The sequence below is a fragment of the Curtobacterium sp. MCBD17_019 genome, assembly GCF_003234555.1.
Taxonomy (GTDB): Bacteria; Actinomycetota; Actinomycetes; order Actinomycetales; family Microbacteriaceae; genus Curtobacterium.
Genome location: NZ_QKTT01000004.1, coordinates 1 through 56,833 on the forward strand (window position 1 = coordinate 1; position 56,833 = coordinate 56,833).

54 protein-coding genes (1 of these 54 cut by a window edge) are annotated in these 56,833 nt (G+C 71.2%); 30 read left to right on the forward strand and 24 right to left on the reverse strand.

All coding sequences use genetic code 11. The annotated features are described in order from the left end of the window. Positions 1-32: 32 nt before the first annotated feature. The 4 genes from DEI82_RS05010 to DEI82_RS05025 form a co-directional block, all read right to left on the reverse strand. Positions 33-1,028, reverse strand: a complete 996-nt coding sequence (locus DEI82_RS05010; protein ID WP_111035970.1) for an acetylxylan esterase — start codon at positions 1,026-1,028, stop codon at positions 33-35. Beyond that, positions 1,029-2,543, reverse strand: coding sequence for a xylulokinase (gene xylB / locus DEI82_RS05015; RefSeq protein WP_111035971.1), 1,515 nt, complete (start codon positions 2,541-2,543; stop codon positions 1,029-1,031). Next, positions 2,536-3,729 (reverse strand): xylose isomerase, encoded by a 1,194-nt coding sequence (gene xylA, locus DEI82_RS05020; RefSeq protein WP_111035972.1) that lies wholly within the window; start codon positions 3,727-3,729, stop codon positions 2,536-2,538. The genes xylB and xylA overlap by 8 nt, the downstream gene beginning before the upstream one ends. A 125-nt stretch (positions 3,730-3,854) precedes the next feature. After that, positions 3,855-5,051 (reverse strand): ROK family protein, encoded by a 1,197-nt coding sequence (locus DEI82_RS05025; RefSeq protein WP_111035973.1) that lies wholly within the window; start codon positions 5,049-5,051, stop codon positions 3,855-3,857. A 261-nt stretch (positions 5,052-5,312) separates the two neighbouring features. On the opposite strand from DEI82_RS05025, the gene DEI82_RS05030 reads away from it, so the two are divergent. From DEI82_RS05030 to opgC, 8 genes are all read left to right on the forward strand, one after another. Next, positions 5,313-6,407, forward strand: a complete 1,095-nt coding sequence (locus tag DEI82_RS05030) for a substrate-binding domain-containing protein (RefSeq protein ID WP_220037233.1) — start codon at positions 5,313-5,315, stop codon at positions 6,405-6,407. Continuing rightward, positions 6,404-7,450 carry an ABC transporter permease gene (locus DEI82_RS05035; protein ID WP_220037234.1) on the forward strand — a complete coding sequence of 349 codons (1,047 nt, stop codon included), beginning with the start codon at positions 6,404-6,406 and terminating at the stop codon, positions 7,448-7,450. The genes DEI82_RS05030 and DEI82_RS05035 overlap by 4 nt, the downstream gene beginning before the upstream one ends. 2 nt (positions 7,451-7,452) lie before the next feature. Then, the gene (locus tag DEI82_RS05040) at positions 7,453-8,283 is read left to right on the forward strand and encodes an ATP-binding cassette domain-containing protein (protein ID WP_111012780.1); all 831 of its coding nucleotides are present in this window, start codon (positions 7,453-7,455) and stop codon (positions 8,281-8,283) included. A 222-nt stretch (positions 8,284-8,505) separates the two neighbouring features. Next, entirely contained in the window at positions 8,506-9,714 is a 1,209-nt protein-coding gene (locus tag DEI82_RS05045; protein WP_111035974.1) for a PP2C family protein-serine/threonine phosphatase, read from the forward strand. An 8-nt stretch (positions 9,715-9,722) separates the two neighbouring features. After that, complete coding sequence (locus DEI82_RS05050) at positions 9,723-11,711, forward strand: glycosyltransferase family 2 protein (RefSeq protein WP_111036108.1); 1,989 nt, start codon at positions 9,723-9,725, stop codon at positions 11,709-11,711. After that, positions 11,708-12,040: an STAS domain-containing protein gene (locus DEI82_RS05055; protein ID WP_111027376.1), complete on the forward strand. Its 333-nt coding sequence runs from the start codon at positions 11,708-11,710 to the stop codon at positions 12,038-12,040. The genes DEI82_RS05050 and DEI82_RS05055 overlap by 4 nt, the downstream gene beginning before the upstream one ends. Further along, the gene (locus tag DEI82_RS05060; RefSeq protein ID WP_111027377.1) at positions 12,033-12,476 is read left to right on the forward strand and encodes an ATP-binding protein; all 444 of its coding nucleotides are present in this window, start codon (positions 12,033-12,035) and stop codon (positions 12,474-12,476) included. The genes DEI82_RS05055 and DEI82_RS05060 overlap by 8 nt, the downstream gene beginning before the upstream one ends. Continuing rightward, positions 12,473-14,992, forward strand: a complete 2,520-nt coding sequence (gene opgC / locus DEI82_RS05065; RefSeq protein WP_146242830.1) for an OpgC domain-containing protein — start codon at positions 12,473-12,475, stop codon at positions 14,990-14,992. The genes DEI82_RS05060 and opgC overlap by 4 nt, the downstream gene beginning before the upstream one ends. A gap of 3 nt (positions 14,993-14,995) precedes the next feature. Here opgC and DEI82_RS05070 read toward each other — a convergent pair whose 3' ends face one another. After that, positions 14,996-16,561, reverse strand: a complete 1,566-nt coding sequence (locus tag DEI82_RS05070; protein WP_111035976.1) for a long-chain fatty acid--CoA ligase — start codon at positions 16,559-16,561, stop codon at positions 14,996-14,998. Positions 16,562-16,899: 338 nt separating this feature from the next. On the opposite strand from DEI82_RS05070, the gene DEI82_RS05075 reads away from it, so the two are divergent. Then, on the forward strand, positions 16,900-17,949 hold the full coding sequence (locus tag DEI82_RS05075; RefSeq protein ID WP_111035977.1) for a zinc-binding alcohol dehydrogenase family protein: 1,050 nt from the start codon (positions 16,900-16,902) through the stop codon (positions 17,947-17,949). A 100-nt stretch (positions 17,950-18,049) separates the two neighbouring features. Here the strand turns inward: DEI82_RS05075 and DEI82_RS05080 are convergent, their stop codons facing one another. After that, entirely contained in the window at positions 18,050-19,780 is a 1,731-nt protein-coding gene (locus DEI82_RS05080) for an HAD family acid phosphatase (protein ID WP_258371964.1), read from the reverse strand. 149 nt (positions 19,781-19,929) lie between these two features. Between DEI82_RS05080 and DEI82_RS05085 the strand changes: the two genes are divergently transcribed. Continuing rightward, positions 19,930-21,039 (forward strand): hypothetical protein, encoded by a 1,110-nt coding sequence (locus tag DEI82_RS05085; protein WP_111035978.1) that lies wholly within the window; start codon positions 19,930-19,932, stop codon positions 21,037-21,039. A gap of 57 nt (positions 21,040-21,096) precedes the next feature. Here DEI82_RS05085 and DEI82_RS05090 read toward each other — a convergent pair whose 3' ends face one another. Beyond that, complete coding sequence (locus tag DEI82_RS05090; protein WP_111035979.1) at positions 21,097-22,656, reverse strand: hypothetical protein; 1,560 nt, start codon at positions 22,654-22,656, stop codon at positions 21,097-21,099. An 11-nt stretch (positions 22,657-22,667) separates the two neighbouring features. Further along, complete coding sequence (locus DEI82_RS05095) at positions 22,668-23,063, reverse strand: hypothetical protein (RefSeq protein ID WP_111011465.1); 396 nt, start codon at positions 23,061-23,063, stop codon at positions 22,668-22,670. 182 nt (positions 23,064-23,245) lie between these two features. Between DEI82_RS05095 and DEI82_RS16450 the strand changes: the two genes are divergently transcribed. Then, entirely contained in the window at positions 23,246-24,184 is a 939-nt protein-coding gene (locus tag DEI82_RS16450) for a C40 family peptidase (protein ID WP_258371965.1), read from the forward strand. A gap of 112 nt (positions 24,185-24,296) precedes the next feature. On the opposite strand, the gene DEI82_RS05105 is transcribed toward DEI82_RS16450, so the two are convergent. Genes DEI82_RS05105 through DEI82_RS16145 form a run of 3 tightly spaced genes read right to left on the reverse strand, consistent with a single transcriptional unit; the run spans position 24,297 to position 25,847 of the window. Further along, positions 24,297-25,400: an SDR family oxidoreductase gene (locus tag DEI82_RS05105; protein WP_111035981.1), complete on the reverse strand. Its 1,104-nt coding sequence runs from the start codon at positions 25,398-25,400 to the stop codon at positions 24,297-24,299. A gap of 7 nt (positions 25,401-25,407) precedes the next feature. Further along, positions 25,408-25,680, reverse strand: a complete 273-nt coding sequence (locus tag DEI82_RS05110) for a hypothetical protein (protein WP_111011467.1) — start codon at positions 25,678-25,680, stop codon at positions 25,408-25,410. Positions 25,681-25,685: 5 nt separating this feature from the next. Beyond that, positions 25,686-25,847, reverse strand: a complete 162-nt coding sequence (locus tag DEI82_RS16145) for a hypothetical protein (RefSeq protein ID WP_181434685.1) — start codon at positions 25,845-25,847, stop codon at positions 25,686-25,688. A 257-nt stretch (positions 25,848-26,104) separates the two neighbouring features. Between DEI82_RS16145 and DEI82_RS05115 the strand changes: the two genes are divergently transcribed. After that, on the forward strand, positions 26,105-26,638 hold the full coding sequence (locus DEI82_RS05115; RefSeq protein WP_111035982.1) for a hypothetical protein: 534 nt from the start codon (positions 26,105-26,107) through the stop codon (positions 26,636-26,638). Between the two features lie 10 nt (positions 26,639-26,648). On the opposite strand, the gene DEI82_RS05120 is transcribed toward DEI82_RS05115, so the two are convergent. After that, entirely contained in the window at positions 26,649-27,071 is a 423-nt protein-coding gene (locus DEI82_RS05120; RefSeq protein WP_111011478.1) for a PPOX class F420-dependent oxidoreductase, read from the reverse strand. Between the two features lie 111 nt (positions 27,072-27,182). Here DEI82_RS05120 and DEI82_RS05125 point away from each other — a divergent pair, with 111 nt between their 5' ends. From DEI82_RS05125 to rlmN, 5 genes are all read left to right on the forward strand, one after another. Next, complete coding sequence (locus DEI82_RS05125) at positions 27,183-28,124, forward strand: NADP-dependent oxidoreductase (protein ID WP_111011469.1); 942 nt, start codon at positions 27,183-27,185, stop codon at positions 28,122-28,124. 197 nt (positions 28,125-28,321) lie between these two features. Next, positions 28,322-30,799, forward strand: a complete 2,478-nt coding sequence (locus DEI82_RS05130) for a glycosyltransferase (protein ID WP_146242831.1) — start codon at positions 28,322-28,324, stop codon at positions 30,797-30,799. A 264-nt stretch (positions 30,800-31,063) separates the two neighbouring features. Then, positions 31,064-32,542, forward strand: a complete 1,479-nt coding sequence (locus tag DEI82_RS05135) for a mannitol dehydrogenase family protein (RefSeq protein WP_111035984.1) — start codon at positions 31,064-31,066, stop codon at positions 32,540-32,542. Positions 32,543-32,793: 251 nt separating this feature from the next. Further along, complete coding sequence (locus DEI82_RS05140) at positions 32,794-33,702, forward strand: hypothetical protein (protein ID WP_111035985.1); 909 nt, start codon at positions 32,794-32,796, stop codon at positions 33,700-33,702. A gap of 235 nt (positions 33,703-33,937) precedes the next feature. Continuing rightward, the gene (gene rlmN, locus DEI82_RS05145; protein ID WP_111035986.1) at positions 33,938-35,188 is read left to right on the forward strand and encodes a 23S rRNA (adenine(2503)-C(2))-methyltransferase RlmN; all 1,251 of its coding nucleotides are present in this window, start codon (positions 33,938-33,940) and stop codon (positions 35,186-35,188) included. 190 nt (positions 35,189-35,378) lie between these two features. On the opposite strand, the gene DEI82_RS05150 is transcribed toward rlmN, so the two are convergent. Continuing rightward, a complete protein-coding gene (locus DEI82_RS05150) occupies positions 35,379-35,957 on the reverse strand; it encodes a TetR/AcrR family transcriptional regulator (RefSeq protein WP_111012765.1) in 579 nt (192 codons plus the stop codon). Between the two features lie 97 nt (positions 35,958-36,054). Here DEI82_RS05150 and DEI82_RS05155 point away from each other — a divergent pair, with 97 nt between their 5' ends. From DEI82_RS05155 to solA, 4 genes are all read left to right on the forward strand, one after another. Beyond that, positions 36,055-36,936, forward strand: a complete 882-nt coding sequence (locus tag DEI82_RS05155; protein ID WP_111035987.1) for an NAD-dependent epimerase/dehydratase family protein — start codon at positions 36,055-36,057, stop codon at positions 36,934-36,936. A gap of 257 nt (positions 36,937-37,193) precedes the next feature. Then, on the forward strand, positions 37,194-38,174 hold the full coding sequence (locus tag DEI82_RS05160; protein WP_111008473.1) for a sugar phosphate isomerase/epimerase: 981 nt from the start codon (positions 37,194-37,196) through the stop codon (positions 38,172-38,174). After that, positions 38,171-39,124, forward strand: a complete 954-nt coding sequence (locus tag DEI82_RS05165) for a 3-hydroxyacyl-CoA dehydrogenase family protein (protein WP_111035988.1) — start codon at positions 38,171-38,173, stop codon at positions 39,122-39,124. The genes DEI82_RS05160 and DEI82_RS05165 overlap by 4 nt, the downstream gene beginning before the upstream one ends. 10 nt (positions 39,125-39,134) lie before the next feature. Next, positions 39,135-40,274 (forward strand): N-methyl-L-tryptophan oxidase, encoded by a 1,140-nt coding sequence (gene solA, locus DEI82_RS05170; protein ID WP_111035989.1) that lies wholly within the window; start codon positions 39,135-39,137, stop codon positions 40,272-40,274. 23 nt (positions 40,275-40,297) lie between these two features. On the opposite strand, the gene DEI82_RS05175 is transcribed toward solA, so the two are convergent. Next, a complete protein-coding gene (locus tag DEI82_RS05175) occupies positions 40,298-41,182 on the reverse strand; it encodes an oxidoreductase (RefSeq protein ID WP_258371967.1) in 885 nt (294 codons plus the stop codon). Between the two features lie 66 nt (positions 41,183-41,248). Here DEI82_RS05175 and DEI82_RS05180 point away from each other — a divergent pair, with 66 nt between their 5' ends. The 3 genes from DEI82_RS05180 to DEI82_RS16460 all read left to right on the forward strand — a co-directional run bounded on the left by DEI82_RS05180 (position 41,249) and on the right by DEI82_RS16460 (position 43,052). Then, positions 41,249-41,854: an LppP/LprE family lipoprotein gene (locus DEI82_RS05180; RefSeq protein ID WP_111035991.1), complete on the forward strand. Its 606-nt coding sequence runs from the start codon at positions 41,249-41,251 to the stop codon at positions 41,852-41,854. Beyond that, positions 41,851-42,534, forward strand: coding sequence for a hypothetical protein (locus DEI82_RS16455; protein WP_258371968.1), 684 nt, complete (start codon positions 41,851-41,853; stop codon positions 42,532-42,534). Before DEI82_RS05180 ends, DEI82_RS16455 begins: the two co-directional genes overlap by 4 nt. Before the next feature lie 92 nt (positions 42,535-42,626). After that, entirely contained in the window at positions 42,627-43,052 is a 426-nt protein-coding gene (locus DEI82_RS16460) for a RidA family protein (RefSeq protein ID WP_258371969.1), read from the forward strand. A gap of 147 nt (positions 43,053-43,199) precedes the next feature. On the opposite strand, the gene DEI82_RS05195 is transcribed toward DEI82_RS16460, so the two are convergent. Together DEI82_RS05195 and DEI82_RS05200 are read right to left on the reverse strand one after the other, a co-directional pair. Next, positions 43,200-43,661, reverse strand: a complete 462-nt coding sequence (locus tag DEI82_RS05195; protein ID WP_111035994.1) for a ribose-5-phosphate isomerase — start codon at positions 43,659-43,661, stop codon at positions 43,200-43,202. After that, entirely contained in the window at positions 43,658-45,454 is a 1,797-nt protein-coding gene (locus DEI82_RS05200; protein ID WP_111035995.1) for a dihydroxyacetone kinase family protein, read from the reverse strand. The genes DEI82_RS05195 and DEI82_RS05200 overlap by 4 nt, the downstream gene beginning before the upstream one ends. 95 nt (positions 45,455-45,549) lie before the next feature. Here DEI82_RS05200 and DEI82_RS05205 point away from each other — a divergent pair, with 95 nt between their 5' ends. Further along, complete coding sequence (locus tag DEI82_RS05205; RefSeq protein ID WP_111036111.1) at positions 45,550-46,320, forward strand: SDR family NAD(P)-dependent oxidoreductase; 771 nt, start codon at positions 45,550-45,552, stop codon at positions 46,318-46,320. A 244-nt stretch (positions 46,321-46,564) separates the two neighbouring features. Continuing rightward, on the forward strand, positions 46,565-47,008 hold the full coding sequence (locus DEI82_RS05210) for a hypothetical protein (RefSeq protein ID WP_111035996.1): 444 nt from the start codon (positions 46,565-46,567) through the stop codon (positions 47,006-47,008). A 142-nt stretch (positions 47,009-47,150) separates the two neighbouring features. Here DEI82_RS05210 and DEI82_RS05215 read toward each other — a convergent pair whose 3' ends face one another. The 4 genes from DEI82_RS05215 to DEI82_RS05230 form a co-directional block, all read right to left on the reverse strand. Further along, positions 47,151-47,348: a hypothetical protein gene (locus DEI82_RS05215; protein WP_111035997.1), complete on the reverse strand. Its 198-nt coding sequence runs from the start codon at positions 47,346-47,348 to the stop codon at positions 47,151-47,153. A gap of 150 nt (positions 47,349-47,498) precedes the next feature. Next, complete coding sequence (locus DEI82_RS05220; protein WP_146242832.1) at positions 47,499-48,005, reverse strand: hypothetical protein; 507 nt, start codon at positions 48,003-48,005, stop codon at positions 47,499-47,501. Positions 48,006-48,220: 215 nt separating this feature from the next. Then, a complete protein-coding gene (locus tag DEI82_RS05225) occupies positions 48,221-48,880 on the reverse strand; it encodes a hypothetical protein (RefSeq protein ID WP_146242833.1) in 660 nt (219 codons plus the stop codon). A 159-nt stretch (positions 48,881-49,039) separates the two neighbouring features. Then, positions 49,040-49,807 carry an SDR family NAD(P)-dependent oxidoreductase gene (locus tag DEI82_RS05230; RefSeq protein WP_111036000.1) on the reverse strand — a complete coding sequence of 256 codons (768 nt, stop codon included), beginning with the start codon at positions 49,805-49,807 and terminating at the stop codon, positions 49,040-49,042. A 150-nt stretch (positions 49,808-49,957) separates the two neighbouring features. On the opposite strand from DEI82_RS05230, the gene DEI82_RS05235 reads away from it, so the two are divergent. The 4 genes from DEI82_RS05235 (at position 49,958) to DEI82_RS05250 (ending at position 52,669) form a co-directional block, all read left to right on the forward strand. Beyond that, the gene (locus DEI82_RS05235; protein WP_111036001.1) at positions 49,958-50,149 is read left to right on the forward strand and encodes a hypothetical protein; all 192 of its coding nucleotides are present in this window, start codon (positions 49,958-49,960) and stop codon (positions 50,147-50,149) included. Then, positions 50,146-50,499, forward strand: a complete 354-nt coding sequence (locus tag DEI82_RS05240; RefSeq protein WP_146242834.1) for a hypothetical protein — start codon at positions 50,146-50,148, stop codon at positions 50,497-50,499. The genes DEI82_RS05235 and DEI82_RS05240 overlap by 4 nt, the downstream gene beginning before the upstream one ends. Positions 50,500-50,598: 99 nt before the next feature. After that, the gene (locus DEI82_RS05245) at positions 50,599-50,919 is read left to right on the forward strand and encodes a nucleotide pyrophosphohydrolase (protein ID WP_111036003.1); all 321 of its coding nucleotides are present in this window, start codon (positions 50,599-50,601) and stop codon (positions 50,917-50,919) included. Continuing rightward, positions 50,906-52,669, forward strand: a complete 1,764-nt coding sequence (locus DEI82_RS05250) for a DUF2075 domain-containing protein (RefSeq protein ID WP_111036004.1) — start codon at positions 50,906-50,908, stop codon at positions 52,667-52,669. The genes DEI82_RS05245 and DEI82_RS05250 overlap by 14 nt, the downstream gene beginning before the upstream one ends. A gap of 304 nt (positions 52,670-52,973) precedes the next feature. On the opposite strand, the gene DEI82_RS05255 is transcribed toward DEI82_RS05250, so the two are convergent. The 4 genes from DEI82_RS05255 to DEI82_RS05270 all read right to left on the reverse strand — a co-directional run. After that, the gene (locus tag DEI82_RS05255; protein ID WP_146242835.1) at positions 52,974-54,275 is read right to left on the reverse strand and encodes an AAA family ATPase; all 1,302 of its coding nucleotides are present in this window, start codon (positions 54,273-54,275) and stop codon (positions 52,974-52,976) included. A gap of 598 nt (positions 54,276-54,873) precedes the next feature. Further along, positions 54,874-55,695, reverse strand: a complete 822-nt coding sequence (locus DEI82_RS05260) for a carbohydrate ABC transporter permease (RefSeq protein WP_111036006.1) — start codon at positions 55,693-55,695, stop codon at positions 54,874-54,876. Then, positions 55,695-56,786 carry a carbohydrate ABC transporter permease gene (locus tag DEI82_RS05265; protein WP_111036007.1) on the reverse strand — a complete coding sequence of 364 codons (1,092 nt, stop codon included), beginning with the start codon at positions 56,784-56,786 and terminating at the stop codon, positions 55,695-55,697. Before DEI82_RS05265 ends, DEI82_RS05260 begins: the two co-directional genes overlap by 1 nt. Before the next feature lie 3 nt (positions 56,787-56,789). Continuing rightward, positions 56,790-56,833, reverse strand: the end of a protein-coding gene (locus DEI82_RS05270) for an ABC transporter substrate-binding protein (RefSeq protein ID WP_111036008.1). It continues 1,207 nt past the right edge of the window; the window shows 44 of its 1,251 coding nt (coding positions 1,208-1,251); the start codon falls outside the window, past its right edge; its stop codon occupies positions 56,790-56,792.

Here is a 56,833-nt window from a genome sequence, read left to right on the forward strand (position 1 = left end):
TAAGAGACGGGGGAGGCGGGGGACGAAGCGGGCTAGAGGTGCCCCGCCAGGAACCTCGCCTGCTTCGGCCAGTGGTGCCCGCCGCCGCCCTCGTGCCCGTTGTACGGGTAGACCTCGATCACCGCGTCCTCCGACGCGAGCGCGTTGAACGCCGCGAACGTGGTGCGGGGCGGCACGATCTCGTCCATGAGCGCCACGGAGAACAGCGCCGGTGCCGTGATCCGCTTGGCGAAGTTGACGCCGTCGAGGTAGCTCGCCGTCGTCCACACCGCCTCGGCGTGGTCGCGGTGCACGGCGAGGTAGCGCACGAGCTCCTGATACGGGTCGCTCACCGCCACCTCGGCGCCGTGCTCCCAGTCGGCCAGGAACGCGACGTCGGGCATGACCGCGACGACGCCGTCCCCGTGCGACTCGGCGAGGGCCGCGGCGGCGATCGCGATGCCGCCGCCCTGGCTCCCGCCGGTGACCGCCACCCGCGCCGGATCGACGAACGCGAGCGTCCGCACCGCGTCGACGAGCCGCAGGGCATCCGTGTGGACACGCCGGTAGAAGTGCTCGTGCGGATCGAGGATCCCGTTCGTCATCCACCCCGCGACCTGCCCGTTCGACGCGTGCGGGTCCGGCGTGTCACCGCCGTTGCCCCAGCCGCTGCCCTGTCCGCGCGTGTCCATGACGACGTGGACGTACCCGGCGAGGGCCCACTGCACGCGCTCGCCCGGCAACCCGCGGCCACCGTTGTAGCCGAGGTACTCGACGACGACCGGGAGCCGCTCGTCCCGCGGCCGGCGTGGACGGGTGACCCACGCCCGGACCGGCTCGGCCGCGAAGCCGGGGAACACCAGGTCCTCGACGACGAGCTCGGTGATCGGCGTGCTGGCCGGCGTCAGGACGGGTCCGACGCCCGCCGTCGTCGCGGCCTGCCGCGCTTCCGCGATCGTCGTCCGCCAGAACCCGTCGAAGTCGTCCGGCTCGCGCACCACCGGCCGGTACGCGCGGAGTTCGGCGAGCGGGAGGTCCGTGAACGGCATCTACAGGCTCCTGCGGTACGCGGCGAGCACCTCCGGCCGCGGATCGGCCGGGATCGTGTCCGCCGCGAGCGGCCAGTCGGGCAGCGCACCGCCGAGCACCCACGCGGCCTGCCGCGCGGCGCCCGCGGCGACGTACTCGCCGGGGTCGGGGATGAGCACGTCGCGCCCGAAGACCTGCGCGGCGATCGTCCGCACGGCGGGGTTCTGCGCGGCCCCGCCGATGAGGAACAGCCGCTCCACGCGGGTCCCCGTGCCCTCGACGGCAGCGAGACCGTCGGCGAGCGCGCACAGCATGCCCTCGACGGCGGCACGCGCCAGGTACGGCCGCGTGGTCGTCAACGGGGTCATGCCGAGCAGCGAGGCGGTGGCGTCGGGCCGGTTCGGGGTGCGCTCGCCGACGAAGTACGGCACGAGCACGAGCCCGCCGGCGCCGGCCGGGGCCTCGAGCGCGAGCGCGCCGAGTTCGCCGTGGTCCGCGCCGAGCAGCCCACCGATCACCTCGAGCACGCGCGCCGCGTTGAGCGTCGTGACGATCGGGAGGCGCGCCCCCGTCGCGTCGGCGAACCCCGCCACGGTCCCGCTCGGGTCCGCCAAGGAGGCCGTGGTGACGCCGAACACGGTGCCGGAGGTGCCGAGGGACACGGCGACGTCGCCCGGCCCGAGGCCGAGGCCGAGTGCGGCCCCGGCGTTGTCCCCGGTGCCCGGGCCGACCACGAGACCGGCGTGCGCGACGGCGCCACCGGGGAGTGCGACCTCCCGGTCGAGCGTGCCCATGGCGGCGGACGGCTCGACGACGCGGGGGACGACCACCGCGTCGCCGCCGTCCGTCGCGGTGCCGGGCCGGGCCTCCCGGAGCACCCGCCCGAGCGCCCGCTCGAACAGGTCGGCGTCGTAGGCGCGGCGGGCCGGGTCCCAGTAGGCGGTGCCGCTCGCGTCCGACGCGTCGGTCGCGAGTGCGTCGAGGTCCGGTCCGAGCGGGCTCTCGTCCGCCGGGCCGTAGCCGCGGAGGCGCCAGGACAGCCAGTCGTGGGGGAGCGCGACCGCGGCCACCCGGGCGGTGTTGTCGGGTTCGGTGTCGCGGAGCCACCGGAGCTTGGTCGCCGTGAACGAGGCGACCGGGACGAGGCCGGTGCGCTCGACCCACTCCTCCGGGCCGAGCTCGTCGACGAGGTCGGCCGCGGCACCGGCGCTGCGGGTGTCGTTCCACAGGAGCGCGGGGCGGATCACCCGGCCGTCGGCGTCGAGCACGACCATGCCGTGCTGCTGCCCGCCGACGGCGATCGCGGCGACGTCATCGAGGCCGCCGGCGTCGGTGATCGCCGCGCCGAGGGCGTCCCACCACGCGGCGGGGTCGACCTCGGTGCCGTCCGGGTGGCTCGCACGACCGGAGCGGACCACCCGGCCGCTGCGGGCCTCCCGGATGACGACCTTGCAGGACTGCGTGGACGAGTCGACCCCGGCGACGAGGAGGTCCTCGTCACCGGGGTCGGTCGTGCTGGCGAGCGACTCAGCCACGCGCGCCCATGAGGTGCTCGAGGGTGAGCTGCTGCAGCTTGACGAAGCCGAAGCCCTTGCCGCCGAAGTACGCGTCGGCGTCGAAGTCCTCGAAGGCCGAGCGGTCGGTGAGGAAGTCGTCGTACGACTCGCCCTCGTTGAGCGTCGGGGTGCGGAGCTCGGCGACCTTCGACGCCTCGAGCGCCGCCTGCACCTCGGGGTCCGCGCGGAACGCCTGCGCGCGCTCCTTGAGGAGCAGGTACATGCGCATGTTCGCGGCGGCGGAGTCCCAGACACCGTCGAAGTCCTCGGTGCGGCTCGGCTTGTAGTCGAAGTGGCGCGGGCCGTCGTACGCCGGGCCACCCTGCGGTGCGCCGTGCTCGAGGAGGTCGACGAGCGAGAACGCGTTCTGCAGGTCGCCGTGCCCGAACACGAGGTCCTGGTCGTACTTGATGCCGCGCTGGCCGTTGAGGTCGATGTGGAAGAGCTTGCCCTGGTAGAGCGCCTGGGCGATGCCCGCGGTGAAGTTGAGGCCGGCCATCTGCTCGTGCCCGACCTCGGGGTTGATCCCGAACAGCTCCGGGCGCTCGAGGGTCTCGGTGAACGCGATCGCGTGCCCGAGGGTGGGCAGGAGGATGTCGCCGCGGGGCTCGTTCGGCTTCGGCTCGATCGCGAACCGGATGCCGTAGCCCTTGTCGGTGACGTAGTCGGCGAGGAGGTTGACGGCCTCGCGGTAGCGCTCGAGCGCCGCCTGGACGTCCTTGGCGGTGTCGTACTCGGCGCCCTCGCGACCACCCCACATGACGAACGTCGTCGCACCGAGCTCGGCGGCGAGGTCGATGTTGCGGAGGACCTTGCGGAGGGCGAACCGGCGGACCTGCCGGTCGTTCGAGGTGAACCCGCCGTCCTTGAACACCGGGGCGCTGAAGAGGTTCGTCGTGACCATCGGCACGACGAGGCCGGTGGACTCGAGCGCGCCCTTGAGGCGGTCGATCTGCTTCTGGCGCTCGGCGTCGGTCGAGCCGAAGGCGAACAGGTCGTCGTCGTGGAACGTCAGGCCGTAGGCGCCGAGCTCGTCGAGCTTCTCGACGGCCTCGACGACGTCGAGCGGGGGACGGGTCGGACCGCCGAACGGGTCGGTGCCGTTGTACCCGACGGTCCAGAGACCGAACGAGAACTTGTCGTCGCGGGTGGGCTTCGTTGCCATGGTGCGCTCCTGAAGGGGTTTGTTGTGAGTCACAACGTATTGCACGACGGACGGGTCCGCAAGGGCGCCCCGGCGCGTTGCCGCGACTCCGCGGTCGCCGTGGCGGGACCATCACGCAGCGCGGCTCAGCCCAACGTCGGCAGCTCGGTGAGCACGTGCTCGAGCGGCAGCGACGCCGCGCCGATGAGCAGGATGTCCGCGCCGAGCTCCGCCCGTCGGATCTGCACGTCGGGGACGAGCGGCGCGAGCAGGTGCGCGTCGAAGGCGCTGCGGAGGCGTGGACCGTCTGCCGCCGCGAGGGCTGCCAGGAACCCGCCGAGGACGATCCGCTCCGAGCCGAGCACGTTCACGACGCTCGCGAGCGCGATCGCGAGGGTGTCGATCTGGCGCTCGACCTCCGCGACCACGGCGCTCGACCGGCTGCTGCCGCCCTCGGTCGCGGCGAGGAGCATCCGCTCGAAGGTGTCGGGGTCGGGTTCGCGCACGTCGAGCACCGCGGCGAGCCGAGCCCGGGTCACCGCGGCCTCCAGGGTCCCGACCAGGCCGGCGCTGTCCCGCGACCCGTCCGTCCGGATCGACACGTGGCCGATCTCGCCGGCGTGGCCGCTCGCGCCGAGCAGCGGCACGCCGCCCGTGACGATCCCACCGCCGATGCCGCTCGCCCCGCCGTTGACGTAGAGCAGGTCGTCCGCACCCCGGCCGGCGCCGAACACCCACTCGGCCGCGGCCCCGAGCGAGGCCTCGTTCGCGGCGCGGACCGGCATGTCCAGCGCCGAGGCGAGCTGGGCGGCGAGTGGGACGTCGTGCCAGTCCAGGTGTGGCGCCAGGCGGACGACCCCGTCGGCGACGCGCACGAGCCCGGGGACGGCGACGCCCGCGCCCACGACCACGGCACCGGGCGGGAGGTCCGCGCGGATGGCGGCCACGGCCTCCTGGGCGATGGTGGCGACGCGTTCCGGTGTCGGAGGCTGGTCCACGTCGACACGGACGCGCCGGACCACGCGGCCGCCGAGCAGCACCGCGGCGACCCGCACGGCGTCGATCTCGGGGTGCACGGCGATCCCGACGGCCCGGTCGGCGGGCCGGACCGTGGGGCTCGGACGGCCGACCGATCCCGCGCCACGGACCTCGTCCTCGACCACGAGCCCGCGGTCGACGAGCTCGCCGACCAACCCGGCGACCGTCGAGCGGTTGAGGCCGCTGAACCGGGTCAGGTCGCTCCTGGTGGCGGGCGTGGCGTGCACACGACGGAGCAGCGACGTGAGGTTCTGGTGACGTCCCAGGTCCTTCCGCCGCGCCTGCGATGCGCTCGCTTCCGCCATCCCGTGATCGTAGCGACCGCGCCCGACCGGGCACCGACATCGTTGTCGTCCAGCGATCAGGCCTGCTTCGGGGGACAAGCCTGGGTGAGCGCTGTTCACGAACCGGCGGATGGGAACGTTCGCTCAGCTTTCTTGACCGCCCGGAGAGACCGGGTCTAGGAATGCCCCAATCCGTGGCACCGAAGCGCGGGGGAGACGCGTCGGACACCGACGCCGTCCTCGTCGTCGGTGCCGCACGCAGCCCGATACGAGGAGGTATCCGTGGAAGACGACGCGGTCGAGAACGCAGTTGCGGCGATGGGGGCCGGGCCCGGCCCGAGCCGGAGGGGACTGGTCCGCGGAGCGGGGCTGGCAGGTGCCGCCGCGTTGGCGTCGGGCCTGCTGTCGTTCTCCGGCGGGGACATGGCGAGCGCGGCCGGGAAGGCAGGGAACTTCCCGTCGACGCCCGGGTTCAAGTTCGTGTTCATCAACCACGTGACCACGAACACGTTCTTCCAGGCCACGCAGTACGGACTCGCCGACGCCGCCTCGATGCTCGGCCTGCCGAAGCCCCAGTGGACCGGCTCGGAGACCTCGAACGTGTCGCAGATGGTCAGCGCGTTCAACACCGCGGTCAGCGGCGGCGTCGACGGCATCGCCGTGTCACTCGTCGACAAGACCGCCTTCAACGAGCCCGTCAAGAAGGCGCTCGCCGCGGGGATCCCCGTCGTGTCCTACAACGCGGACGTCACCGGGAACGCGCGGCTCAACTACATCGGCCAGGACCTGTACGCGTCGGGGCAGGCCGCCGGCGAGCACATCGCGAAGCTCCTGCCGAACGGCAGCAAGATCGCGATCTTCATCGCGACGCCGGGTGCCCTCAACATCCAGCCGCGAGCGGACGGTGCGATCGCGGCGCTCAAGGCCGCGAACAAGGGGTTCCAGGTCAAGCAGATCGCCACCGGGGCCGACGAGGGCAAGGAGCAGAGCGCGATCGACGCGTTCTACACCGGGAACAAGGACTACAAGGGCCTGTTCGCGGTCGATGCGGGCAGCACCCAGGGCGTCGCGAACGTCATGAAGAAGTACGACCTGGCGTCGCAGGGCTACAAGGGCGGCGGGTGGGACCTCCTGGCCTCCACTGAGAAGTCGATCCGCCACGGCATCCTCAGCTTCACGATCGACCAGTCCGCGTACCTGCAGGGGTTCCTGCCGACGCTGTACCTGTACCTGTACAAGCTGTCGGGCACGCTCGTCGCACCACCGCTCACCGACACCGGCCTCAAGTTCGTCACGAAGAAGAACGTGAAGCCGTACCTCAAGTCGACGAACCGGTTCGAGGGCAGCTCGTCCGCTCAGAAGTACCTCACGTCGTGAGCGACGACGCCATCGGCCTCCAGACGGAGTCGCCCACCCCGGCACCCATGTCGTCCGCACCCCGACCGGCTCGCCGCGGCCTCCGCGGCGGGCCGCTCGGGGGTGTGCTCCGGATCCGCGAGTTCTCGGTGCTCGTCGTCGACGTCGCGCTCATCATCTACTTCGCCGCGACGAACCACGCGTTCCTGACGGGGTCGAACATCGGCAACATCGCGAACTTCCTCAGCGCGGCGGCGATCATCGCGGCGGGCGAGGTGTTCCTGCTCATCTGCGGCGAGATCGACCTGTCCGCGGGCATGACGTTCGCGCTGACGCCGATCCTCATGGTGACGTTCGCCGACGCGATGCCGCTGTGGACGGCGCTCCTGCTGGCGCTCGTCGTCGCGACGCTCATCGGGTTGTTCAACGGGGTCGTGAACCAGTACCTCAAGCTGCCGTCGTTCATCGCGACGCTCGGGACGCTGTACGGCCTGCACGGCGTGGCCCTCGCCATCGCGGGGAGCACACCGCTGCCGGCCCCCACGAAGGGCGCACTCGTCGCGGTGTTCGGCGGGTACCAGTGGTCCGAGCTCATCTGGGCGGTGCTCATCGTCATCGTCATGCAGGTCGTGCTGACGAGCACCCGGTCGGGCGTGCACACGATCGCCACGGGCGCGAACCTCGTCGGCGCGTCCGAGGCGGGCATCGCGGTCCGGCGCGTCAAGATCCGGGCGTTCATGCTCACGTCGCTGTTCGCCGGGCTCGCCGGCATCCTCGACGGCACGAACATCGCCAAGTCGTTCGACCCCAACGCGGGCGGCAACGACCTCATGTTCATGGCGATCGCGGCCGCGGTGCTCGGCGGGACGTCGCTCATCGGCGGCTCCGGCACCGTCGTCGGCGCCTTCCTCGGTGCGCTGCTCCTGGCCGTGCTCCAGGACGGCTTCAACATCGAGGGCATCTCCGCCACCACGTTCGTCATCGTCGAGGGCGCGGCGATCCTGCTCGCGATGATCCTCAACATCTACCTCGCGCGCTTCCGGCAGCGAGCGAAGGAGCAGTAGCCATGACCACCACCACGGGTACGGGCACGACCGACCGCACGCCGGGAGGCACGCCACCGGCCCTCGAGGCACGGCACGTCAGCAAGCGGTTCGGGTCCGTCACGGCCCTGCGCGACATCAACCTGCACGTCGGCAAGGGCGAGGTCCTCGGGCTCATCGGCGACAACGGTGCGGGCAAGTCGACGCTCATCAAGATCCTGACCGGGTACCACCAGCCGACGGAGGGCGAGCTGTTCCTCAACGGGGACCCGGTCACGTTCACCGGCATCGGCGACGCGCGGGAGCGGGGCATCGAGACGGTGTTCCAGGACCTGGCGCTCGTCAACACGCTGCCCGTGTACCTCAACCTCTACCTCAACAAGGAGCTCCGGCGCGGGCCGTTCCTCCGCCGCTCGGAGATGCGCGAGAACGCTCGCCGGTACCTCGACGACATCGGGATCCGGATCGCGTCGGTGAACGACGAGGTCGCGAACCTGTCGGGCGGCCAGCGGCAGGCGATCGCGGTCGCGCGATCGGTGTACTCCGACGCGAGGATCCTGCTGCTCGACGAACCACTCGCGGCCATGGGGGCGAAGGAGGGTGGCATCATCCTCGACTTCATCTCGATGCTCCGCGAACGCGGCGAGGTGTCGATCATCCTCATCGCGCACAACTACACGCAGGTGTTCGACGTCTGCGACCGCGTCAACCTGCTGCAGCACGGCGAGATCACCCTCGACAAGCGCACCGACGAGGTCTCGGCCGAGGAGGTCCTCGACATGGTGGCCAAGGAGTACCGGCGCGGCGGACGACTGGCCGAGGGGCGGGGGCGGCTGCTCGACGAGGTGCGGTAGCGGCGGCGTGGCCCGGTTGGTCTGCCCCAGTCCAGGGGCGAGATGACCCCGGCGCGCCCCGCACGGCTCGCACGGCACCCGATCATGCGGTAGACAGAGTGGTACGCGCTGGATCCGAAGCCATCGGCCGACGCGGGCGGCACGTGTCGACCGGGACCCCCTGGAGGTCCCGCCCGGACGCGCCACCGTTTTCCGTGTGCTCGTGATCAGGAGGCATGCGCTGTGGGGACCCAACCGACCCTCGACGACGCGACGACCGACCAGCCCCGCGTGCGCGAGGACCGACGGCAGCGCGCCGTCGAGAGCCTCGGGCTCACCGAACCGGACCGCAACCCGCGCCTCGACCGGATCACCCGGATCGCGCGCGCCCTGTTCGGCGTGATGATGTCCTCGGTCACGGTGATCGACCGGGACCGCGCGCTCTACATGGGCCGGGCGGGGTTCGACGACGCCGAGTCCGGCCGGGGGGACACCCCCTGCAAGCTCGTCACCGACACGGGCGAGGTCATCACGACGGACGACGCGCGCCTCGACCCCCGGTTCGCCGACATCCGGCCCTTCGTCGAGAACGGACTCGCCTTCTACATCGGGCACCCGCTCACCGACGCCTCCGGCAACGTCGTCGGGTCGTTCTGCCTCATCGACAAGGAGCCCCGGACGCTCTCCCCCCGCGAGATGCAGGAGTTCACGGACCTCGCTGCGTGGGCCCAGGAGGAACTCCTCGCCGAGGCCGAAGCCGTGCGCGCGCGCGACACCCAGCAGGCACTGCTGCCGGAGCGGCCGCTCGTCACGGACGAGGTCCGCGTCGAGGGCGTCTGCATCCCGTCGCTCGGCGTCGGCGGCGACTACTACGACCACGGCGTCGTCGGCCGCCTCGTGCACGTCGCGATCGGCGACGTCATGGGCAAGGGCACCGCGGCGGCGATCCTCGGAGCCGCCACCCGTGCCGCCGCCCGGACGATCGTGCCCTCGATCACCGACGAGGTCTCGCTCGGCGCGGCCGTGGACCGCATCGAACGGGCCATGACCGGCGACCTCCAGCGCACGAACGCCTTCGTGACCTACTTCCACGCCACCATCGACCTCGACACCGGGCGCCTCGCCTACGTCGACGCCGGAGCGGGCCTGTCGATCCTCGTGCGCGCGGACGGGACGGCCGAGCAGCTCACCGGCACGGGCCTCCCGATCGGGATCCTGCCGCAGCCACACACCGCGCAGACGACGACGCTGTACCCGGGCGACCGCCTGGTCCTCGTGAGTGACGGGGTGCTCGACGTGCTGGACGACGAGATCGTCTGGCCGGACGAGCTCGCCGGCTACACGCGCGAGGCGGCCGACATCCACGCACTCGTCGAACGCATCCGGTCACTCAGCGCCGAGCGGGTGCCGCTCGACGACGTCACCGTCGTGGTCGCGGAGTACCGCCCGTGACCCTCGAGATGACCCGCCGGGACCGGCGGCTCCTCGAGCACACGACCTCGCGTCGGCGGCTCGTCACCATCCGGGTCGTCGTCGTCCTCGCGGCGCTCGCCGGGGCGGACTACGTCGGATGGCGCTGGGTCGCCTCCGTCAACTGGCACTCGTGGTGGATCGCCGTGCCGCTCATCCTCGCCGAGACCTACAGCGTCATCGACTCGCTCCTGTTCGCGTTCGGCGCCTGGCGGATCCGCGAACGCGGCGAACCACCGGCCCCACCCGCGGAGGACGTCACGGTCGACGTCTTCATCACGACGTACAACGAACCCGTCGAGCTCGTGATGCGCACGGCGCTCGCCGCGGTGGCGATCCGGCATCCGCACACGACGTGGATCCTCGACGACGGCGCGCGGCCGGAGATCCGCGAGGCCGCCGAGGCCGCGGGCATCGGCGTGATCACCCGGTCGTCGGACTGGATCGACCGGCCGCGGCACGCCAAGGCCGGCAACCTCAACAACGCGCTGCTGGCGACCGAGGGGGAGTTCCTCCTGATCCTCGACGCCGACCAGGTGCCCGACCCGCGCATCCTCGACCGCACCCTCGGGTACTTCAAGGAGCCGCGGATGGCGCTCGTGCAGACGCCGCAGTGGTTCGAGAACGTCCCCGAGTCCGACGTGCTCGGCAGCCAGGCGCCGCTCTTCTACGGGCCCATCCAGCAGTCGAAGGACGGCTGGAACGCCGCGTTCTTCTGTGGGTCGAACGCGATCCTCCGCCGGGAGGCCCTGATGCAGTTGGGCGTGTCCCGGTACGTCGACGAGGTCGAACAGGGCGTGCACCGCGCGATCCGCACCTCGCGCCGGTTGCTCGCGCGGGCACGGGAGGAGGCCGAGGGCCAGCCGCGCGTGCTGCAGGCGCTCGACGAGGCCGGGGCGATCGTCGACCGCGCGCGCGCCGAGCTCGCGAACGGCGACGGCATCGCCGACGTGACCTACCGGTTCCAGCGCGGCATCGACGCGATCGCGTTCCGGTTCGCCGGCGCCGACCTCGCCGCCATGCGTCAGGACCTCGCGGAGCTCGCCGCGCTGTCCGTGGAGGCCGACACGTTCGCCGCCATCGACGATTCCGCGCTCGACCTGCTCGGCCAGCGCGACGCGTCGCCGATCGTCGCGATCGAGGCGATCTCGCTCCTCGTCGGCGCGCTCGACGTCAGCCGTGGCGACGAGGCCCAGGCGATCATGCCACTGGCCACGATCTCGGTGACCGAGGACATGGCGACCGCGATGCGCCTGCACGGCCTCGGCTGGCGGTCGGCGTACCACGACGAGCTCCTCGCACGCGGGCTGGCCCCCGAGGACCTGCCGACGATGCTGACGCAGCGACTCCGTTGGGCGCAGGGCACGATGCAGGTGTTCTTCCGCGAGAACCCGCTCGTGCAGCGCGGCCTGTCGTTCGCGCAGCGCCTCATGTACTTCTCGACGATGTGGAGCTACCTCTCCGGGTTCGCGGCGGTCGTGTACATCGCCGCGCCGGTGCTCTGCCTGGCGTTCGGGGTGATCCCGGTCCAGGCGTACAGCGTCGACTTCTTCGCCCGGCTCATCCCGTTCCTCGTCCTCAACCAGGTGCTGTTCTGGGTGGTCGCCGCGGGTCGGCCGACGTGGCGCGGGCAGCAGTACTCGCTCGCGCTGTTCCCGGTGTGGATCGAGTCGGTGACGTCCGCGTTCCGTAACGTGTACCTCGGGCAGCCGCTCGGGTTCCGCGTGACCCCGAAGACGAAACAGGAGTTCACGGGCCACCGGTGGGACCTCGTGCGGCCGCAACTCGTCGCCATGGGGTGCCTCGTCGCCGCGCTCGTGCTCGTCGCCATCCGCTACGCATCGGGCCAGGCGCACGGGATCGCCCCGCTCATCAACTCGGCATGGGTCGTCTTCGACCTCGCGATCTTCAGCATCGTCATCCGGGCCGTTCGCTACACGGGGCCCGAGGCGCTCCGGGACAAGGAAGAGGCAGCATGATCACCGTGGACGTGGAACCCGTCGAGGGCGGCGTCGTCCTGACGCCGAAGGGCCGGCTGACGGTCGCGTCGGCACCCAAGCTCCGTGCGGTCGCGACCGAGCGGCTCGAGGCGGGGGACCAGATGCTCGTCGTCGACCTGTCCGGCACGACGTTCGTCGACTCGTCCGGGCTCGGCGCGCTCGTGTCCCTGCTCAAGTCCGCGCGACAGGCGGGCGGCGACCTCCGGCTCGTGGCGCCGTCCGAGCAGGTGTCGATGGTGCTCCGCCTGACGAACCTGGACCGGATCCTCCAGCCCCGCGCGACGGTCGAGGACGCCCTCCGTGACTGAGCAGCCCGCCCCGACCGCCGATGGTCGACGCGTCCACATCGACGTGCCCGCGACCCTCGAGAGCATCGAGACCCTGCAGGACGCGTTCGACCGCTGGTGGAGCGACCTCGGCGACGACGCCGCGATCGCCACGCGGTTCTCGTTCGAGACGGCGATCGTCGAGATCGCCGCGAACATCGTCGAGCACTCGCGGCGCAGCGACGCCGAGGTCGGCGGCCGCCGGTACACCCTCGACCTCAACGCGACGGACGAGGTCCTCACCGCCGAGTTCCAGGACAACGGACTGCCCGCCGACATCGACCTCGCGGCCGTCACCATGGCCGACGTCGAGGACGAGAGCGGTCGCGGCCTCGCGTTGGCGCTCGCCAGCCTCGAGCGGCTCGACTACCGCCACGAACACGGTCGCAACATCTGGACGCTCGTGTGTCGACGATGAAGCAGCGCACGGCGCGCGCGGTCGCACTGGTGATCGCGATCGTCGTGCTCGTGCTCGGGGGGACCGCACCGGTCGCGTCGGCGGCCACCCGGTCGACGCCCGCGGGCGTCACCGCCTCGGGGACGCCACGCGGGTCCGGCACCTGGTTCGGCCCGGACCTCGACTGGGCGAACGACGCTCCGGACGGCTACGCTGGCCGACTCGGCGCGACGCCGTCGATGTACGGCATCGACGTCGACTACCCGGTCGACGCCCGGGCGGCCCAGCAGTGGCGGACCGCGGCGCGCCAAGCCGCAGCGCAGGGCGCCGTCCTCGTGCTGAGCTTCGAGCCGACGACGTCCCTGGCGCGACTCGACGCGGCCGACGCACACCGCGCCGACGACCTCCTCGAGCAGGTCCGCAAGCAGTACGGCACGGAGCAGCTCGTCCGGTTCGCGCCCGAGATGAACGGCACGTGGGTGCGGTGGGGGCAGCAGCCGACCGAGTTCGTGAGCGCCTTCCGGCAGCTCGCGCGCATCGTCCACGCGGGCACGTCGAAGGCACGCATGGTCTGGTCGCCGTCCTACGGCTCCGGGTACCCGTTCGGCGAGGCCGCCGGACGCCTCGCCTCGGCGAACGCGATGGACATCGCGGCACTCGACACCAACCACGACGACCGCCTGACCGAGGCCGACGACCCGTACGCGCCGTACTGGCCGGGGAGCGGCTCCGTCGACTGGGTCGGCCTGTCCATGTTCTTCTTCGGCAAGGGCAAGGCGACCGCGGCGGCCGGCCGGGCGGTGTCGCTCTCGCAGAACGCGGCCCCCGTCGCGGGCGAGGTCGACCAGCGCTTCGACGAGTCGTGGGGGTACACCGAGCCCCAGGACCGCACCTTCTACCAGCGCTTCGCGGTCGGGGAGCACCGGCCGCTGCTGCTCGACACCGGAGCGCTGTACGTCCACTCGCTCGGCGGGGCCGCCGAGCTGACGGTCAAGCAGGGCTGGTGGCGCCAGGTCATCGCCGCGTTGCCGAGCCACCCGCTCGTCCGGGGCGTCACCTGGCTCGAGACCGACCGCGAGGAACCCGAGGCGGGCAACCGGGTCGCGGACTGGCGGGACACCGCGGTCCGGGGGATCGCCGGGTCGTTCCGGACCGACCTGCAGGACGCCGGACGCTTCGTGTTCGGACCCGTCACGGACCGCGTCACCGCCCAGCAGGGCAGCGCGGCGACGAACCAGCAGCTCGAGACCGGCGGCGACCAGATGGCCTGGATCGTCGCGTGCGCGGTCGTGCTCGCGCTGACGTTCCTGCTGTCCGGGCTCGTCGGTCGGCTCGCGCCGTCCTGGCGGTACGACGACGACGGCAAGCCCGGGCGCGACCTCCGGATCGACCTGTTCCGCGGGTTCATCATCCTCGCGGTCGTGATCACGCACGTCGAGCTCGCCGGGCCCTACTCGTACCTCACCCTGCACGCCATCGGCGCGATCACGGGCGCCGAGATGTTCGTGTTCCTCAGCGGACTCGTGCTCGGCATGGTCTACCCGCTGGGCGTCGCGCGGTTCGGCGAGTGGGCCTCGGCGGTGAACGCGTGGCGGCGCGCCCGGAAGCAGTACCTCGTCACGCTCGGGGTGATCCTGGTCGTCTTCGCGCTGAGCTTCGTGCCGTTCCTCAAGGCGTCGGCGATCACGACGTTCACGGACCGGGGCACGGGCACCGGCGGGGTCGGCGCGGAAGGCCGCGTCTACGACCTCTACCCGAACGCCATGCGGCTGCTCGACTACCCGCCGCCCTGGTACGCCGTCCGGCAGTTCCTGCTGCTCGAGATGGGCCCGTGGCCGTTCAACATCATGGGGCTCTTCGTGGTGCTCAGCATCGCGATCCCGGTGCTCATGTGGATCATCCGGCGCCGTGCGTGGTGGGCGCTGCTCATCGTCAGCTGGGCGCTCTACGTGCTCGATGCCGTGCGCCCCGACCTGTCGCCGCTGCCGTCGCAGTTCGAGGCCGTGTTCCCGCTCTTCACCTGGCAGGTGGTGTTCACCCACGGGCTCGTGCTCGGGTACTACCGGCGGCGCATCGTCGCCGCGCTGACGAGCCGTGTCGGCAAGCTGCTCATGGCGATCGGCGTCGTCGGGTACGCCGGGTTCCTCGTCTACGTGTGGGCGGGTCACGTGGCCGGGTTCACCCCGACGCCGTTCCCCGCGGGGATGTACGACGAGCTGTACAACACGGCGTACCAGCGCGTCGACCTGCAGTGGGGCCGGCTCGTCGACATCGCGTTCTTCGCGGTCGTGTCGTACGCGGTGCTCACCGTGTTCTGGAAGCCGATCAACGCCGCGATCGGCTGGCTGTGGATCCCGCTCGGGCAGGCGAGCCTCTACGTGTTCGTGTGGCAGGTGTTCTTCGTGCTGCTCATCGCGTCGATCCCCGGCCTCGACCCGTCGAACGTCCTCGAGGGCACGCTCATCCACACCGCGATGATCCTGCTCAGCTGGTACATGGTGCGGAAGCGGTTCCTGTTCGCGGTCATCCCGCGGTAGCCGTCAGGCGGAGTACGTCGCCGACAGCGCGCGCCGGAGCACCTTGCCGCTTGGCCCGAGCGGCAGGGAGTCGACGACGTGGAACACCCGCGGGTACTTGAACGCGGCCACGCGCGTGCGCATGAACGCGTCGATCGCGGCGACGTCGGCGTCCGGGTCGCGGAGCACGACCGCCGCGTGAACCTCTTGTCCGTGCACGTCGTGGTGCACGCCGAACACCGCCGCCGACGTGACGTCCTCGTGCCGGTGGAGCACCGACTCGACCTCGGACGGGTACACGTTGTAGCCGTTCCGGATGATCATGTCCTTCTTGCGGTCGACGATCGTCACGTAGCCGTCAGCGCTCATCGTGCCGATGTCGCCCGTGCGGAGCCACCCGTCGCACATGGCTGCGGCCGTGGCCTCGGGCTGACCGAGGTAGCCCGTGAACAGGTTGTGTCCGCGCACGACGAGCTCGCCGGTCTCGCCCGGGGCGACGGGCACGATGCGGTCCTCGACGTCCGCGTCCGCGATGACGACGTCGACGCCCCAGATGGGCAGTCCGACGCTCCCGGCACGGCTCGGGACGCCCTTCGGGTTCACGGCGATGACAGGCGAGGTCTCGGTCATGCCGTAGCCCTCCTGGATGGGTGCGCGGAACGTCGCCTCGAACCGCTCGAGCACGGCCTCCGGCAGCGCGGAGCCGCCGGAGATGCAGAAGCGCAGCGGTGGCCGTTCCGTGGTGTCGCGGGCGGCCTCGAGCAGGGCGATGAACATCGTCGGCACGCCGTCGAACGCCGTCACGCGGTGCCGGACGCACAGGTCGAGCGCCGTCGCCGCATCGAAGCGTGGCAGCAGCACGATCGTCGCACCCCGGCGGAGCGAGGTGTTCATGACGACCGTCTGCCCGAACGTGTGGAACAGCGGCAGGCCGCCGAACACGACGTCCTCCTGTCGCAGGTCGAACAGGTCGATGAGCGACACGTTCACCTGCTCCATGAGCGCGAAGTGCGAGCCGACGGCACCCTTCGGCGTCCCCGTCGTGCCGCTCGTGTACAGGACCGTCGCCGGTTCGAGCGGGTTCACCGCGACGTACTCGTCGATCGGGTCCGCACCGCCCTCGAACTCGGCCAGCGTGACGTCCGCGCCGACCTCCGCCGCCGACGCGGCCCCGACCGCCACGACGAACGCGCCGACGTCGCGGGCCGCCGGTCCGGCCTGCGGCAGGATCGACGCCGACGCGACGAGCACCCGGGCCTGCGAGTCACGGAGCACGTGGGTGATCTCGTCGCGCTTGAAGAGCAGGTGCACGGGCACGACGACCGCGCCCATGGCGAGGACCGCGAAGTACACGCACGGGAACTCCGTGATGTTCGGGAGCATGACGGCGACGCGGTCGCCGGGTCGGACGCCCTGCGCCCGCAGCGCACCCGCGATCGCCCGGACCCGTTCCCACAGGTCCGCGTACGTCAGGGTCTCGGTACCGCCGTCCGGGAGGGCCGTGATCACGGCCGCCTTCGACCGGTGCCGCCGCGCTCCCTCGGCCGCGATCGCCGCGACGTTCATCGTCCCGAGTCCGGGATCGGGCATGGTCTCCTCCTCATCGCGGTGCGCGTCGACGGCCCCTCCCAGGGGCGCAGGACGGCTGCGGCCATCGACGGTGTCCCGACTCCGCGTTCCGGGGGATGGTTGGTCCTCCGGTGGCCGGCGTGGCGATGCCCTGTGCTCATCCTGCCAGCCGCGTCCGTCGCCCGACCATCCCGCGAACGGGAGGCGTCGGACCGGCCGACCCGTGCCGCCCGGACGCGGCGCTGCAGACGGTCCGGGCCCGCGGGGTCCCGATCGCATCGATGACACACCATTGACGACACGGAGTGTCATGGTGCAGAGTGATGACATTGCGTGTCGTCAAGTGGAGGAGCTGACTCATGGTGGAGAACGAGGCCGTCTGGCTGCGGAGTCCGGTCGGGCGGTTGCGGATCGGCCCCGCGCCGATGCCCACCCCGGGGCCGGGGGAGATCGTCGTGCGGGTGCGTGCCGTCGCCGTGAACCCGGTCGACGCGATGTCCGGCCTCGCGCGTCCGTTCGTGACGCCGTGGCTGCGGTACCCGGCGGTACTCGGCTCGGACGTCGCCGGCGAGGTCGTCGCCGTCGGACCGGACGTGCGGCGGTTCGCGGTCGGGGCGCGCGTGCTCGGTTCCGCCGCGGGGCAGGAGCGACACCGGAACGCCGCTGCCGAGGGCGCCTTCCAGCGATTCGTCCTGCTGCAGGAGCGCAACTGTGCCCCGGTCCCGGCGTCGATGCCGCTCGAGGACGCCGCGGTGCTGCCGCTCGCACTGACGACCGCGGCGGCCGGCCTGTACGAGCCGGACCAGCTCGGCCTGGCCGGGCCCTCCCTGGACCCCGAGCCGCGTCGAGCAGTCGTCCTGGTGTGGGGTGCGTCGACGAGCGTCGGGTGCAACGCCGTCCAGCTCGCGCGGGCCTCCGGGTACGACGTCCTCGGGACCGCGTCCGACCGGAACCACGATCTCGTGCGCGGACTCGGCGCCGAGCAGGTGTTCGACTACCACGACCCGGACGCCGAGCGGCGGATCACCGACGCGATCGGCGACCGGCCGCTCGCGGGGACGATCGCGATCGGCGCGGGCTCGCTCACCCGCACCCTCCGCGTCGTCCGCGCCACCGCGGGGAGTCGGCGCCTCGCTTCGGCCTACCCCACCCCGGCGACGCGACTCCGTGCGCGGTCCGCACGGCGCGAGGGCATCACCGTCTCCGCGATCTGGGGTGGAACGCCCTTGGTCAGCCAGGTGGGTCCGCTCGTCTACGAGGCGTTCCTGCCGCAGGCCCTGGCGACGGGCCGCTACGTCGCCGCTCCGGAGCGCGAGGTCGTGGGGCACGGGATCGCTGCTGTCCCCGAGGCGCTCGCCCGGCTGCGGCGTGGTGTCTCGGCGCGGAAACTCGTCGTCACCCTCGACTGAGCGCGCGCTCCTGGCGCTCCGCGCGCGGCCCGACCCATGACGAACGGGAGGCGGCGAGCCGTCGTGCTCACCGCCTCCCGTCATCGGGACCCGCCGGAGGTCAGGGCAGGTAGTACGTCGGGTTCGGCAGCTTCACCGACCGGTCGGCCGAGCCGCCGATGAGGTCGCTGTACTGGTCGCCCCAGTTGCTGACGATGTCGTACCGGCCGCCCGCAGCCGACTCGATGTGGGCGCGCGTCTGCGACTTGTACTCGATCGTCGTGCAGGACGCGGTCGCGCAGTGCACGTACGGCGGCTGCTGCGAGGCACCGATGCCGGTCCACTTCGTGTAGTAGGTCCGGTTGCCGTGCTGCGTCGCGGCGAACTCGGGGTACCCGACCTTCCGCAGGTTCGCGATCGTCGCTGCCTGCTGGCCCTCGTTCCGGCCCGTCAGCCCGATGACCGTGCAACCGGCCGCACGGGCGACCGCGACGAGGGAGGTCATCGACGGCGTCGCCGGGAACCGCTGGCCCTGCACCCAGACGTCCTGCTCGGTGGGCGAGAACGTGAAGTGCATGTCCGCGACCTCCATGTCGTACGTCCACAGGGTCGTGTCGTCGGCGTCGAGGACGATCGCCGGGTTGCGGTGCCGGGCCCTCGCGATCGCGCACTGCGCCACCACGACCGGCGCCTGTCGCGCGACGATCGACCGCACCTCGCGGATGTAGGGGCTGTCCGACTTGTTCGCGATGCCCGTGCCCGGGTCGCCGTAGTACGTCGCGATCGTCTTCTTGACGGAGTCGATGTTCGGGATGCCCTCGCCGCCCTGCGTCGCGCCCGATGAGCCGTCGGGTGCCATCGTGAAGTGCGTCCGGGGTGCCAGCCAGGGCTCCGAGACCCCCGGCAGGTCCGCCGAGGGGAGGAAGTAGGTGGGGTTCGGGAGCTTGAGGGTGTGCTCGGCGTACCCGCCCTGCAGGTCGGAGTACTGGTCGCCCACGTTGAGCGTGATCGTGTAGCCGAGGTCCTGCTCGATGTGCTTGCGCGTCCCCGCCTTGAACTCGACCGTCGTGCACGTCGCGACGCACGTGACGTACGAGGGCTGCTGCGAGGCACCGACGCCGGTCCACTTCGTGAAGAAGTCGTCGGACGTGAACCCGTCGTACCCGTCCTTCGACAGGTTGGCGAGGGTCGCGGCCTTCTGGTCGTCGTTGCGGCCCGTGACGCCGAAGATCGTGTAGCCGATCGCCGCCGCCCGGTTCACGAACGACACCATCGACGGGGTCGCGGGGAACCGCTCGCCCTGCACCCAGACGTCCTGCTCGGCGGGCGAGAACGTGAAGTGCATGTCCCCGACCTCCATGTCGTACGTGAACAGCGTCGTGTCGTCGCTGTCGAGCACGATGGCCGGCTTCTCGCCCGCGGCCACGGCGGCGTCGTACTGGCGCTGGAGCTGGCCGCTCTCCCGCCGCACGATGGCGGCCATCTCGCGGATGTAGGGGCTGTCGGTCTTGTCGGCGATGCCCGTGCCCGGGTCGCCGTAGTAGGTCGCGATCGTCTTCTTGACGGAGTCGATGTTCGGGATGCCCTCGCCACCCTGGGTCGCGCCCGAGGAGCCGTCGGGCGCCATCGTGAACTGCGTCCGTGGTGCGAGTGCCCGGTCGACGCCACTGCCGACCCCGCCCTGACGGTGGTCCGGCGTGATCGTCGTGGTGTGGTGCCCGACGACGGGCGACGCGGTCGCGACCCCGGCGCCCAGGAGTGTCGACCCGAGCACGAGGCCGACGGTCGTCACCCCCACGACGGCGAGTCGGACGGCGGTGGTGGAGCTGCTGATCCCCTGATGTCTGCGCAACTGGTTCTACCGTTCTCGTGGATGCACCCCGTTCGGGGGTGTGCTCGGCACGATACCTGGGGATCGGCACAGGAACGAGCATGAATTCGCCGAGGCGACGAGCGATCCGGAGCCTGAGGATGCGTCAAGGTGTCGTTCCACCCGATCGCGTGGCGGAGCAGGATGACGACGGCGGCGCCGACCCGACGGCGCTGCCGGGAGGCAGGACCATGCGCATCCTCGCGTACATCCTCAGCGTGCTCGTGTCGACGGTGCTCAGCATCGGCGGAGCACTGCTCGTGGCGATCCAGCTGCGGGGCGGCCCCGACGGTCTCGTCGTGGCGGCCGGCACGGGCGTCGCCCTCATCGTGTACGGTCCGCTGCTCCTCGGGTCGTGGAACACGTTCTGGGATCGACGGTCCTCGCCCGACGCTGGTCGGTACCTGCGTCGGGTGGGCGTCGTCGTGCTCGCGGTCGACCTCGCCGCGGTCGGCCTGCTCGTCGTCGCGACGGTGGTCGCGGGCGGACCCGTGTGGGTGCCCGTGCTCGTCGCGCTCGTGACCGCGCTGCTGCTCGTCGTCGCGAGACCGCTCGGTGACCGCCTCCGGCGCGCCGAGCGCCCACTGGCGTCGCCCTACCGGTGGCAACCCGTGGAGCCCGGTCTGATCCGTCGGAAGCTCGTGATCGTGTCGGTGGTGTTCGCTGGCATGGTGGTCCTCGCGTCGGCGTGGGTCGTCGTCGAAGCGGTGTCCGGACGCGAGCGTGGTCATGACCTCGCGACGACGGGACTCCTCGGGGCGGCGATGACGTTCATGGTCCCGGCGTTCGTGATGGTCGTCCTGGTCGTGCCGCTCCAGCGCCGGTTGCGGGATGCGGCGGGCCGCGATCTCGCGCGCCTCCGGCAGTTCAACAAGGTCGTCCTCCGTGGGAAGGCCCTCGACCTCTCGGCGGCGGACCAACGGGCTGCGGCGCGGTACGCCTCGACGGTCCCGACGGTCCTCGGGCTGCAGATCGGGTACTTGGCGCTGTTGTACGCCGGGATCGCCTGCAACGAGTTGTCGTTGACCCTCGACGGGATGACGCGGCTCGGCATCGTCTACCTCGGGGTCCTGGTCGTCGGGGCCGCGGTCGCCATCCCCGCGGCGGTCGGGCGGATGCGTCGCGCTCGCGCCTACGCCGTCACGCACGCCGACCTCCTCGACGACCACGGCGGTGACGACGGGGTCGCGGCCGCGAACGTCGTCTCGGTCGCCCCGCCGCAGCCCCACCCAGGGGTGTGACGGACGGGAGGCACTCCACTGTCGTGCGCAGCGCCTCCCGTTCGTCGCCCCTGCTGCTCAGCCGCCGGGCGTCGGGGACGGCGTCGCGGTCGGCACGGCCGACGACTCCGCCCGCTTGGCGAGCTCGTTCAGCGCCGCCTGCGCCAGGTCCCGGAGCTGCTGCGGCGTCAGCTTCGACAGGTCCGGGGACTCGGCCGATCCGGAGGCTCCGCTCGAGCCCGAGGCACCGGTCCCGCCGTCCGTCCCCGCGGACTCCGTGCCCGATCGGGTCACGACGTCGCCGTTCGCGTCGTACAGCGTGGCCGCGCCCGCAGCGTCGATGACCGCGCGGTAGACGACGCCCTGGGACTGCCCGATGGAGGCGACCCACTGGTTCCGCGCTCCGGGCACGATCTCGAAGATCTTGAGCCCGCTCGCCCAGTCGGGCAGGTAGCTGTAGGTGGTCTTGATGGTCGAGGCCACCGACGAGTTCGCCTGCCGCGCGGACCCCTTCTCGTACTCGTAGACCGTGATCGGGTTGCGGCTGCCGGCGTGACCGACCGAGGCGTCGACGACGGAGAGCGCGACGACCGAGGACGACGACCCGGGCGGGGTGAGCGGGGTGACGTACGTGGCGTGGTCGTCGCTCGCGCGGCGCAGTCCGAGCTCGGACGGGTTGAACGAGTCGGGGTTGTCCGAGTCGTCCGACGTGTCCTCGTACCCGGAGCGGTGGAACCAGTAGTCGCCGAACGACCCGAGCGCGCGGAGGGCCACCCGCTGTCGCTTCGCCAGGGACTGCGGGTACGCGGGGCCGGGGAGGTCGGCGGCGCGGGTCACGATGCGGACCTCGCCCGTCCGGCCGTTGTACAGGGCGTCGCCGAAGAAGTCGTAGGACGTGTCCCAGAACCCGTGCACCTGCGTCAACGGCACGACGACATCGGGGGCCCGGCCGTCGCAGTACCCGTAGACGTCGGTCGGGTCGAAACCGACGGTCGGTGGGGTCGCGGCGTCGATCGCGCGGGTGAGCGAGTTGGCCGGCAGGGACCCTCCGACGCGGAGCCGTGCGGTGCGCGTGAAGTCGCACGTCGTCACCTGGTCGGGCTCGGTCTGCCCGAACAGGGGCATGTCCTGGACCTGGACGCTCTCGTACCCGGCGAGGAACCCGCGGCGCTGCACGAGCGCGTCCCACAGTCCGTGGCTGCGCTGGTCGGTGAGCGACTTGACCGGCAGCGCCGTGCCCGTCGTGTCGCCGAGGTTCTTGGTCGACGAGGTCGCGGCGACGTCGTACGGGGAGCGTTCGGCGAAGCTCGGTGCCGGGTGGTCGACGGTCCGGACGTCGGCGACGTACAACCGGTCGACGTCGTACGCGTGCCGGACCCAGGCGACCACGGAGCTGGCGAAGACGAGCACGAGCGCGGCCGCGAGCACGGCCCGGAGCGACGGCCCGACGCGGAGTCCCACGAGCACGAGCGCGGCCAGCACCGCGAGGGGGATGAGGACGAACGCACCGGCGACACCCGTGCGCACCACGCCGTGTGCGACCTGCGGACCCCACAGCCAGGCGATCAGGGCGACGACGGCGATCCCGACCGCGGCGGCCGTAATGCGGGGACCGGTCAGGGGCGGCAGGAAGCGCATCCGACGATCATTCACCACGGAGTGACGAGCTGCTCCCGCGGCAGTCCGTTCCGCGCGGCCCAGCGGTCGAACGCGCCGCCGTCGTTGAGGGGTGCGTCGCGGTCCACCCGGTGGCCCAGGTCCCGGAGGCGCACCGCGAGTGCGTGTCCCTCCGCGCGCAGCGGTCGGACCCCGACGCCCACGACGGCGGAGCCGGCGAGCACGGCGAGGGCGGCGACCACGACGCCGACCGGTGCGGGGGCCAGGGCGGCGGCGGCCGCGGCGACGACGAGGAGCACGATGAACGCGGCGAGGGCGCGGTAGGCCGGCAGGCGGACGCCGGCCAGGCGGCGGGCGTTCTCCGGGCCGATGCGCGCCGCCCAGATCCGGTCGCTCGCGGTGGTGTTCCATCGGCGGATGACGGGCATGTCGTCACCGTACGGAGGCGCCGGGCGTCCGGCCATCCCCCAGATCGCGCGTCACCGGACGGGTCGCATCGAACCTGTGGAGACCCGCAGGCGCGCACGGCCCGCTGCCAGGGCGACCGTCAGACAGTTACCAATACGTTATCTTCTCGTGTCCCGCGCTCGGCGGGACGAGGAAGGGACACATGGCAGGACGACACGCGCTCCCCGTCGAGGACCGCCGCACCCGACGTGCCGACACCAGCGCCGTTCGTCCCCGTCCCACCGCAACCGTCGCCGAGCGCGTCGTCGTCGTCACCTCGCCCCTCGCCGAGCACCGCCCCGCCGAAGCGAGCCGCCGGGCAGAGATCCGCCGTGCCGAGGCCCACCACGCCGCAGCCCGCCTGGCCGCGGTCCGTCGGGTCACCGCCGCCCGCGCCCTGCCGGTCGTCGCGACCGCCCCGGCCGTCGCCGCCCCGGTCCTCCGTCACGAGCGCCGTGCCGTGAGCGCGAAGCGTCTCTCGCTCATCGTCGCCCCGATCCTCGCCATGACGTCGTGCATCGCGTTCGGGCTCCCCGCCAACGCGGACACGCTGAGCAGCGCCGCCGCGGCCGTCACCTCGTCGACCCCCGGCGCACAGCAGTACACCGTGTCGCGGGACATCACGCTCCCCGTCATCGAGCACGACGGCACGACGATCATCGCCGCGCCCGCCCCGACCGAGGTCGTCGTCAGCGGCGGCACCACCGTGGCCGACGCGCAGAGCGCCATCGTCGACGCGCTGAGTGCCGGCGGCAAGCGCGCGACGATCATCCAGACCGCGCTGACCTACCTCGGCGACACGTACGTCGAGGGCGGCGCGTCCCACGCGGGCATCGACTGCTCGGGCCTCGTCATGGTCTCGTACGCGTCGGTCGGGATCCCGCTCGTCCACTACGTGCCGACGCAGGACGCCGCTGCGACGACGATCCCCGAGTCCGAGGCGCAGCCCGGCGACCTCGTCGTCTACGACAGCGAGGCCCACATCGGCCTGTACCTCGGCAACGGCCTCGTGATCCAGGCACCGCACCCGGGCGAACCCGTCGACATCATCCCGATGTTCTCCGCCCCGCACCACTTCGCGCGGGTCCTGCCCGCCGACTGACCGGCGGACGGGAGGCGCGGGACCGGCGCGCCCCGGACCTCCCGGGATCGTGTCTGTCGGGAGGCGCGGGACCAGGCCGATCCGCACCTCCCGGCGTCCGCGCCGATCGTGCTCAGACCGGCTGGACCTCGACGCCCGGTGCGGCCGGCAGGATCCGCCGACGACCGAGGTCGTCGAGGAGCTCGACGAGACGGTCGGCGCTGTCGTGGCACTCGCCGAACCCGGCCTGCCGGAGCTTGATCACGTTCGACACGTTGTCCCACGTCGAGCCGAGGATCATGTCCCCGAACCGCCAGTCGACGAGCTCCGTGTACGGGGTCGGGACGAGACCGTGCCGCTCCACCATGCGGTTCCACAGGTCCTCGCGCGGTGGCATCACGGTCGCCAGGGGGAGCGTCTGCGGCTCGCCGAGCTCGAGGCCGAAGTGGTCCGCGAGTCGTTTCCAGAGGTGACTCCACCGCACGACGTCGCCGTTGGTGATGTTGAACGCCTCGCCCGCCGCGGTCGGCGCCGAACCGGCCCAGTCCGTCGCGCGCGCGAGGAGCTCGGCGTCCGTCATCTGGTACAGGATCCGGTCGTACGTCTCGCGCTGCCCCGGGAACCGGAGCGGCAGGCCGAGCTCGCGGGTCATCGCGACGTAGGTGCCGATCGCCATGAGGAGGTTCATCGGCGTGCCCTGCGCGTAGCCCATCACGGCCTCGGGCCGGAACACCGTGAGCGCGAACCCCCGCTGCGCCGCACGCTCACGCAGCAGGTCCTCTTGGTCGTAGTAGAAGTTGGGCACGAGGAGACGCGGGTCGTCCTCCTTGGCGGGCGTCGTGAACCGGCCGAGGTGGGCGCCGTAGTACTTCATGCCCTGGTAGAGCGTCACGTGCCGGAGCGGAGCGCCGAGCCGGTCGAGTGCGTCGAGGGTGTGCTCGAGGAGTGCCACGTTCGGGCCGATCTGCTCCGCGAGGTCCGCCTTCTCGATGTACGCGGCGAACGCGAGGCGCGTCGTGTCGGACGCCGGGCGCAGCCCCTCGACGGTGGCGTCGGCGTCGAGCAGGTCCACCGGCAGGTGGGTCCAGTCGGACACGCCCTGCGGCGCCCGGCGGCTGATGCCCCGCGTCGTCACACCGGTGCGGGCGAAGTGCTCGACGACGCTGCGACCGACGACACCGCCGGCACCCGCGACCAGGACCGCGTCGTTCGTCGGGGCGGTGGTCTCGGTCGTCATGGGCGTCCTAGGTCTCGTCGGCTCCTGCGATCGTGCGCGCGGCGTTCCGGACGCCGGCACAGAGCAGCCCGACCTCGGGTTGCATCGACACGATCTCGTCGAACCCACTCTGCACCTCGGAGTACCCGAGGAGCCCAGCGACCGCTTGTCGGGGGATCGCATGGGTCCGGAGCATCCACTGCCCGCTCGCGGCGAAGCACGGCGTCATCGTGCGCTGCGGCGCGTCCACGGGGAGCGACGCTGCCCGCCCGAGCCGGTGGGTGTCCGGCCAGCCGTCCACGTCGATCAGTCCCGTCGACGGAACGCGGACGAGTCGCGGAAGAAGTCCTCGTAGCGATCGTCGTGCCCTGTCTCGAGCGCGTACCCGCGGCGCCACAGCTTGCGCTGCCGCTTGAACGTCGTGATGCGGACCGGTGCGACGCCCGGTTCGGACTCGTACGAGCTCATGCCCATCATCCCTGTCGTCATGCGCGGTCGTGACGATGCCGGGACTGCCCTGACGCAGTTCCCGACTTCCGTCTGGTAGCGCCAACCGTACCTCGGATGAGGGGCAGAATGTCGGTTCTCGTCCGTTCGATGCGGGACCTGGCCTGGGTGCTTCGCGCAGCGGCTCCCGTTCGCCGTCAGGTCCTGGGCGGCAACCGGTCCGGCGGCCCGGCTCCGCGCACGGCCGCCGCGTGGGACGTGTGGACGTAGAGTGGGGGATGGCCGTCCAGACCGCAACGATCATCGCGCTCGTCGGTGCCGGTGCCACGGGCCTCCTCGACGAACTCGGTGCACTCCGCGGGGTCGACGCCCTCCGACTCGGCGAGGCGGACGCCAACGGCACCGCGCGGATCAGCGCATCGAACGGGACGTACGTCGTCCACGACGCCGACCCCCTGGCGCACGTCGCCGCCGCGTGGGTCGAGTTCTTCGACGACCGCAGCACGCTCGGCACGCTCGAGCTCGAGGTCGAGACGGCGCTCGCCGCCTTCGCCGCGGGCCACCGCGTCATGCCGGACTACTACGTCGTGCTCGACCCGGAGTCCGTCGAGGGCACCTGGCGGCACTGGTGGTTCGGGGCGCTCGCCGTCGAGGGACCGCGACGGGTGCTGCCCGAGCCGGCATCGGCCTCGGCGATCCGGAAGCGGCTCGGACGGCTCCCGATGGCACCGCGCTGGAAGGACCCGGCGGCCTGGCTGCCCGACCTGCGGTTCACGATCCCGGACCGCACGGGTCTCGCGGGACTCGGCTGAGCGATGTCCGTCAGGTCGTCGGCTGGTCGTTGTCCTTCATCGCGCCCCAGCCCGTCCACCGGTCGATCTCGATGACGCCCGTGGTGCGCGGCCGGACCTGGTCCGGGTAGGCGCCGCCCGTGTAGTGGGTCGAGATGCGGTCGATGTCCCGGAGGCCCTCGTCGGCGTACAACTCGACGACCCGGCCGATCAGGGTGACGTGGGTGTACCAGTCGCCCTCGGCGAGGACCGTCAGGCTGACGCGCTGGTCACGCCGCAGGTGCTTGAGGCGCACACGGCTGTCGTCCATGCTCACGAGGACCCGGCCGTCCTGCCACAGGTACCAGGTGGCCGCGGTGACGGGCGTGCCGTCCGACCGCAGGGTGGCGATGACGGCGGGGTTCGGCTGCTGGAGCATCGCGACGGCGTCGTCGGGGAGCGGTGGCAGGGACATGTGGTCTCCGTTCGTCGTGGGATCGTCCCCGTCATCCTCGCAGCCGCGCCCTCGACGTCCGGTCGGGCCGCCGCTGGGTGTGGAGGACCGTGGCCGCGGTAGACCTGGGGCATGCGAGTCATCGGAGTGCAGGAGTTCGGAGGGCCCGAGGCCCTCGCCGTCCACGAGGTCCCGGAGCCGCACGCCGGCCCGGGCGAGGTCCGGATCGGGGTGCGGGCGTTCGCCGTCAACCCGACCGACGCCGGCGTTCGTGGTGGCGGACGCGACCTCGGCGGTGCGCAGCCCCCCTACGTGCCCGGCATGGACGCGGCCGGCATCGTGGACGAGGTGGGCGAGGGCGTCGACCAGTGGCAGACGGGTGACGAGGTCATGGCGATCGCGCTGCCGCTGCGCGAGCACGGGGGAGCGTACGTCGAGCACCTCGTCGCCGCGCCGGACTCGATCGCCCGGATCCCCGCGGGTGTCGGCTTCGAGCAAGCCAGCACGCTCCCGATGAACGGGCTGACGGCCGTGCGGATCCTCGAGCTCATGCACCTCGAGCCCGGCCAGACCCTGATGGTGACCGGAGCCGCCGGGACCCTCGGCACGTACCTCGTGCCGCTCGCGAAGCAGGCCGGACTCGTCGTGATCGCCGACGCCGCCGAGAAGGACCGTGCGCTCGTCGAGTCGCTCGGTCCCGACCACGTCGTCGAACGCGGGGACGGGGTGGTCGACCGGATCCGGGCGATCGTGCCCGACGGGGTCGACGGTCTCGCGGACACCGCGCTCTTGCACGAGCAGGTCGTCCCCGCGATCCGCGACGGGGGCGTCTTCGTCGCCGTGCGCGGCTGGCCGGGCAACGGCGAACGGGGCATCCGGTTCGAGCGCGTCATGGTGTTCGACGAGTACCACTCCGGACACAAGCTCGACCGGCTCCGGCAGGACGTCGAGGACGGCCTGCTCACCCTGCGCGTCGCCGAGGTCCTGCCCGCCGCGGACCCGGAGTCGGCCCGCGACGCCCACCGGCGCATGGAGGCCGGGGGCGTCCGTGGACGGTTCGTGCTCGTCTGGTGACACCGGGCCGGGAGGCGGTGCGAGCGCGGGTGGGCGGGGGCGCGGTCCTCGTCGTACCCGCGCCGTCGCCGTGATGACGCGGCTCGGTGCGTCCGGGTGACCGAACGGGTGAACCCGGGCGGGACGCATCCCCGACGGCCGGCGGGAGGCCGTCGGCCGCGGACCGGAGCGTGACGGCGGCGGCCTAGCGTCGGCGGGTGGCCCCGTTCCTCCCGACCGACAGCAGACGAGTCATGGCGATCCGGCGGCTCGTCGGGTTCGCGGTGCTCCCCGTCGTCGGCGGGCTCGCACCACTCGTCGCGGTCCCCGCGATCGCCGCGCGGTTCGGTGCGGAGGGGTGGCGCGACGTCGCGGTCGGGCAGTCGATCGGGGCGGCCGCGGCGGTCGTCGTCGAGCTCGGTTGGGGGATCAGCGGGCCGCAGCGGTCCGCCCGTCAGTCGCTCGGCAACCTCCGTCGCTCGGTCGGGCTCGCACTCGTGACCCAGGCGCTCGTCCTGCTGCCGGTGACCGCGGGTGTCTGGGTCGTCGCGCACCTGGTATCTGTCGGTGCTCCCGCGCTCGTCGGCTGGATCGGCACCGCGGGGGCACTCGGTTCGGTCAACGTCGTCTGGTGCTGGATCGGCCTCGGGCGGCCGGGGCCGATCCTCTGGGCGGACACACTGCCCCGCACGCTGCCCGTCGTCGTCGCCGCGGTCGCCCTCGCTGCCGGTGCGCCGCTGTGGGTGTTCCCCCTCGCCCTGGTCGTCAGCGGACTCGTGCCGGTCGTGCTCGGGACGACGCTGCTCGGCATCGGACCGGCGACCCTGCGACAGCTCACCCCGCGGCTCGTCGTGCGCGCCGTCCGGATCCAGCTGCAACCGCTCCTCGGACGCGTGCTCAGCGCGACCTACATCAGCGTCCCGATCACGCTCGCCGGCGTCAGTGCGCCCGGGGCCGTCGCGGTGTTCGCCGCCGCGGACCGGCTCCAGCGATGGGCGCTCACCGCGCTCAAGGCCCTGCCGACCGCACTCCAGGGGTGGGTGGGTGGCCCCGCCGATCCGGACCGGCGGATCCGACGGGCCTGGGTCGCGCTCTGGGGGAACGTCGGCGTCGGGGTCCTCGTCGGCGCTGGGTTCGTCGTCGTGGTCCCCGCGGTCTCGCGCGCGTTCTTCGCCGGCGTCGCCACCGTCGCGCCCGACCTCGCCGTGCTGAGCGGCCTGCTCGTCGTCGTCGTCACGACATCGCGGGCCACCGGTGGCCTGGTGCTCGTGGCGCTCCGCGGGGTCCCCGCGATCACCCTGAGCGCCGCCGCCGGATGCCTGGTCGGGGTGCCCGGGGTGCTCGTCCTCGCCCGCGTCGACGGTGCGCGCGGAGCGATGCTCGGGGTGCTCTCCGCCGAGGCCGCGGTGCTCGCCGTGCAGGTCGTCGCCGTCGTCGTGCTCGATCGGCGGCGGCGACGGCGCGTCCGGCGGGCCACATCGGTCCTCCGCGTCGCACACGTCCGCGTCGACGACCCCGCCTACCCGCGGAACGCCCGCGTGCGCCACCACCTGCGTGCGGCGGGGTTCACGGTGGACGTCGTCCGGCGCCACAGGGGCGGGAGCGTCATCGGACGGATGACCCGCGACGCCCGCACGGTGCTCGGGCTCCGTGGGTACGACGTCCACCTCCTCGCCGAGATGTCGCTCGTCGTCGCGCCGCTCGTCGCACTCGTCGCGCGGCTCCGCGGCGGGGTCGTCGTCGTCGATCGGTTCGTCGGGCAGTACGAGACGGACATCGACGACCACGGACTGGCCGCCCCGCGGTCACTCCGCGCCCTCCGCTGCCGGGTCGTCGATCGCCTGGCCGAACGCTCCGCCGACGTGCTGCTCATCGACACCGAGGTGCGGGCCGCGGCGCTCCGGGAACGGGTGCCGGCGCGGACGGCCGTGCTGAGCCTCCCGGTCGGGGCGCCGGCGTGGGCGGTCCCGCCGACGGTTACGCCGGCGGAGGCTGGCGCCAAGGCCGTGTCGCGCGCCGACGTTGCTGCCGGCGCTGCTGCCGGCGTTGCTGCCGGCATTGCTGCCGGCGCGGGCGCCGGCGCTGCCGCTGAGGCCGGCACGTTGCCCTCGGGTCGCGCGGCCGCTGCGTCCGGGCCGCTCCGCGTGCTGTTCTACGGCCAGGACGTCCCGCTGCACGGCGTCCCGGTCATCGTGTCGGCGCTCGGCGAGGTCGGTCGTCCCATCCGCGCGACGTTCGTGTCGTACGCCTCCGTCCTCGAGCGGATCCGCGCACAGCTCCACGACGAGGGCGACCGCGTCGACGCGACCCTGCTCGAACCCGTGCCGGCAGAGGAGCTCGCCACGGTCATCGCCAACCACGACGTCGTCCTCGGGGTGTTCGGCACGTCGGACAAGGCCCGGTCCGTGATCCCGAACAAGGTGTGGCAGGGGCTCGCGTGCGGGCGGACCGTCATCACGGCGGCGAGCCCGGCGCTCGCGGAACTCCGCCCACTCGTCGGTCCTCAGCTGGTCGAGGTGCCGCCGGGCGACGCCGAGGCGTTGGCCGGTGCCCTGCGCGCGGTCGTCGACGGCCCGGTGCTCTCGGACGGTCCGTGGGTCGGCACGGCCGAGCGGCTCGAGGCGTACGCCGCCGCGAGGCACGAACGGTTCGCCGCGCTCCTCCGCCAGCGGTGTGCGGCGCGTGCGGGAGCCTGAGGTGCGACGACCCGGCGGGTGCGCGCGCGGACGACGACCCGGCGGGTGCGCGCGCGGACGACGACCCGGCGGGTGCGCGCGCGGACGACGACCTGGCGGGTGCGCGCGCGGACGACGAGGGCGCCGCCAGACGACAGCGCAGTCGTCGTCCATGCGCGCACGTCCGAGTCGGCCCGACCCGTGCCACCACTCCCGCAGACGCCACCACCGGTCGTACAGTGACGGGAGGGGCGTGCGACGGAGCGCGCCACGGGAGGACCCCACATGACCACGCTCAGCAACGCCACCCTCGACACGCTCACCGGCGTCGCCGTGCCCACCTACGACCGGAGCGCCGTCACGACCGGCATCGTCCACTTCGGCCTCGGCAACTTCCACCGGGCGCACCAGGCGATGTACGTCGACCGGCTCATGAACGCCGGGGGAGAGCTGTGCTGGGGGATCACCGGCGTCGGGGTCATGCCGCGCGACGCCGAGATGCGCGACGCGCTCGACTCTCAGGACCACCTGTACACGCTCGTGCTCAAGCACCCCGACGGGACCCTGGAGCCCCGTGTCATCGGCTCCGTCGCGGACTTCCTGTACGCCCCGGACGACCCGGAGGCCGTGCTCGCCCTGATGGCCGCGCCCACCACGCGCATCGTGTCCCTGACCGTCACCGAGGGCGGTTACAACATCGACCACGTCACGGGGCAGTTCGTCCTCGACGCCCCGGCGATCGCCGCGGACCTGACGCCCGGGGCGACGCCGACGACGATGTTCGGGTTCATCACCGAGGCCCTGCACCGCCGCCACGACGGGGGCATCCCGCCGTTCACCGTGATGTCGTGCGACAACATCCAGGGCAACGGCGACACCGCCCGGCAGACCATCGTCGCGTTCGCCACCGCGAAGGACCCGGAGCTCGGCGCGTGGATCGAGCGGCACGTGTCGTTCCCGAACTCCATGGTCGACCGGATCACCCCGGTCACCACGGATGCCGACCGGGCGATGGTCCGGGACGAGTTCGGCATCGACGACGCCTGGCCCGTCGTCGCGGAGCCCTTCGAGCAGTGGGTGCTCGAGGACCGGTTCACCCTGCGCCGTCCGCTGTACGAGACGGCCGGCGTGCAGGTCGTCGAGGACGTCGTGCCCTACGAGCTCATGAAGCTCCGCCTGCTCAACGCCTCGCACCAGGCGATGGCCTACTTCGGCCTCCTGTCCGGACACACCTACGCGCACGAGGCCGCGACCGACCCGCTGATCGCCCGGCTCCTCGAGCGCTACATGGACGAGGAGGCGACGCCCACGCTCGACCCCGTGCCGGGCATCGACCTCGACCAGTACAAGGCGACGCTCATGGAGCGGTTCGGCAACCCCGCGATCCTCGACACGCTCGCGCGGCTGGCCGCCGAGTCGTCGGACCGGATCCCGAAGTGGCTGCTGCCGGTGGTGCGCGCCGACCTGGAGGCGGGCCTCCCCATCGATTTGTCGGCCGCGGTCGTCGCCAGCTGGGCCCGGTACGCCGAGGGGGTCGGCGAGCACGGCGAGCGGTTCGAGGTCGTCGACCAGCTCCGCGACGTCCTCATGCCGGCGGCGGCGCAGCAGCGGTCGGACGACCTCGCGTTCCTGCGCAACCGGGACGTGTTCGGGGACCTCGTCGACGACGAGCGGTTCACGGCGCCCTACCGTCGCAGCCTCGGCACCCTCTGCTCCGCCGGTGCGCAGGCGGCGCTCGACGAGGTCCTGTCGGTCCGCCGCTGACGCGGCCCGTTCCCGCCTGCCCCGTCCCGTCGCGCCCGCCCGCTCTGCCCGTCCCGCCGCCCAAGAAGCCGCTGGTTCTCGACAGATCCGCTGTCGGACGACACCGACATCGTCGCCACATCCGCACGCATCTCGTGCGCCTGCATGCAGCGACGACGCGGCGGTCGTTCAACACCAGATCGGTCGTTCCGGACGGGAGGCCCGGTGCGCCTCCGCCCCGCCGCTCCCGGCCGCCGTGCCACACTGGCGCGATGCGGTGGACGGGGGACGTCGAGCGGGGTGCGTGGTTGGTGGCCCGGCTCGGCCGGTGGGCGAGCGTCGGCGGTGTCGTCGGGGACGGTTGGGAGGCCTACGCCCGGGTCCTGCATCCCATGGGGGCCGTCCGGACCGAGTACCGGGACGACGACCCGGCGGAGCATCCCCGCGACCCGTGGACCTGGTCCGAGGTCGCGCGGCGCCTCAGGGTGCCGCTGACCCCGCTCACCTCGTCGACCGTGCTGCTCGGCGAGGACGAACACGGCGAGGACGAGCACGGCCGCGAACTGCCGGACGGGTGGAGCGTCGAGCCGCCGGTGCAGGGCGGACTCGAGCCGCGCCTCCTGGCTGCGCTCACGTCGTCGCTCCGCGCGGCGACGACGACCCCGGACGCGGTGACGGTCGGGGTCTGGAGCGGGTGGGGCGCGCTGAACCGGGACTTCGGTTTCGCCGGCGTCGGCTATCTGGGAGAGCTGCCCTCGGCTGAGCAGCGGGCGGCGGACCTACGCGAGGCGGAGGCCGGTCGTCTCGAGCAGTTCGAAATCGACGTGTCGTCCGAGGTGTCGGCGGCGATCCAGGGCGGACCACTCCTCGAGGCGCCGTGGCGAGAGTACGTGCTGCTCACGGGCAGCGTCGCGGAGCTCGCCGACCCCGACTGGGGCTTCGACGCCAGGATCGGGTGGAGGCGGAGCGTGTGGGGCGCCACTCGGTGGCCGATGCCGCAACTCATCTGGCCGGCGGACCGAGCATGGGTCGTCGCGTCGGAGATCGACTTGGACTCGACGATCGTCGGCGGCTCCCGGGCGCTGGTCGATGCGGTCCTGGCCGACGAGCGGTTCGAGGCGTTCGAGGTCCATCCGGATGACGTCCCTGCGGCCGGTCCGTCGGGCAGCGGAATGGACTGATCCGGGGCGTTCCCGCGGCGATTCCCGCGTCGACGACGGGTCGGCCGGCGACGGAACCGCTGTCGTTCGACGTCCACACCGTCGGTGGTTGCGGAAGCACCGGATGTGGGCGTATCAGCCGACCTTGCCGTTGTCGGACGACGCCGGGGGTGGCGGAAACAGGCGGACCGGCCGGGGCGGGGGCAGCAGGACGCCCGGACTGTCGGAAACGACCGGGGTCCCGTAGAATCGCCCGATGCCCTCCGACCTCCGCACCCCCGGCCTCCGCCCCGCGACCGTGAGCACGGAGGCCGCCCGCCCCCAGGTCCGTCCGACGACCGAGGGCTGGAAGCAGCAGCTCGACCCGACGGGCCGCCCGCTGCTGCAGTTCGCGTCGCCGAAGCGCGGCAAGCCGCCGGTGCACCTCGCGGACCTGACGGCCGAGGAGCGCATCGCCCGCGTCAAGGAGCTCGGCCTGCCGGGCTTCCGGGCGAAGCAGCTCATGACGCACTACTTCACGCACTACACCTCGGACCCGGCGGCGATGACGGACCTGCCCGCCGCCGGACGCGAGGAGCTCGTCGCCGGACTGCTGCCGCCCCTCCTGACGGAGGCCCGGCGCCTGACGACCGACAAGGGCGACACGATCAAGTTCCTGTGGAAGCTGCACGACGGCGCCCTCGTCGAGTCGGTGCTCATGCGGTACCCGGGGCGGATCACGCTGTGCGTGTCGTCGCAGGCCGGCTGCGGGATGAACTGCCCGTTCTGTGCCACGGGGCAGAACGGCTTGACGCGCAACATGTCGACCGCCGAGATCGTCGAGCAGATCGTCCGGGCGAACGCGGCGCTGGCGGCGGGGGAGCTCGCGGGTGCCCCGACCCGTGGCGGCCAGGACCGAACCGACCCCGAGCGCGTCACGAACATCGTGTTCATGGGCATGGGGGAGCCGCTCGCGAACTACAAGCGCGTGATGGACGCCGTGCGCATCATGGTCGCACCGCAGCCGAACGGCCTCGGCATGAGCGCCCGGCACATCACCGTGTCGACGGTCGGACTCGTGCCCGCGATCGACAAGCTCGCCGACGAGGGCATCCCCCTCACGTTCGCGCTCTCCCTGCACGCGCCCGACGACGAGCTCCGCGACGAGATGATCCCGGTCAACTCCCGCTGGAAGGTCGACGAGGCCATCGACGCCGCGTACCGCTACTTCCAGAAGACGGGCCGTCGGGTGTCGATCGAGTACGCGCTCATCAAGGACATGAACGACCACGCCTGGCGCGCCGACCTGCTCGCGCACAAGCTCAACCAGCGCGGCCACGGCTGGGTCCACGTCAACCCGATCCCGCTCAACCCGACGCCCGGCTCCGTGTGGACGGCGTCCGAGCGCGACGTGACGGACGAGTTCGTGCGGCGCCTCAACGACGCCGGCATCCCGACGACGCTCCGCGACACCCGCGGCAAGGAGATCGACGGCGCCTGCGGGCAGCTCGCCGCCGCCGACGCGTAGGACGACCGCCCGCCGGCGGCGACCGCCCACCGGCCGGGAGGCGCGGTGCGGGCTGGTGCCGTCCCTCCCGTCCGACGTCCGGTGCGGGGTGCGCTCGCCGACGACAACGGGACATGCGCCCGCATGCGCACTCGTCGTCGGCGTGCGCACGTGCGGCGCGCGCACTCGCGCTGGGGCTCCGGCCGCAGCGTCAGCCGAGTGACGCCGTCGCGGCCCGGAGGTCCTCGAGCGCGGCGAGCGCGTGCGGCGCGAGCCCGGCATCGTCGTCGCGCGGACCCTCGACCCAGCGGCTGTAGCCCTGCTTGAACGCGAGCAGACCCATCTCGGCCGCGAGGTGCGCGGTGGCGGCCGGGACACCGCGGGCGACGAGCGCGTCCGTCATGGCGACGGCGAGCCCGACGCTCTTCAGCGCGTCCCGTCCCTGCAGCTCCGCGCTCGCGGCGACGGCGGCCCGGAGCCGAGGCCCGATGTCGCGGTTCATCGGCCCCATCTCGTCCGAGGCGCGTGCGAGCCCGGCTGCGACGGCCTCGAGCGGGGACGCGTCCGCGGGCGCGGCGGCGATGCCCTCGGCGAGCAGGGTGCTCAGGGTCTCCTGCCCGGCGACGAGGAGTTCGCGCTTGTCCGGGAAGTACCGGAAGAAGGTGCTCTTGGTGACGCCGGCACGTTCGGCGATCTGCGCGACTGTCGTCTCGTCGTAGCCCTGCTCGGTGAACAGGTCGACGGCCGCGAGGACGAGTCGGTCCCGCGCTCCCGGTTCCCATCGCGCCATGCCATTCATCCTACGGCTCCGAGTCCGTGATGGGACAGTTATCCCATCACGGTGCTACGGTGATGGGACAACAGTCTCATCACCCGGAGGAGTCCTCATGCACGTCTTCGTCACCGGCGGCACCGGCACGATCGGCACGCCCGTCGTCGCCGAGCTGCTCGCCAACGGCCACACCGTCCTCGCCCTCGCTCGCTCCGAGGCCTCCGCCGCCACGCTCGAGCAGGCCGGCGCCAGCACGATCCGGGGGAGCATCGCCGACCTCGACGTCCTCCGGACCGCGGCCGGGCAGGTCGATGGCGTGATCAGCCTGGCGTTCAGCCGCGACTACGGGTCGACCGAGTCGCTGCAGCAGGGCATGGCCGAGGAGACCGCGGCGATGACCACGCTCGCCGACGCGCTCGTGGGCAGCGACCGTCCGCTCGTCGTCGTCTCCGGGACGCCGTGGGCGGAGGGCCGCCCGTCCACCGAGGAGGACCCGCTGCCGACCGACGGACCCGTCGGCGGGCGCGGCATCACCGTGAACGCGATCCTCGGGTACGCCGACCGGGGTGTGCGGTCCTCGGCGATCCGCCTGGCCCGCACGGTGCACGCGAACGGGACGGGCGGGTTCGCCGGGCTCCTCACCGAGAACGCCAGGAGGACCGGCGTCGCGGGCTACCCGGGTGACGGCAGCCAGCGCTGGCCCGCCGTGCACGCCGCCGACGCCGCGGTGCTCTTCCGGCTGGCGCTCGAGTCCGCCCCGGCGGGGTCCGCGTGGCACGCCGTCGCCGACGAGGGTGACGCCGTGATCGACCTCGTCCGGGTGATCGGTCGGCGCCTCGGCCTTCCGGTCGAGCAGGTGCCCGACGAGACCTTCGGCCCGTTCGGACCGATCTTCGCGACGGACCAGCCGGCCTCGAGCGCGATCACCCGCAGGGCGCTCGGCTGGACCCCGACGCACCCGAGCGTGCTCGAGGACCTCGAGCTCGTGCAGCCCTGACCCCCTGGCGGCCGGGAGGGACGGGGCGGGCTGGCACCGTCCCTCCCGGCCGACCCGCCGCGGCCCCTGCACGTGCGCGCGCCGACGACAACTGCGCTGTCGCTGGCGCGCGCACTCGTCGTCGGCGCGCACCCGCGCGCGCCGACGACGACCGCGCGCGCACTCAGCCGAGACGCCCGGGTCCGGACGCCCGCGGTCACCACCGGAGTAACGTCGGCCCCGGTGTCGCCCGTGACGCCGATGTGCGAGGAGGCACCGTGGCCCGAGGACCAGACCGACCCGGAACCGAGCAGGACTGGGACCCCGCCACCTGGACCGCCGACACCTGGCCGATCGCCGTGTGTCTGCACGGGTTCCCACCGGTCGGCCGCGACGGCACCACGCTGCACGACGCCCCGATCGCGGTGTGGGACGACATCTTCGCCCAGATCGAGCGGGTGGGCTTCACGCTCGCCGAGATGGCCGACGACCGGATCCGCCCCGCCGACTACGACCCCGGCAAGCGTGACGAGCTCCTCGCCACCGCCAGGGAGCACGGCATCGGGATCCCCAGCGTGCACCTGCAGCGCCGGAGCGTCATCATGCCCGGGCACGAGGAGGAGAACCTCGCGTACGCGCACCGCACGATCGACGCCGCCGCCGCGTGGGGCATGCAGGTGTTCTCGACGGGGCTTCACCAGCCGTTCAGCGAGGCCCAGCGCAAGGCCCTGTGGTTCTGGACCGCGCCCGGGCCGAAGGACCCCGACGACCCGGAGGTCTGGGACCGCGCCGTCCGGTCGATCCGCGAACTCGGCAAGCACGCCGCCGACGTCGGGCTGCCCCTCGCGCTCGAGATGTACGAGGACACGTACCTCGGCACAGCCGAGAGCGCCGTCCGGTTCGTGGAGGCGGTGGGCCTCGACAACGTCGGCCTCAACCCCGACGTCGCGAACCTCATCCGCCTGCACCGTCCCGTCGAGGACTGGCGCGAGGTGTTCTCCGCGACCCTGCCGTACGCGAACTACCTGCACGTCAAGAACTACACACGCGACGAGGCCGGCGACGGCTCCTGGGCGACGAGCGTCCCCTCGACGATGGAGACCGGCATCATCAACTACCGGCAGGTCCTGCGCGAGGCCGTGGACGTCGGGTTCCGCGGCATCATCATGACCGAGCAGTACGGCGGGGACAGCCTCGGCGTCTGCGCCACCAACCAGCGGTACATCCGCACCCTGCTGCCCCAGGAGGTCGCACGATGAGTCAGATCAGAGCCGCCGTCGTCGGATCCGGGTACATGGGTGGCGGGATCGCGCAGATGCTCGCGCTGTCCGGGGCCGAGGTCGCCCTCGCCGACGTCTCCGCCGAGATCGCCGCGAGCAACCACACACGCCTGCTCGACGAGGCTCGGCAGTTCGTCGCCGACGGGCTGTTCCCCGCCGACGCGGTCGAGCGCATCGCCGCGCTCGTCCACCCTGCCGAGTCCGTCGAGGCCGCCGTCGCCGACGCCGAGTTCATCGAGGAGGCCGTGCCCGAGAAGATCGAGATCAAGCACGCCACCCTCGCCCGGATCAGCGCAGCCGCGAGCCGGGAGGCGGTGATCGGCTCGAACACGTCGACCATCCGCATCAGCGCACTCGCCGAGGCCGTCGAGGGGCCCGAACGGTTCCTCGGCGTGCACTTCTCGAACCCCGCGCCGTTCATCCCCGGCGTCGAGATCATCCCGCACGAGACCACCACCGAGTCCGCGATCACGACCGCCGAGACGATCGTCCGCGCGACCGGCAAGCAGACCGCCCGGGTCAAGGACAGTGTCGGCTTCGTCCTCAACCGCCTGCAGTACGCGCTGTTCTCCGAGGCCGCGGACATCGCCGCCGAGGGCATCGCGAGCCCCGAGGACATCGACACCATCGTCCGGACCACGTTCGGCTTCCGGCTGCCCGTGTTCGGCCCGTTCGCGATCGCCGACATGGCGGGCCTGGACGTGTACGCGTTCTGCTACGCGTCCCTCCAGACCCGGTGGCCGGAGCGGTTCGCGACCCCGGAGTCGCTCGCCGCGCTCGTGGCCGAGGGCAAGTTCGGCACGAAGTCGGGCGCCGGCTATCTCGACGTCCCGGCCGACCGGACGCCGGAACTCGTCGCGTACCGGAACCGGGCGTACGTGGCGTTGCAGAAGCTGCTCGACGAGCTCGGCCCCGCACCGATCGACTGACCGGACCGCGATGGAGGAGTTCGACGTCGCCGTCGTGGGCGCCGGGGCGCTGGGCAGCGCCGCTGCCCACCACCTGGCACTCCGGGGTGCGACGGTGGTCCTGTTCGAACAGTTCGAGTTCGGTCACGTGCGCGGTGCCTCCCACGACACATCGAGGATCCTCCGCACCTCGTACGGGGACGAGGCCTACGTCCGGCTCGCGAAGTCGGCGTACCGGGACTGGGCCGAGCTGGAACGCGTCAGCGGCGAACGCCTCGTGACCACCACCGGCGGCGTCGTGTTCGTGCCACCGGGCAGTCCGTACCCCGTGACGGCCTTCACCGCGGCACTCACGGCGCAGGACCTGCCGTTCGAGCTCATGGACCGGGACGCGGTCGCCGCCCGATGGCCGCAGTTCGCCCTGCCCCCGGGAGTCGAGACCGTGTTCTCGCCCGACACCGGGATCGTCCCCGCGTCGCGCACCGTCGCGACGCTCCAGATGCAGGCACGGTCGCACGGTGCGGTGCTCCGCGACCGGACACGGGTCGAGGAGCTCCGACCCCAACCCGACGGAGTCGTGGTCATGACGACCGCGGGGACGGTCCGAGCGCGGAAGGTCGTCGTCGCCGCCGATGCGTGGACGAACGCGCTCATCGCGCCCCTCGGTGTCGAGGTCCCGCTCGTGACGATGCAGGAGCAGGTCACGTACTTCGGGCCGGACCGCCCCGAGGACTTCGGCGACGACCGGCTCCCCGTGTGGATCTGGGAAGACGAGCCCTGCTACTACGGGTTCCCGACCTACGGGGAGCCGACCGTCAAGGCGGGTCGAGACGCCTCCGACAACCGCATGACGCCCGGCGAGCGGACCTTCCGGCACTCCGAGGAGCTCCTGGACCAGCTGCGGACGTTCATGCGCGGGTTCCTGCCCGCCAGCGGCGCGGACGTCCGGACCATCACCTGCCAGTACACGCTGACGCCCGGCCGGCGGTTCGTGCTCGACGCGCTGCCGGAGCACCCGGACGTGCTCGTCGCGCTCGGGGCCGCACACGCGTTCAAGTTCACGCCGACGATCGGGCGGATCCTGGCGGAGCTCGCCCTCGATGGTCGGACCGATGACGACATCAGCGCCTTCCGGCTCCGGGATGTCCTGGCCCCCGTGCCGACCGCCTGACCGTCCGCGGCGGGCCTCCCGGGTCAGCCGGGCCCGTCGCTCGCGGCGGCGAGCAGCGGCACGACCACGTCGCTGACCGGGGTCGGGATGCCGTGCGTGCGGCCGAGCCGTGCCACGACCTCGTTCCGGACCCGCCACTCGAGCGGGCGGTCCGCGGCGCGGTCGGTGAGGATCGAGGTCCCGAGGTCCGCCGGCTGTGCGCGGAGGCCGTCGAGGACGTCCTGTGGGACGTCGTCGCCGAGGCGGGCGCCCGCTGCCTGCGCCACGGCGAGGCACTCGGCGAGGTAGTCGAGCGTCAGCCGGGCGACGTCCTCACGTCGGAACATCCCGGACCGCCGCCCGCTCAGCGCCATGAGCCCGGCGGCGGCGTTGTGGAGGAGCTTGCGCCACGCGACGGTCACGAAGTCCTCGGTGACGTCGACCGCGCACCGGGTGCCCTCGAGGACGTCGACCACCAACTGCGCCGCCGGCACGTCGGGGAGCGTGAGGCGCGGCGGTCGCCGCAGCGCCACCGTGCCGTCCGGCTCGGCCTGGGCGGGGAACCACACGACGGCCGGGAGGACCGTGCCCGCGACCCACGGACCGACGCTCGCCTCCTGCTCCACCCCGTTCTGCAGCACGCACACGACCGTGTCGGCGTGACCCAGTGCGGCGAGCCAGGGCCCGGCGGCCTCGATCTGGGTCGCCTTGACGGCGAGGAACACGACGTCGACGGGTCCCGACACCGTCGTCGGATCGGTGTGCACCTGCCCGGGGACGACGACGACCGCGCCGTCCGGGGTCCGGAGCCGGAGGTGCTCCCGCGGCGTCCGGCCGGCGAGCAGCGGGGTCCGACCGGCCTCGTGGAGCGCTGCTGCCACCGTCGTGCCGATCGCACCCGGGCCGACGATCGCGATGCTCGGGTCCATGGACTCCATCCTGGCGCTTCGGCGCACGGTCAGGACGCGCTCGGCGAGCGGGGCCAATGTGGAGGCATGCTCACACGACGTTCCTCGGGTCTGGTCCTCCTCGGCACGGCGCTCACCGTGGTGCTCGCCGGATGCTCGGGCGGGACCACCTCGCCGCACCCGAGCAGCACGGCGCGCACGGTCACGCACAGCACCCCGACACCGTCCGCCGCCCCCGCCTCGCCCAGCACCACGAGCACCCCGAGCGCGACGAGCACGTGCGGACCCGCGACGGGGCAAGCCGCCGCCGCGACGGGGATCGCGGCACTCCCGCTCCCGGTGAACCTGCGGGGAACGGCCCACTGGGACGCGGCGGGCGCTGACTACTCCGGGTACGACCCCTGCGCGCCGCTGTCGTGGTCGGTCGTGACCGTCTCTGGCTCCACGGCGAGCTCCCCGTACGCGATCCTGCTGTTCCACGACGGCACCTACCTCGGAACCGCGACGAAGGAGCAGTACGCGTTCCAGCCCACGGTCCGGCGGACCTCGTCGACGAGCATCGCCGTGACCTACCCGTACCCGCGGGGCAACGACTCCGACGCCGATCCGTCCGGCCGCGCGAACGCCACGTACACCTGGGACGCCGGTGCCGGGAAGGTCACGATGGCCGGCAGCACGCCTCCGGCGCAGTGAGTCAGCCCGTTTCCGACGTGCCGGTCGGCGAGCACCCCACGACGTCGGCGTCGCTCGCTGCAACGGCCCGGCGGCATCCGTCGACCATCGTGTTCAGCGTGCTCGCCGTCGTGTTCGCGGTCCTGACGGTCGTGCTGCTCGTCCGCATCCACGGCGTCCACTCGGACGCGTTCCCGCTCGCCCTGCGCGCCGGGGGTCTCGCCACCATCGCGTGCGCGGCCGGTGGCCCGTTGCGTCTGGTGCGACTCCGCCGGAGGGACGAGCGCGGGGCGCTGAGTGCCCGGCATCCGGGGATCGCCTTCGTCAGCGCGCTGGCGACCCCGACGACGAGGGACGAACTCACGGCGTGGGACCCGAGCGCCTCCGTCGCGTTTCCGTGCCAGCTCGCGTTCTCCCCGCGGGGGATCGCGCTCTGGGACACCGCGACCGACACGGAGGGCCGTCGCATCGCGGGGCGGGCCGAGGTGCTGTCGATCGAGCCGTTCCACACCCCGGACCACTCGTGGGAACAGTCGGAGCAGGGATGGGGCGTCGTGCTGCACCTCGCCCCACGCGACGGCGTGAGCACCAGCCGGTACACGGGCGTCGTGCACCTGCGGGTCGAGGACGCGCAGACGGAGCGCGACGAGTACGCGACGAAGCAGTCGATCCGGGCGATGGAGCGCGCGCTCGGCCGTTGACTACTCGGCGGCCCACGCCTCGTCCTGTGCAGGTGATCGAGCGGAAGGCCCGGTGCCGGACCACGCTGACGAGGAGCGAGGAGGATGGTCGCGTGAGCGAGACGACCGATCCGAAGACCGTGACGCTCATCCGGTCCGCGAGCCTCGCGCCGGGTGTCGACTACGCCTACGCCGCGACCGCTCCCGCCGACGCGCGGCTGGTGTTCCTGGCGGGGGCCTGTCCCCTCGACGAGACCGGCGCGACCGTCGCGCTCGGGGACCACGCCGGACAGGCTGCCAAGTGCGTCGAAAACATGGTGACGGCGCTCCGCGCGGCAGGCGCCGGCATCGAGGACGTCATCAGCACGCGGGTCATCGTCGCGTCGTCGCGGCAGGCGGACCTCATCGCTGCCTGGGACGTCGTGCGTGCCGCGTTCGGTGCCCACGACGTCCCGAGCACCCTGCTCGGCGTCACCGTGCTCGGGTACGACGGGCAGCTCGTCGAGATCGAGGCGGTCGCCGCGGTCCTCGATCGGTGACGTCCACGCGGCCGTTGCGCGCCGGTTCCATGGGCTGGGAGGCCCGGCAAGACCCCGCCCCGAGGCTGCGACGAGGACGACGCCGCCCGTGAGCGCGACCCGAGTGCCGGGGAGTCTCGCTTCAGGCCGACCGCGACGCAGTTCCGCTCAGTGCGCCGCTTCGTACGCCCGGATCTCCTCGACCTTGTCGTTCGACGCGCTCGAGGTGTCGAACTCGTACGTCAGCCACTCCCGCACGTTGCGGCGGGCGAGCTCGAGGCCGATGACGCGCTGCCCCATGCAGAGCACCTGCGCGTCGTTCGACAGGATCGAGCGCTCCACCGAGTATGAGTCGTGAGCGGTCACGGCCCGGATGCCCGGGACCTTGTTCGCCGAGATCGCGACGCCGAGGCCGGTGCCGCAGAACAGGATCGCCCGGTCGGCGTCCCCGCGGGCGACGATCTCCGCCGCGGCGGTCGCCACGGTCGGGTAGTTCGTGTGCCCGTCGGCGTCCACACCGACGTCGACCACCGAGGCCACGAGGTCGCTCGACTCGAGGTCCTTGCGGATCGCTTCCTTGTAGTCGTACCCGGCGTCGTCCGAGCCGATCACCAATCGCCACTGGGTCATCGCGTGGCTCCTTCCTCGCGACGGTCTGTCGCTCCGGGGTCCCGGTGTACTCCGTCGTCGTCCGTGCCATCTGCGAGTGCGTCGCCAACGGCGCCGACGATCGCCGCGAACGACACGGCGCCTGGGTCGGGGGAGCCGACGGCCTTGTCGCCGTGCGTCTTCGCGCGCCCGAGGTGCGGCACGAGGTCCGCGGTCGACGCCGCACCCTCCTCGGCAGCGGAGGCGGCGGCCGCCCACGCGGTCGCCAGGTCGTCGCCCGCCTCGACCCGCGCGGTGAGCGTGTCGGCGAACGGCACGAGCGCGTCCACCATCGTCTTGTCACCGACGGCCGCTCCGCCCACCGACTGCACGGCCTCCCGGCCCTGGGCGACACCGGTCGCGACGGCGGTGGCGGTCGGCTGCGTCTCGTCGTCGAGCTCGCTCGCGAGGGTCCGCAGCAGCACGCCCCACAGCGCGCCCGAGGTGCCGCCCGCGCGGTCGGCCCAGCCCGCGCTCGCCCGGTGGAGGACCGTGGCGGCGCCGCCCTGGGCCTCCAGAGCGGCGGTCGCGGCGTCGAGTGCCGCGCTCGCGCCGCGCTGCATGCCGATGCCGTGGTCGCCGTCGCCGGCGATCGAGTCGAGGCGACCCCAGTCGTCGACGTTGTCCTGGACCGTCGTCGCGACCGTGCGGAGCAGGTCGACGATGTGTGCCGCGGACTCGCGGGACTCCGCACTGGAGGGCCGGATCGCGTCCTCCGTGTCGGCCTCCGCGGCCGTCGGTCCGGCGCTCACGAGGTCCTGCTGGACGCTGCCGCGACGGAACGCCGGGGTGTCGGCGGGCGCGGTCCACAGGCGCTCGAGCTCGTCGTCGAGCCAGAGCAGGGTCAGGGACGCACCGGCCATGTCGAAGCTCGTGCAGAACTCGCCCACCTGCGGGTCGACCACGGTGAGTCCGCGGTCCTGCAGCAGCCCGGCGATCGAGCGGTAGACGACGAACAGCTCCTCGACCTTGACCGACCCGAGCCCGTTGAGGATCGGGACCACCCGCGCGCCGTCGAGGTCGACGCCCTCGGGGATCTCCGCCTCGGCGAGGAGTCGCTCGACGAACAGCTCGGCGAGCCCCTCGGCGCTGGGGATGTCGGTCTCGTCGATGCCGGGCTCGCCGTGGATGCCGAGCCCGATCGCCATGCGCCCCTCGGGGACGTCGAACAGGGGCTCGTCCGCGCCGGGCAGCGTGCAGCCGCTGAACGCGACGCCCATCGACCGTGTCCGCTCGTTCGCCAGGACCGCGACGCGCTCGACGTCGTCGAGGCCCATGCCCTCGGCAGCGGCGGCCCCGGCCACCTTGAACACCGTGAGGTCACCAGCGATGCCGCGGCGCTTGCCACGCTCGTCGCTCGACGCGCTGAAGATGTCGTCCGTCACGAGGACCGTGCGGCAGTCGATGCCGTCCGCCCGGACCGCGTCCTGCGCTGCCGTGAAGTTGAGGACGTCGCCGGCGTAGTTGCCGTAGCTGAGCAGGGCGCCCCGGCCCTGCTCACTCGCGCGGATCACCGACTCGACCTGGATCGACGACGGCGACGCGAACAGGTTGCCCATCGCTGCCCCGTGCGCGAGCCCCGGCCCGACGAGACCGCCGAACGCCGGCCAGTGCCCCGAGCCGCCGCCGACGACCACGGCGACCTCGGGGTCCGGGCTCCTCGTGGACCGGGTCACACCGCCTCGGACCTGGCGGACTCGATCGCCGTTCGCGAGGACGAAGCCCTCGATCATCTCGTCGACGAACTGGGTGGGCTGGTTCCACAGACGCGTCACGACACTCGCTCCTTCGTTGGACCGGACGTGGAGATCACGAGCCTACCGACCCCGTGTGGGTGGCGGCCGGCCCGCGATGCGAGTACACCGAGGCCATGACCGTTGCCTTCCCCGCCGCCCGCACCGCGATCGTCACCGGGGCGGTCTCGCCCCGCGGGATCGGTCGAGCGACCGCGCGGCGGCTCGCCGCTGCCGGTTGGGACATCGGGATCATCGACCTCGACGACGATGCGTCGGCGGAAGCGGCGTCGGAGCTCGCGGCGTCGTTCGGTGTCCGGGCGGCGGGGGTCGGTGCGGACGTCTCCGACGAAGCCGCGGTCCGCGCCGCCGTCGACGGGCTCGAGTCCGCGCTGCCGCAGATCGTCGCGCTCGTGAACATCGCCGGCATCAGTTCGCCGACGCCGTACCTGGAACTCGAGCCGGGAGAGTGGGACCGCGTCATCGCCGTCAACCTGACCGGCGTGCACCACGTCTCGCGTCGCGTCGCCGAGTCCCTGGCGGCGAGCGGGGTCGGCCGCATCGTGAGCATCTCGTCCGTGTCGGCACAGCGCGGCGGAGGGACCTACAGCAAGACCCCGTACTCGGTCGCGAAGGCCGGGGTGATCGGCCTGACCCGTGCACTCGCCCGCGAACTCGGCCCGCTCGGCGTCACCGCGAACGCCATCGCCCCCGGCCCGATCGACACCGACATCATGGGCGGCACCCTGACCGAGGAACGCAAGGCCGAGATGGCCGCTGACCTGCTCGTGGGGCGTATCGGCACCGTGGACGACGTCGCCGTCGCGGTGGAGTTCCTGCTCCGCGAGGACACCGGGTTCATCACGGGGCACACGCTCGACGTCAACGGCGGGTTGTACATGAACTGAGGGCTCCGGGGTTCGGCGGCCGCGTCCGGCCCGGCTGCCGTTCGGGCACTGCGGCGGTTCGCGCCCCGTGGGTCGTCCGCGCTCCGGGACGCTTCGATGCCGCGCGGTGGTTCGCCCGGGGTCCGGGCCCAGGGCGCCACCCCGGCGCAGCAGCATCTTGACGACCAGCGGCCTCGGTGCTTCGATGACCCTCATTCCGACCATTCGTCGGATATCAGGGGCAATGACATCAAAGGGGATCGTCATGAAGATCAGGAAGCGCATCATCGGGGCCGCCGCTCTCGGAGCGTTCGCACTCACCGTCGGCATCGCAGCACCGGCCAACGCGGTCACGACGACGCAGAGTCATGCGATCTCGTCGAGCGACGGCAACGCATCGGCCGTGGTGAAGGTCACGTGGAGCACGAGCGAGACCTTCCACATCAACTACACCGAAGCCGACACCGCGCCCGACGGGAACGGGCCGTACCTCATCTACGACGTCTCCGGCGCGGGCGGCGGCAGCATCAACTACATCTCACCGTGCACGAAGGGGTCCGGAACCAGCTGCAGCGGCACCGTGCCGTCCGACAGCAGCGTCGGGGTGACCGACGTGACCGTGTGGCTGTGCGCCGGACACGCGCCCGACTACGGGACGCACTGCGGGGCGACCTACAGCTTCAAGAACCCGTACTACTCGATCGACTGATCGGGTCGGCAGCGTCGCCTGGCGCTGGCGGGCGTGGAAACGACGAGGGCGTTGTCGGACGACAGCGCCCTCGTCGTTCGCATGCGACGGGGGATGGCTGCGGTCGGGATCGGGAACCCCCGGCACGGACCGCTCCGGTGGATCAGTCCTCCGTGTCAGCGGCCGACTCGGGCTCAGCCTGCGTCTCGGCCATCCGGTTCCGGAGTTCGTCGGCCATGCTCGAGGCGCCTTCGCTCCCGTGGTCGTTGTCCACCTGCTCGATCAGGCCCGCCAGCTTCTCCTTGTTCGTCGCGTCGGTGGCGCCGTCCATGACGGGCTCGGTCTGCTCGTTGTCGCTCATGGCGCGGACGCTACGCGCGGTGCCTCTGTGTCGGGCCGCCGGGCGTGGTCGTGGTCGTGGCGACGGCGGGACGGCCAAGGGCGCGTGCGGACGACAAGTGCGCGGTCGTCCTTCCGCGCACTTGTCGTCGACGCGCGCTTCTCGCCAGCGTCAGTCGGACGCGAGGGTGATCCGGATGACCTCCACCGCGTCCGGGTCAACGCCAGCGCGCCGGCTCAGCGACGGATCCTGCTTGATGCGCGCTGCGGCCGCGAGCAATCGACGCCGCTCCGTGGCGGTCAGGTCGATCCCGAGCGCGTCACGACGCTCGACCAGTGCTGCAAGTGTGGCGATGTCCACGAGGTGACGGGAGTTGTCCTGTCCGGCGAGTGCGTCGGCCGCCGCGGCCTTGCTCACCAGTGCACCCTGCAGTGTCGGACGGAGCAGGCGCCCAACGCGTCCGTTCACGTCGACCTTGACCTCTGAGGCGCGATACAGCGCACCTTGCGTGCCGGGCGCGGCGATCGTCGTTCCTCCGCGGACGCCGCGCCGACTGTCAGCACGCTCGCCGAGGAATCGAGCCTGCAGGACATCGATCTGAGCGCCTTCTCGGACCCACCGATGTTGGTGCCCCTCGAACGAAGTCCCGTCTGGCTCGAATCCGAGGTCGGCGAGCACCCGCGTGAGATCCCAGAGGATCTGTGGATGCGCGCGGACGTCGAGCGCGACGTCGGCGTCCTGCGTCGGACGTGCGCTCGCAGAGCCCCGCTCCCAGCACAGCGACTGCACCATCTGGCCGCCGACGAGGATCCAGTCCCGCGGCAGTCGTTCGTACGCATCGAACAGCGCATGCCATGCAGCTGCCTGCGCGGACGCGAGGGCCGGCGCAACGATCACTCCTTCGTTCCTCGAAGGAGCTGTGCCAGCCGAGCGCGCTCTCGTGGGCCGCCGTCCGTCGCGAGATCGAGGAGGAGCGTCGACAGCGGGAGAGTGGCGGGTGGGCAGTCTGCCTCGACGTGCAGAGCGACGTTCGGTGCCACTGATTCTCGGAGCAAGAACTCGCGCCGCAGGCTGTCCATGTCCTGCTCCGCCACATGGGCTTCGAGGAAGTCAGGAGCGCTGATCTCCGCACGTGGGTCGCTCACGCCCCCGAGGACGAGGCGATCGTCCGATCGAAGGTCGGCCATGTCGGCAGGTTGCACGAACAGCATCAGAGGTCGCTGCAGGACGCGAGGGCGGAACCAGGTGATGAAGACGTCGGCCGCGTGCTCGTCGTGGCGGAGGGCGTGGAGCCGCGCATCGAGGCGATGACGCTCGGTCGGACGCAGTGCGACTCGCAATGCGTCGCTCCCGTCGATCATCGACAGGAGCGCGGCGGCCATGCGTTGCGCCAGCGGACGACTCCGCTGAGGACGCAGCTGTTCGCCGTCGTCGATGAGCCAGACGCCGCTCGCCTTCCGGGCCGGCAGGACTCCCTGGCGCGCTGCCTTGCGGACGATCTGCTCAGAGAATCCGTACTGGTGCGCGTAGTCGGCAATGCTCACCTCGGCCATGCACACAAGTGTATCGGCGCTAGTCGACTAGTGTGCATCCGCCAGTGCAGAGAACCCGTGCCGTCGGCGGTGTCCGGCGGACCAGCGAGACGCGCACGACGACAAGTGCGCGGCCAGGCGACGGCGCAGTTGTCGTCGGCGCGCGCAGTTGCGGCGGCGCTACGCCTGCGGCGGCTGCCCGTTGCTCGCGGTCGTCCCGCCGTCGACCGGCAGGATCGCCCCGGTGATGAACGACGCCTCATCGCTTGCCAGGAACAGGATCACGGCGGCGACCTCCTCGGGCTGACCCCCGCGGCCCAGGGCGATCCGCTCGGCGAACGCCTGCTTGAGCTCCTCGTTCTCCGCCTGCTGCTGCGTCATGTCCGTCCAGATGAGCCCGGGCGCCACCGCGTTGACGCGCACCCCGTGCTCCCCGTTGTCGAGCGCCGCCGCCCGCGTGAGGTTGCTCACGCCGCCCTTCGCCGCGTTGTAGGGGCTCATGCGCCAGTCGCCGCTCATGCCCGACACGCTCGAGGTGTTCACGATCGACCCCTTCGTCTCGCGCAGGTGGGGGAGCGCTGCGCGCGTGCCGTAGAACACGGCGGACAGGTCGGTCTCGATGACGCGGCGCCACTCCTCCGGCTCGATCTCGGTGATGTCGCCCGAGGTGAACGTCCCCGCGTTGTTCACGAGCACGTCGAGGCGGCCGTAGGTGTCGACGGCGGTGCGCACGGCCTGCTCCATCGTCGCTGGCTGCGCGACATCGCCGGTGATCGTCGTCACGGCACCGTCCGGGAGGCCCGCGGCGGTCTCCGCGATCTTCTCGCCGACCGAGTCCACGGCCACCACGCGGGCACCCTCGCCGACGAACGCGCGCACCGTCGCCGCGCCGATCCCGGAGCCCGCTCCGGTGACGATCGCGACCTTGTTCTCGAATCGGTTGGGCATGGTGGTTCCTCTCATCGGTGCGGGTGCGGTGCCTCCATTGACCCACTGCCGCGGTCGGCGGCACTCAGCCGGGAGGCGCGGCTGCAGCCCGTTGACACCGATCCGAATACGCGGGTCCGGACCGCCGAGCGCCCGAATAGGATCCGGAGCGTGACGACATCGACGCCCCGCGAGCTCGCCGAGGAGCTCGGGTACCGGGACGAGACGCGTCCAGGCGCGGTCGTTCGCCGGTACCTGCGGCAGCGGTACCCGGAGCACCCGAAGCACGAGCGCTGGGTCCTCGACGACGAGCAGGCCGACGACGTGCGTGTCCACGTCCCGCGCGCAGAGCCGCGCGGATGAGAGCGCCAGCGTTGTTCTCGAAGGTCGCGAGGTGGCGCCGTGACGACATCGTCGCGGCCGCGCAGGCCGAACACCGCCTCGGCGAGATCGTGCTCGAGTGCGAGGTCTGGATCGCCTTCGACACCCGGGAGGTGGCGTTCTCGCAGTCCGACGCCAAGGAGACCCACGGGGGCATCTTCACCGCCGATTACGTCCTCGCGAACTGGATGCGGTTCCTCGAGGAGCCAGGCGGGCGGTGGATCATCCCGCACCTCCAGGCGATGGCGCGGGGCGAGGACGTGCGGAGCGCCGTGCTCGCGGACTACGCGTGGCAGCACGGGGGCGAGGTGCCGGAAACGGTGGTCTGGTAGCGGACCAGCCTCAGTAGCTGTCCGCCGTGTCGACGCTCACGCTAGCGCGTCGGCTCGTTGGCATGACGGAGTCTTCCTCGGGGCTGCTAGCGTGCGACGGTGACCGAGCAAGTGCTAATTCAGGAGCTGCGTCAATTCGTCGCTGAGCGCGACTGGGGTCAGTTCCACGCTCCGGACAACCTCGCGAAGAGCATCGCGATCGAGGCCGGAGAGTTGCTCGAGTGCTTCCAGTGGGGCACGGAGGCGGACGTCGAGCACGTCCGCGAAGAACTCGCCGATGTCCTGACCTACGGCCTGCTCCTCGCGGATCGGCTCGGGCTCGACGCCGACGAGATCGTTCGCGCCAAGCTCGAGGTGACGCGGTCGAAGTACCCGGTCGAGACGGCGCGAGGCCGGAGCACGAAGTATGACCGGCTCTGAGGTCGAGCGGCTCCCGTTCAACAAGCGTGCTGTGCAGGCGTGGCAGACCGTCGACGCACGGTTCGTCAATTGGCCCGTCGTTTACGTGTTGGACGACGATGAGCACGTCTACGTCGGCGAGACCAGGAGCGCTGCAGTGCGGATGCGCCAGCATCTGGAGTCACCGGAGCGGGGCACGCTGCGCACGGTCCGTCTCGTGCTTGACGACACGTTCAACAAGTCCGTGTGCCTCGACCTTGAGTCATTCCTGATCAAGCTGTTCGCCGGAGACGGGAAGTACACGGTCCTCAACCGGAACGAGGGCATCGTCGATGCTGACTACTACGACCGGACTGCCTACCGCTCCAAGTTCGACGACGTCTTCGAGAAGCTGCGCGACCAGGAACTCTTCACTCGTAACATCCCGGAGATCGAGAACAGCGAGCTTTTCAAGCTCTCCCCGTTCAAGGCGCTGAATCGGGAGCAGGCTGTCGTGATGGAGGACCTCCTCGAGGGGCTTTTCGCCGATCTCGAGCGGGGTGCGGAGAGCACAGCCGTGGTCCAGGGTGATCCGGGGACGGGGAAGACCATCGTCGCGGTCTACCTGGCGAAGCTCCTCCGCGACATCGGGCGCGGCGGTGGTCTCGACGACGTCGACGGCGATTCGCTTTTCTCGGACTTCTTCACGGAGGGCTACCGAGAGCTCGTCGTCGGGATGAAGCTCGGCTTCGTCGTGCCGCAGCAGGCGCTGAGGGCATCGCTGAAGAACGTGTTCCGGAAGACTCCGGGCTTGGAGCCGTCCATGGTGCTCACTCCTTTCGAGGTGGGCAAGAGCGCGGAGCGCTACGACCTCTTGATCGTGGATGAAGCGCATCGCCTCAATCAGCGGGCGAACCAGGCATCAGGCCCGCAGAACAAAAGCTTTGGCGAGATCAATGAGACCCTCTTCAGCAGGGACGACGATCACTGGACTCAATTGGACTGGATCCGGCATCAGAGCCGGCACCAGATCTTCCTGCTCGACTCGGAACAGAGCGTGCGACCAGCCGACCTCCCGCTGGCCACGCAGGACCAGCTGAAGGAGGAAGCGAGGAAAGACGGTCGGTACTTCAGGCTGTTCACGCAGATGCGGGTCCGCGGGGGCGCTGACTACGTGTCGTATGTCAGGGCGCTGATGCACGGGGAGGCAGTGACGCCTCGTTCCTTCGGCGAGTACGAGTTCCTGATGTTCGACGACCTCGGCGAGATGCATGACGCCATCCGAACTCGCGACGAGGAGGTGGGGCTGGCGCGGCTTGCGGGCGGATACGCCTGGAAGTGGGCGAGCAAGAGGGACCCCAGCGCGTACGACATCGATATCGACGGTCGTCGTCTGCGATGGAACCAGACTCAGAAGGACTGGATCACGTCCAAGGGTGCGGTCGACCAAGTTGGGTCCATTCACACCGTGCAGGGGTACGACCTCAATTACGTCGGAGTCATAATCGGTCCGGACCTCCGGTACGACCCCGTTGCCCAGCGCCTTGAGTTCGACCGATCGAACTACTTCGACCGGAAGGGCATGGAGGACAACCGTCGCCTCGGGATCAAGTACAGCGACGAGAACTTGCTTAACTTCGTGGCAAACATCTACGCGGTGCTTCTCACACGAGGTGTCCTCGGGACGTACGTCTATGTCTGCGACCCCTTGCTGCGCCGCCACCTCGCAGCATCGATAGGAAGCGCTGCGGCCGCCGCAGCCCCTTCTGACTCGTACGGCAGTTCCATGTAACCGCAATCGTTCCGGAATGGAGACGACCGGCTAGCGCTCCCAAATCCCACGAGCGTGGGTGCCGACGACGGGTTTCCACTCCGGCGCGGTGGCTTCGAGTTAACCCAGGGGACCAGCGCCAGGCAACGGTCCGTCGTTCTGTTCGTTTGTAGGAACGGGCCAACCACGAGGGTCCTCGAGGGCGCGAGTTGCGGGTACGCTTCAACCCCGAGTCATCCAACTGGGACTTTGGGGGCGATCACTGAGTAGCACAAGCGCCACGTCTGCGTGAAAGGAAAGCCTCGAAGTTGCCGCCCGTACGGGCTCAGTACTTGTCATAGATCTCCCGCACCTGCTCCGAAACGCCGCGGAACAGGGACGGCCGGATGCGGACGTAGACCTTGAACATCTCGTCCCGGAAGCGTAGGACACCACGCTGTTGGAAGACCGGAGCGTAGAGAATTGAGCCATGAGCCTCACTTGTCAGATGCCCTCGGTATGTTGATGGCCCGGACACCCCCAACGAGCTGGCCATCCTGTAGATATCTGATGTTGGGATGTCGCTGTCTTGCCACTCGGCGAACAGGCGTAGGAGCTGCTCACGCGGGACCGAATCTCGAACCGCCTGTTGGTACTTATCTGAATACTCCTGCGCAAATCTGTTGTGAACGAGAGAGTGAACGGCCGAATCGACGGCGTCGAGGGATACCACTTCGTCCTTCTCGTCGAAGGCGGTCAGGAGTGCGGTCTGGCCAACTACGTGCACGAACCACGGAAACCCTCCGGAGATTTGTACGAGTTTCGACTTGGCCTCGTTAGTGAAGACCAATGGGTGTCCGATCTCATGCAGGTAATTCTCAACTCGGTCGATGATTCCACGCAGTTCAGCCGCGGCCATCGTTCGAACTTCAATAGGCGCGAGCTTGCGAGCGAGGGACTGGTGGTCGGCCAGGAGTTCAGAGTGATTTGCGGCGATACCTACAAGTAGGAACTTCAGGTTCTCCGTCGAGTTAGCCTTGAGGAAAGCGGCTAGGCCGCCGCTGTTCTGCATGCGATCCAGCTCGTCGATTACGAATAAGACTGGCTGCCCATAGTGCCTGGTGAGAAGTTCACATATAGTAGTTAGCTTCTCCTCTAGCGTGAGGTCCAGGTAATTTGCCCGCTGAGCTTCGGTCTCGAACCGTTTAACGCTCTCTACCTCAAAAAACTTGATAGTGAGGCGACGGCGCGAAGTTCTGTCTACCAATCTCCGCGCGGTTTGTGGGTCTCCACTATCCATGTCCACTGCCTCAACCGCATTGACGAGGAGTTGCAGCAGGGCTTCTGTCGAATCTATCTGGTCCGTACAGGTAACGTGAAACGTGAGGAAGTACTGATCCGGGTCGAGTTGCAGGTGACTTAGGTTCATCTGGGCCAGTAGCTCGGGGTCGCCCTGTGCGATGCGCGTCGCCTGCAGGGCAAGGCTCGACTTGCCCAGACCACGCTGGCCGTAAATCAGCGGGACGCTGCCGTCAACGTGTAGCGCTTCGGTCAGTCCCTGAACTTCGCGGGTCCGTCCCGCAAATCGCGAAGGGTCGTCTACCTCAGTGGATGGTTGGAACGCGTTGACCACGTCTCGTCGGCTCATGTACACCCCTCGCTAACCTGATCAAGACACTATCTCAAGTACGAAAGGTACTCGAGCCTTACGGACAGCTGTGATTGTCTTGACATCCTCTGCGTCTTCTGCGCTGATCTGCTCGAAAGGGTCGCCCTGATCGACGGCGCTGTCTTCGGCCTTGATGAGCCGTCGCGCGGACTCGTCAAGGGCCAGACCTCGACTCTCTGACGTAACGCGGAGCTCGACAGCAGCCACAACATCACTCCCCGTCTACCAATGATGGGATCCGGGGCGTCAGTCGCGCTGACAGCTGATTCGTCGCTCACGGCATTCCCATTTTTGTAGCTGCCGTTCCGCTTCGATGCCTGCGGATTCCCCTGCGATCGTCACGACGCTCTCTTCCGAGCTCCAGCGGGCGACCGTTCTGCTCGGTCGTACCGCTGCGGAATGAGCGTGGCTGGATGAACGTCCTGCCGGAGGGGCCTGCCCCGGGGCCGGGCCGGCGGCCCAGTCTGCGCTCGCCGGCTGCGGAGGCGAGGGGACCTACTCCGGAGCTCGGTCGCCTTGCTCCCACGCGAAGAAGGGCCGCCGCGGCAACGCCAACGCGACCCAAGGACAGCAGGGCTCAGTACTGCCCCAACGACAACCCCCGCTGGAAGAACCGCTGCGCGAACCCGAACAGCAGCGCGGTCGGCAGCGACACCAGGAGCGCGGCGGTCAGGATGATCGTGAACCCGGGCCCACCACCTTCGACGGACTGCAGCGCGTTGAGCAGGGGCATCACGGGCCGGGTCGCAGGGCTCTGGGTCAGGATGAGCGCGATGAGGAAGTCGTTCCACACCCATGTGGCCTGCAGGATGAACACGACGACCAGGGCGCTGCGCGACATCGGCAGGTAGATGCGGGTGAAGATCCGCCAGACGCTGGCGCCGTCGACGACCGCGGCCTCGAACACGCTCGGCGCGATGCCGACGAAGAAGTTCCGCATGACGAACGCCGAGAACGGCAGGGCGACGACGGCGTAGATGATGATCAGGCCGGGCGCGGTGTCGAACAGGCCGATGTCGGCGTAGACCGAGAACCAGGGGATGAGCATCATCTGCAGCGGGAACACCGTTCCGCAGAAGATGATGAAGAACCAGAAGAACCCGTGCCGGACCTTGAGCACGATGACCGCGAACGCCACGGCGGCACCCAGGGCGACGGCGATGATCGGCGCGACGATCGCGTACACGGCGGTGATGCCGAGGCCGGATGGCACGTCGGTGTTCTGGAACACCGCGATGACGTTGTCCCACAGGCCGACGGGGGAGCCGGCACTCCACAGGTCGTCGCCGGAGTACGAGGCGGAGCTCTTGCTCGCGTTCGCGAACAGCAGGTAGATCGGCACGAGCCACAGCAGGCCCATGGCGCCGAGGATCACGTAGCGGGGCATGGTCGACCGCATCAGACGGCCCTCCGTTCTGAACGAGCCACCCCGGACCGGTCGGACCGTCCGGAGCCGCTGGCGGCCCCGACCGTCTCACGAGGCGAGGCATCGGACGGACCGCTGGCGGACCTCCCGGCCGAGCCGCCAGACGCGCCGGTCCCGCCGTCGCCACCGCGCGTACGCCGGGAGGCCCGACCCGCGCCCGCCCCGTCGCGCGCCGCCCCGTCACCCGAGGAGTCGCCGATCGCGAGCTGCCGCCGCAGGTAGATGACGCTCGCGGCGACGGTGATGACGCTGAGGAAGATCGCGACGGCGGACCCGAGCCCGTACTGGCTGTTCGAGAACGTGTCGCGGTACATGGTGACGCCGAGGGTCTCGGACACCCGGTTCGGCCCGCCCTGCGTCATGGCCTGCACGATGTCGAACGTCTTGAGGCTGTTGACGATCGACAGGCCGACCACGATGGTCGTCGACGGCCGGAGCAGTGGCCAGATCATGTACCGGAACATGCGCCAGCCGGAGGCGCCGTCGACGCGTGCGGCCTCGAGCGGCTCCTTGGGGATCGACTGCAGGCCGACGGTGAACAGCAGCGCGTTGACGCCGATGCCCTGCCACGACGCGGCGAGGATCATCACCACGGTGTTGAGCGGCGCCACCTGGAGCCAGCGGATGTCGCTGCCGGGCAGGTGCAGGAACGCGAGTGCCTGGGACAGCGCACCGCCGTTCTGCAGCACGAAGTTGAACAGGATGCCGACCGCGACGCCGGACAGCGCGTAGGGGATGAGGAACGGCACGCGGAGCCAGGCGGCGCCCTTGAGGCCGAATGACAGGTAGGCGACGAGGAGCCCGATCCCGACGGGGATGAGCAGCGAGCCGCCGACCCAGATCAGTGTGTTGAGGAGCGCGGTGGTGAACACCGGGTCGGTGAACATCGAGGCGTAGTTGGCGAGCCCGACGAACGACGCGCTGCCGAGGCCCGTGTACGAAGTGAAGCTGAGGTAGACGGTGTAGAGGACGGGGAGGTAGAGGACCAGGACCACCACGGCCGCGCCTGGGCCGAGGAAGGCCCAGGCGGCGGCCTGGTAGTTGGTCGATTTGCGGTCGGCCATCGGTTACTTGTGGCTCTTCCAGTACTGCGCGGCGACCTGCTGGATGC

Bases quoted from the DNA above. Each gene is read 5' to 3' on its own strand.
- DEI82_RS05125 (WP_111011469.1), top strand. From the start codon at position 27,183: ATGCGAGTCATCGGAGTGCAGGAGTTCGGAGGGCCCGAGGCCCTCGCC.
- DEI82_RS05195 (WP_111035994.1), bottom strand. From the start codon at position 43,661: ATGACCCAGTGGCGATTGGTGATCGGCTCGGACGACGCCGGGTACGAC.
- DEI82_RS05250 (WP_111036004.1), top strand. From the start codon at position 50,906: ATGACCGGCTCTGAGGTCGAGCGGCTCCCGTTCAACAAGCGTGCTGTG.
- DEI82_RS05105 (WP_111035981.1), bottom strand. From the start codon at position 25,400: ATGACGACCGAGACCACCGCCCCGACGAACGACGCGGTCCTGGTCGCG.
- DEI82_RS05150 (WP_111012765.1), bottom strand. From the start codon at position 35,957: ATGGCGCGATGGGAACCGGGAGCGCGGGACCGACTCGTCCTCGCGGCC.
- DEI82_RS05155 (WP_111035987.1), top strand. From the start codon at position 36,055: ATGCACGTCTTCGTCACCGGCGGCACCGGCACGATCGGCACGCCCGTC.
- DEI82_RS05260 (WP_111036006.1), bottom strand. From the start codon at position 55,695: ATGCGGTCGACCATGCCCCGCTACGTGATCCTCGGCGCCATGGGCCTG.
- DEI82_RS05230 (WP_111036000.1), bottom strand. From the start codon at position 49,807: ATGCCCAACCGATTCGAGAACAAGGTCGCGATCGTCACCGGAGCGGGC.
- DEI82_RS05140 (WP_111035985.1), top strand. From the start codon at position 32,794: ATGCGGTGGACGGGGGACGTCGAGCGGGGTGCGTGGTTGGTGGCCCGG.
- DEI82_RS05215 (WP_111035997.1), bottom strand. From the start codon at position 47,348: ATGAGCGACAACGAGCAGACCGAGCCCGTCATGGACGGCGCCACCGAC.
- xylA (WP_111035972.1), bottom strand. From the start codon at position 3,729: ATGGCAACGAAGCCCACCCGCGACGACAAGTTCTCGTTCGGTCTCTGG.
- DEI82_RS05025 (WP_111035973.1), bottom strand. From the start codon at position 5,051: ATGGCGGAAGCGAGCGCATCGCAGGCGCGGCGGAAGGACCTGGGACGT.
- DEI82_RS05240 (WP_146242834.1), top strand. From the start codon at position 50,146: ATGAGAGCGCCAGCGTTGTTCTCGAAGGTCGCGAGGTGGCGCCGTGAC.
- solA (WP_111035989.1), top strand. From the start codon at position 39,135: ATGGAGGAGTTCGACGTCGCCGTCGTGGGCGCCGGGGCGCTGGGCAGC.
- DEI82_RS16145 (WP_181434685.1), bottom strand. From the start codon at position 25,847: ATGAGCTCGTACGAGTCCGAACCGGGCGTCGCACCGGTCCGCATCACG.
- DEI82_RS05090 (WP_111035979.1), bottom strand. From the start codon at position 22,656: ATGCGCTTCCTGCCGCCCCTGACCGGTCCCCGCATTACGGCCGCCGCG.
- DEI82_RS16450 (WP_258371965.1), top strand. From the start codon at position 23,246: ATGGCAGGACGACACGCGCTCCCCGTCGAGGACCGCCGCACCCGACGT.
- DEI82_RS05070 (WP_111035976.1), bottom strand. From the start codon at position 16,561: ATGCCCGATCCCGGACTCGGGACGATGAACGTCGCGGCGATCGCGGCC.
- DEI82_RS05175 (WP_258371967.1), bottom strand. From the start codon at position 41,182: ATGGACCCGAGCATCGCGATCGTCGGCCCGGGTGCGATCGGCACGACG.
- DEI82_RS05095 (WP_111011465.1), bottom strand. From the start codon at position 23,063: ATGCCCGTCATCCGCCGATGGAACACCACCGCGAGCGACCGGATCTGG.
- rlmN (WP_111035986.1), top strand. From the start codon at position 33,938: ATGCCCTCCGACCTCCGCACCCCCGGCCTCCGCCCCGCGACCGTGAGC.
- DEI82_RS05055 (WP_111027376.1), top strand. From the start codon at position 11,708: ATGATCACCGTGGACGTGGAACCCGTCGAGGGCGGCGTCGTCCTGACG.
- DEI82_RS05010 (WP_111035970.1), bottom strand. From the start codon at position 1,028: ATGCCGTTCACGGACCTCCCGCTCGCCGAACTCCGCGCGTACCGGCCG.
- DEI82_RS05210 (WP_111035996.1), top strand. From the start codon at position 46,565: ATGAAGATCAGGAAGCGCATCATCGGGGCCGCCGCTCTCGGAGCGTTC.
- DEI82_RS05135 (WP_111035984.1), top strand. From the start codon at position 31,064: ATGACCACGCTCAGCAACGCCACCCTCGACACGCTCACCGGCGTCGCC.
- DEI82_RS05205 (WP_111036111.1), top strand. From the start codon at position 45,550: ATGACCGTTGCCTTCCCCGCCGCCCGCACCGCGATCGTCACCGGGGCG.
- opgC (WP_146242830.1), top strand. From the start codon at position 12,473: ATGAAGCAGCGCACGGCGCGCGCGGTCGCACTGGTGATCGCGATCGTC.
- DEI82_RS05120 (WP_111011478.1), bottom strand. From the start codon at position 27,071: ATGTCCCTGCCACCGCTCCCCGACGACGCCGTCGCGATGCTCCAGCAG.
- DEI82_RS05050 (WP_111036108.1), top strand. From the start codon at position 9,723: ATGACCCGCCGGGACCGGCGGCTCCTCGAGCACACGACCTCGCGTCGG.
- DEI82_RS05180 (WP_111035991.1), top strand. From the start codon at position 41,249: ATGCTCACACGACGTTCCTCGGGTCTGGTCCTCCTCGGCACGGCGCTC.
- DEI82_RS05265 (WP_111036007.1), bottom strand. From the start codon at position 56,786: ATGGCCGACCGCAAATCGACCAACTACCAGGCCGCCGCCTGGGCCTTC.
- DEI82_RS05075 (WP_111035977.1), top strand. From the start codon at position 16,900: ATGGTGGAGAACGAGGCCGTCTGGCTGCGGAGTCCGGTCGGGCGGTTG.
- DEI82_RS05115 (WP_111035982.1), top strand. From the start codon at position 26,105: ATGGCCGTCCAGACCGCAACGATCATCGCGCTCGTCGGTGCCGGTGCC.
- DEI82_RS05165 (WP_111035988.1), top strand. From the start codon at position 38,171: ATGAGTCAGATCAGAGCCGCCGTCGTCGGATCCGGGTACATGGGTGGC.
- DEI82_RS05040 (WP_111012780.1), top strand. From the start codon at position 7,453: ATGACCACCACCACGGGTACGGGCACGACCGACCGCACGCCGGGAGGC.
- DEI82_RS05225 (WP_146242833.1), bottom strand. From the start codon at position 48,880: ATGGCCGAGGTGAGCATTGCCGACTACGCGCACCAGTACGGATTCTCT.
- DEI82_RS05255 (WP_146242835.1), bottom strand. From the start codon at position 54,275: ATGAGCCGACGAGACGTGGTCAACGCGTTCCAACCATCCACTGAGGTA.